This is a genomic window from Paeniclostridium hominis, assembly GCF_014306135.1.
In the GTDB taxonomy this organism is placed as follows: domain Bacteria; phylum Bacillota; class Clostridia; order Peptostreptococcales; family Peptostreptococcaceae; genus Paraclostridium; species Paraclostridium hominis.
Genome location: NZ_JACRWD010000006.1, coordinates 57,672 through 113,152 on the forward strand (window position 1 = coordinate 57,672; position 55,481 = coordinate 113,152).

61 protein-coding genes, 8 tRNA genes and 1 rRNA gene (1 of these 70 only partly in view) are annotated in these 55,481 nt (G+C 27.8%); 14 read left to right on the top strand and 56 right to left on the bottom strand.

The features are described 5' to 3' along the window. From H8891_RS15615 to H8891_RS12320, 16 genes are all read right to left on the bottom strand, one after another. Positions 1–984, bottom strand: the 5' portion of a protein-coding gene (locus tag H8891_RS15615; protein ID WP_081012895.1) for a DUF927 domain-containing protein. The gene continues 492 nt to the left of window position 1, outside the view; 984 of the gene's 1,476 nt are visible here — the first part of the coding sequence; it begins with the start codon at positions 982–984; its stop codon lies off the left edge, out of view. Beyond that, a complete protein-coding gene (locus H8891_RS12250) occupies positions 974–1,285 on the bottom strand; it encodes a hypothetical protein (RefSeq protein WP_057537352.1) in 312 nt (103 codons plus the stop codon). Before H8891_RS12250 ends, H8891_RS15615 begins: the two co-directional genes overlap by 11 nt. A gap of 123 nt (positions 1,286–1,408) precedes the next feature. Next, positions 1,409–2,332 (bottom strand): V-type ATP synthase subunit I domain-containing protein, encoded by a 924-nt coding sequence (locus H8891_RS12255; protein ID WP_057537353.1) that lies wholly within the window; start codon positions 2,330–2,332, stop codon positions 1,409–1,411. A 261-nt stretch (positions 2,333–2,593) separates the two neighbouring features. Further along, positions 2,594–2,893 (bottom strand): hypothetical protein, encoded by a 300-nt coding sequence (locus H8891_RS12260; protein ID WP_057537354.1) that lies wholly within the window; start codon positions 2,891–2,893, stop codon positions 2,594–2,596. Between the two features lie 70 nt (positions 2,894–2,963). After that, complete coding sequence (locus H8891_RS12265; protein ID WP_057537355.1) at positions 2,964–3,176, bottom strand: hypothetical protein; 213 nt, start codon at positions 3,174–3,176, stop codon at positions 2,964–2,966. Between the two features lie 25 nt (positions 3,177–3,201). Beyond that, positions 3,202–3,474 (bottom strand): Mor transcription activator family protein, encoded by a 273-nt coding sequence (locus H8891_RS12270; RefSeq protein ID WP_077065552.1) that lies wholly within the window; start codon positions 3,472–3,474, stop codon positions 3,202–3,204. 220 nt (positions 3,475–3,694) lie between these two features. Next, complete coding sequence (locus H8891_RS12275) at positions 3,695–4,282, bottom strand: hypothetical protein (RefSeq protein ID WP_057537356.1); 588 nt, start codon at positions 4,280–4,282, stop codon at positions 3,695–3,697. A 133-nt stretch (positions 4,283–4,415) separates the two neighbouring features. Then, on the bottom strand, positions 4,416–4,709 hold the full coding sequence (locus H8891_RS12280; RefSeq protein ID WP_057537357.1) for a DUF960 family protein: 294 nt from the start codon (positions 4,707–4,709) through the stop codon (positions 4,416–4,418). Positions 4,710–4,772: 63 nt separating this feature from the next. Then, positions 4,773–5,099 carry a hypothetical protein gene (locus H8891_RS12285; RefSeq protein ID WP_057537358.1) on the bottom strand — a complete coding sequence of 109 codons (327 nt, stop codon included), beginning with the start codon at positions 5,097–5,099 and terminating at the stop codon, positions 4,773–4,775. A 192-nt stretch (positions 5,100–5,291) separates the two neighbouring features. Next, positions 5,292–6,575 (bottom strand): type II restriction enzyme, encoded by a 1,284-nt coding sequence (locus H8891_RS12290; protein ID WP_057537359.1) that lies wholly within the window; start codon positions 6,573–6,575, stop codon positions 5,292–5,294. Further along, complete coding sequence (locus tag H8891_RS12295) at positions 6,571–7,410, bottom strand: DNA adenine methylase (RefSeq protein ID WP_057537360.1); 840 nt, start codon at positions 7,408–7,410, stop codon at positions 6,571–6,573. The genes H8891_RS12290 and H8891_RS12295 overlap by 5 nt, the downstream gene beginning before the upstream one ends. After that, a complete protein-coding gene (locus tag H8891_RS12300; protein WP_057537361.1) occupies positions 7,403–7,594 on the bottom strand; it encodes a plasmid mobilization protein in 192 nt (63 codons plus the stop codon). The genes H8891_RS12295 and H8891_RS12300 overlap by 8 nt, the downstream gene beginning before the upstream one ends. A 222-nt stretch (positions 7,595–7,816) precedes the next feature. Then, complete coding sequence (locus H8891_RS12305) at positions 7,817–8,077, bottom strand: hypothetical protein (RefSeq protein ID WP_057537362.1); 261 nt, start codon at positions 8,075–8,077, stop codon at positions 7,817–7,819. 103 nt (positions 8,078–8,180) lie between these two features. Next, positions 8,181–8,660: a 23S rRNA (pseudouridine(1915)-N(3))-methyltransferase RlmH gene (gene rlmH / locus H8891_RS12310; RefSeq protein ID WP_187006673.1), complete on the bottom strand. Its 480-nt coding sequence runs from the start codon at positions 8,658–8,660 to the stop codon at positions 8,181–8,183. 15 nt (positions 8,661–8,675) lie between these two features. Further along, on the bottom strand, positions 8,676–9,470 hold the full coding sequence (locus H8891_RS12315) for an MBL fold metallo-hydrolase (RefSeq protein WP_187006674.1): 795 nt from the start codon (positions 9,468–9,470) through the stop codon (positions 8,676–8,678). An 87-nt stretch (positions 9,471–9,557) separates the two neighbouring features. Further along, positions 9,558–11,021 (bottom strand): M1 family metallopeptidase, encoded by a 1,464-nt coding sequence (locus tag H8891_RS12320; protein ID WP_243207846.1) that lies wholly within the window; start codon positions 11,019–11,021, stop codon positions 9,558–9,560. Between the two features lie 99 nt (positions 11,022–11,120). Here H8891_RS12320 and H8891_RS12325 point away from each other — a divergent pair, with 99 nt between their 5' ends. Further along, positions 11,121–12,179: a DnaD domain protein gene (locus tag H8891_RS12325; RefSeq protein ID WP_187006675.1), complete on the top strand. Its 1,059-nt coding sequence runs from the start codon at positions 11,121–11,123 to the stop codon at positions 12,177–12,179. A gap of 22 nt (positions 12,180–12,201) precedes the next feature. Continuing rightward, positions 12,202–13,197: an ATP-binding protein gene (locus H8891_RS12330; RefSeq protein ID WP_187006676.1), complete on the top strand. Its 996-nt coding sequence runs from the start codon at positions 12,202–12,204 to the stop codon at positions 13,195–13,197. A gap of 37 nt (positions 13,198–13,234) precedes the next feature. Here H8891_RS12330 and H8891_RS12335 read toward each other — a convergent pair whose 3' ends face one another. The 40 genes from H8891_RS12335 to rpmH form a co-directional block, all read right to left on the bottom strand. Beyond that, entirely contained in the window at positions 13,235–13,912 is a 678-nt protein-coding gene (locus H8891_RS12335) for an ABC transporter ATP-binding protein (RefSeq protein WP_187006694.1), read from the bottom strand. Positions 13,913–13,928: 16 nt separating this feature from the next. After that, complete coding sequence (locus tag H8891_RS12340) at positions 13,929–16,499, bottom strand: ABC transporter permease (RefSeq protein WP_187006677.1); 2,571 nt, start codon at positions 16,497–16,499, stop codon at positions 13,929–13,931. A 145-nt stretch (positions 16,500–16,644) separates the two neighbouring features. Then, positions 16,645–18,000 (bottom strand): sensor histidine kinase, encoded by a 1,356-nt coding sequence (locus tag H8891_RS12345; RefSeq protein WP_187006678.1) that lies wholly within the window; start codon positions 17,998–18,000, stop codon positions 16,645–16,647. After that, positions 17,994–18,710: a LytR/AlgR family response regulator transcription factor gene (locus H8891_RS12350; protein ID WP_187006679.1), complete on the bottom strand. Its 717-nt coding sequence runs from the start codon at positions 18,708–18,710 to the stop codon at positions 17,994–17,996. The genes H8891_RS12345 and H8891_RS12350 overlap by 7 nt, the downstream gene beginning before the upstream one ends. Before the next feature lie 118 nt (positions 18,711–18,828). Beyond that, a tRNA-Val gene (locus tag H8891_RS12355) sits at positions 18,829–18,904 on the bottom strand. 6 nt (positions 18,905–18,910) lie between these two features. After that, a tRNA-Glu gene (locus tag H8891_RS12360) sits at positions 18,911–18,985 on the bottom strand. Positions 18,986–19,009: 24 nt separating this feature from the next. Then, positions 19,010–19,085: transfer RNA gene (locus H8891_RS12365), tRNA-Lys, on the bottom strand. A 9-nt stretch (positions 19,086–19,094) separates the two neighbouring features. Further along, a tRNA-Thr gene (locus H8891_RS12370) sits at positions 19,095–19,169 on the bottom strand. Positions 19,170–19,180: 11 nt separating this feature from the next. Then, positions 19,181–19,257: transfer RNA gene (locus H8891_RS12375), tRNA-Asp, on the bottom strand. Positions 19,258–19,264: 7 nt separating this feature from the next. Continuing rightward, positions 19,265–19,340: transfer RNA gene (locus tag H8891_RS12380), tRNA-Val, on the bottom strand. A gap of 7 nt (positions 19,341–19,347) precedes the next feature. Beyond that, positions 19,348–19,422: transfer RNA gene (locus H8891_RS12385), tRNA-Glu, on the bottom strand. An 8-nt stretch (positions 19,423–19,430) separates the two neighbouring features. Next, positions 19,431–19,506: transfer RNA gene (locus tag H8891_RS12390), tRNA-Lys, on the bottom strand. Positions 19,507–19,860: 354 nt separating this feature from the next. Then, a complete protein-coding gene (locus H8891_RS12395; RefSeq protein WP_147547615.1) occupies positions 19,861–21,144 on the bottom strand; it encodes an adenylosuccinate synthase in 1,284 nt (427 codons plus the stop codon). An 82-nt stretch (positions 21,145–21,226) separates the two neighbouring features. Then, a complete protein-coding gene (locus H8891_RS12400) occupies positions 21,227–21,517 on the bottom strand; it encodes a hypothetical protein (protein ID WP_147547617.1) in 291 nt (96 codons plus the stop codon). A gap of 195 nt (positions 21,518–21,712) precedes the next feature. After that, a complete protein-coding gene (gene dnaB, locus H8891_RS12405; protein ID WP_147547619.1) occupies positions 21,713–23,041 on the bottom strand; it encodes a replicative DNA helicase in 1,329 nt (442 codons plus the stop codon). A 22-nt stretch (positions 23,042–23,063) separates the two neighbouring features. Continuing rightward, positions 23,064–23,513 carry a 50S ribosomal protein L9 gene (gene rplI / locus H8891_RS12410; protein WP_147547621.1) on the bottom strand — a complete coding sequence of 150 codons (450 nt, stop codon included), beginning with the start codon at positions 23,511–23,513 and terminating at the stop codon, positions 23,064–23,066. Further along, positions 23,513–25,513: a DHH family phosphoesterase gene (locus tag H8891_RS12415; RefSeq protein WP_147547623.1), complete on the bottom strand. Its 2,001-nt coding sequence runs from the start codon at positions 25,511–25,513 to the stop codon at positions 23,513–23,515. The genes rplI and H8891_RS12415 overlap by 1 nt, the downstream gene beginning before the upstream one ends. A gap of 10 nt (positions 25,514–25,523) precedes the next feature. Beyond that, the gene (locus tag H8891_RS12420) at positions 25,524–26,483 is read right to left on the bottom strand and encodes a YybS family protein (protein ID WP_187006680.1); all 960 of its coding nucleotides are present in this window, start codon (positions 26,481–26,483) and stop codon (positions 25,524–25,526) included. 7 nt (positions 26,484–26,490) lie between these two features. Further along, complete coding sequence (locus H8891_RS12425) at positions 26,491–26,811, bottom strand: MazG-like family protein (protein WP_147547627.1); 321 nt, start codon at positions 26,809–26,811, stop codon at positions 26,491–26,493. Between the two features lie 91 nt (positions 26,812–26,902). Continuing rightward, positions 26,903–27,130 (bottom strand): 30S ribosomal protein S18, encoded by a 228-nt coding sequence (gene rpsR, locus H8891_RS12430; RefSeq protein WP_021127409.1) that lies wholly within the window; start codon positions 27,128–27,130, stop codon positions 26,903–26,905. 17 nt (positions 27,131–27,147) lie between these two features. Next, a complete protein-coding gene (locus tag H8891_RS12435; protein WP_147547629.1) occupies positions 27,148–27,597 on the bottom strand; it encodes a single-stranded DNA-binding protein in 450 nt (149 codons plus the stop codon). Positions 27,598–27,638: 41 nt separating this feature from the next. After that, on the bottom strand, positions 27,639–27,917 hold the full coding sequence (rpsF, locus tag H8891_RS12440) for a 30S ribosomal protein S6 (RefSeq protein ID WP_147547631.1): 279 nt from the start codon (positions 27,915–27,917) through the stop codon (positions 27,639–27,641). A gap of 294 nt (positions 27,918–28,211) precedes the next feature. After that, positions 28,212–29,414: an aminotransferase-like domain-containing protein gene (locus tag H8891_RS12445; RefSeq protein WP_147547633.1), complete on the bottom strand. Its 1,203-nt coding sequence runs from the start codon at positions 29,412–29,414 to the stop codon at positions 28,212–28,214. A 62-nt stretch (positions 29,415–29,476) separates the two neighbouring features. Beyond that, positions 29,477–29,662, bottom strand: coding sequence for a DUF951 domain-containing protein (locus H8891_RS12450; protein ID WP_147547635.1), 186 nt, complete (start codon positions 29,660–29,662; stop codon positions 29,477–29,479). A gap of 11 nt (positions 29,663–29,673) precedes the next feature. Further along, positions 29,674–29,937, bottom strand: a complete 264-nt coding sequence (locus H8891_RS12455; RefSeq protein WP_147547637.1) for a DUF3343 domain-containing protein — start codon at positions 29,935–29,937, stop codon at positions 29,674–29,676. Positions 29,938–30,022: 85 nt separating this feature from the next. Next, positions 30,023–30,613, bottom strand: a complete 591-nt coding sequence (gene yedF / locus H8891_RS12460; RefSeq protein ID WP_187006681.1) for a sulfurtransferase-like selenium metabolism protein YedF — start codon at positions 30,611–30,613, stop codon at positions 30,023–30,025. A 104-nt stretch (positions 30,614–30,717) separates the two neighbouring features. After that, a complete protein-coding gene (locus tag H8891_RS12465; protein WP_187006682.1) occupies positions 30,718–31,743 on the bottom strand; it encodes a hypothetical protein in 1,026 nt (341 codons plus the stop codon). A 77-nt stretch (positions 31,744–31,820) separates the two neighbouring features. Continuing rightward, positions 31,821–33,086 carry a helix-turn-helix domain-containing protein gene (locus H8891_RS12470; RefSeq protein WP_408637168.1) on the bottom strand — a complete coding sequence of 422 codons (1,266 nt, stop codon included), beginning with the start codon at positions 33,084–33,086 and terminating at the stop codon, positions 31,821–31,823. Positions 33,087–33,324: 238 nt separating this feature from the next. Further along, positions 33,325–34,473: an aminotransferase class V-fold PLP-dependent enzyme gene (locus H8891_RS12475; RefSeq protein ID WP_187006683.1), complete on the bottom strand. Its 1,149-nt coding sequence runs from the start codon at positions 34,471–34,473 to the stop codon at positions 33,325–33,327. 15 nt (positions 34,474–34,488) lie between these two features. After that, a complete protein-coding gene (locus H8891_RS12480) occupies positions 34,489–35,367 on the bottom strand; it encodes a ParB/RepB/Spo0J family partition protein (RefSeq protein WP_187006684.1) in 879 nt (292 codons plus the stop codon). Position 35,368: 1 nt separating this feature from the next. Continuing rightward, positions 35,369–36,142 (bottom strand): ParA family protein, encoded by a 774-nt coding sequence (locus H8891_RS12485; RefSeq protein ID WP_187006685.1) that lies wholly within the window; start codon positions 36,140–36,142, stop codon positions 35,369–35,371. 54 nt (positions 36,143–36,196) lie between these two features. Continuing rightward, positions 36,197–36,988 carry a nucleoid occlusion protein gene (noc, locus tag H8891_RS12490; protein ID WP_147547652.1) on the bottom strand — a complete coding sequence of 264 codons (792 nt, stop codon included), beginning with the start codon at positions 36,986–36,988 and terminating at the stop codon, positions 36,197–36,199. Between the two features lie 159 nt (positions 36,989–37,147). Continuing rightward, positions 37,148–37,867 carry a 16S rRNA (guanine(527)-N(7))-methyltransferase RsmG gene (gene rsmG / locus H8891_RS12495; RefSeq protein ID WP_147547690.1) on the bottom strand — a complete coding sequence of 240 codons (720 nt, stop codon included), beginning with the start codon at positions 37,865–37,867 and terminating at the stop codon, positions 37,148–37,150. Further along, positions 37,860–39,755: a tRNA uridine-5-carboxymethylaminomethyl(34) synthesis enzyme MnmG gene (gene mnmG, locus H8891_RS12500; protein WP_187006686.1), complete on the bottom strand. Its 1,896-nt coding sequence runs from the start codon at positions 39,753–39,755 to the stop codon at positions 37,860–37,862. The genes rsmG and mnmG overlap by 8 nt, the downstream gene beginning before the upstream one ends. A 51-nt stretch (positions 39,756–39,806) precedes the next feature. After that, positions 39,807–41,186, bottom strand: coding sequence for a tRNA uridine-5-carboxymethylaminomethyl(34) synthesis GTPase MnmE (gene mnmE, locus H8891_RS12505; RefSeq protein ID WP_147547656.1), 1,380 nt, complete (start codon positions 41,184–41,186; stop codon positions 39,807–39,809). Between the two features lie 231 nt (positions 41,187–41,417). Next, positions 41,418–42,128 (bottom strand): RNA-binding cell elongation regulator Jag/EloR, encoded by a 711-nt coding sequence (gene jag / locus H8891_RS12510; protein WP_187006687.1) that lies wholly within the window; start codon positions 42,126–42,128, stop codon positions 41,418–41,420. Then, positions 42,100–42,807, bottom strand: coding sequence for a YidC/Oxa1 family membrane protein insertase (locus tag H8891_RS12515; protein WP_147547660.1), 708 nt, complete (start codon positions 42,805–42,807; stop codon positions 42,100–42,102). Before H8891_RS12515 ends, jag begins: the two co-directional genes overlap by 29 nt. A 36-nt stretch (positions 42,808–42,843) precedes the next feature. Then, complete coding sequence (gene yidD / locus H8891_RS12520; RefSeq protein WP_330594235.1) at positions 42,844–43,065, bottom strand: membrane protein insertion efficiency factor YidD; 222 nt, start codon at positions 43,063–43,065, stop codon at positions 42,844–42,846. A gap of 48 nt (positions 43,066–43,113) precedes the next feature. Next, complete coding sequence (gene rnpA, locus H8891_RS12525) at positions 43,114–43,464, bottom strand: ribonuclease P protein component (RefSeq protein ID WP_147547664.1); 351 nt, start codon at positions 43,462–43,464, stop codon at positions 43,114–43,116. Between the two features lie 81 nt (positions 43,465–43,545). Next, complete coding sequence (gene rpmH / locus H8891_RS12530; RefSeq protein ID WP_021428024.1) at positions 43,546–43,680, bottom strand: 50S ribosomal protein L34; 135 nt, start codon at positions 43,678–43,680, stop codon at positions 43,546–43,548. A gap of 572 nt (positions 43,681–44,252) precedes the next feature. Here rpmH and dnaA point away from each other — a divergent pair. The 12 genes from dnaA to H8891_RS12590 all read left to right on the top strand — a co-directional run. Further along, positions 44,253–45,581, top strand: a complete 1,329-nt coding sequence (gene dnaA, locus H8891_RS12535) for a chromosomal replication initiator protein DnaA (protein ID WP_147547666.1) — start codon at positions 44,253–44,255, stop codon at positions 45,579–45,581. Between the two features lie 241 nt (positions 45,582–45,822). Beyond that, a complete protein-coding gene (dnaN, locus tag H8891_RS12540) occupies positions 45,823–46,932 on the top strand; it encodes a DNA polymerase III subunit beta (protein ID WP_187006688.1) in 1,110 nt (369 codons plus the stop codon). A 128-nt stretch (positions 46,933–47,060) separates the two neighbouring features. After that, entirely contained in the window at positions 47,061–47,267 is a 207-nt protein-coding gene (yaaA, locus tag H8891_RS12545; protein WP_147547670.1) for a S4 domain-containing protein YaaA, read from the top strand. A 14-nt stretch (positions 47,268–47,281) separates the two neighbouring features. Next, entirely contained in the window at positions 47,282–48,400 is a 1,119-nt protein-coding gene (recF, locus tag H8891_RS12550) for a DNA replication/repair protein RecF (RefSeq protein ID WP_187006689.1), read from the top strand. Continuing rightward, a complete protein-coding gene (gene gyrB, locus H8891_RS12555) occupies positions 48,401–50,302 on the top strand; it encodes a DNA topoisomerase (ATP-hydrolyzing) subunit B (RefSeq protein WP_147547674.1) in 1,902 nt (633 codons plus the stop codon). Positions 50,303–50,320: 18 nt separating this feature from the next. Further along, a complete protein-coding gene (gyrA, locus tag H8891_RS12560; protein WP_187006690.1) occupies positions 50,321–52,744 on the top strand; it encodes a DNA gyrase subunit A in 2,424 nt (807 codons plus the stop codon). Positions 52,745–52,817: 73 nt separating this feature from the next. Beyond that, on the top strand, positions 52,818–53,099 hold the full coding sequence (locus H8891_RS12565) for a YtxH domain-containing protein (protein ID WP_187006691.1): 282 nt from the start codon (positions 52,818–52,820) through the stop codon (positions 53,097–53,099). Beyond that, positions 53,099–53,356, top strand: a complete 258-nt coding sequence (locus tag H8891_RS12570) for a DUF948 domain-containing protein (protein WP_147547680.1) — start codon at positions 53,099–53,101, stop codon at positions 53,354–53,356. Before H8891_RS12565 ends, H8891_RS12570 begins: the two co-directional genes overlap by 1 nt. 16 nt (positions 53,357–53,372) lie before the next feature. Continuing rightward, a complete protein-coding gene (locus H8891_RS12575) occupies positions 53,373–53,684 on the top strand; it encodes an STAS domain-containing protein (RefSeq protein WP_147547682.1) in 312 nt (103 codons plus the stop codon). Between the two features lie 3 nt (positions 53,685–53,687). Continuing rightward, on the top strand, positions 53,688–54,095 hold the full coding sequence (rsbW, locus tag H8891_RS12580) for an anti-sigma B factor RsbW (protein ID WP_276510629.1): 408 nt from the start codon (positions 53,688–53,690) through the stop codon (positions 54,093–54,095). After that, positions 54,095–54,868, top strand: coding sequence for a SigB/SigF/SigG family RNA polymerase sigma factor (locus H8891_RS12585; RefSeq protein WP_147547684.1), 774 nt, complete (start codon positions 54,095–54,097; stop codon positions 54,866–54,868). The genes rsbW and H8891_RS12585 overlap by 1 nt, the downstream gene beginning before the upstream one ends. A gap of 211 nt (positions 54,869–55,079) precedes the next feature. Continuing rightward, positions 55,080–55,481 (top strand): 16S ribosomal RNA (locus tag H8891_RS12590); the annotation flags it as partial.

Here is a 55,481-nt window from a genome sequence, read left to right on the forward strand (position 1 = left end):
ATCATATAGTTTTAATTTTTCATACTTATGATTTTTAATTAATTCATTTTTATTTTGAGCTAGTAAATACTCCGCAAATTTTATTGCTAAATGACCATAGTTATTTAAAATAACATGTTGTATAGCCTCTGCATGTTCTGGACTTTTAGTCCAAGTAAAGTTTTCTGCTTCGATTACTCTAACTTGTACTCCTGCATTTTTATTAGAAGATCTAGTTATAGATTTTTCACCATTTGAAAGTATTGTTGTTAACCAAGATTCTTTTTCCATTAACTCTGAGTCTTTATTTAAACGTTCTTTGTCAGCTCCATTTGCTAAACTATATATAAACTTAGTAAAGTTATTATTATCTGACATAGATATTTCATCTAAAGCATATGGTATGCCTTTTAGACCACATAGCTTTTTTATTAACGCATTGTTTGTGCCATTATAAGTACCATACAATCCATTTTTCTTTATATCTGGGTATCCAAAGCTTGAAATTGCTAACTTTAAAGCTGTAGATTTTCCTGTTGTAGAGTTTCCAACTAGATGTATTATGTTGGATTCTAGACCTAAATCCTCACCTATATATCCTAAGAGTATTGATGATAATCCACTTGATAATGCAAATTCTAATTCTGGGTTACCTAGTATATGATTATTTATCATCTCAAGATATTTATCATATGAACCTTTAGGCTCGATTTCGCATGTACCTACATATGTTGAATTTAACCCTATTGCTTCATGTAATTTGTAGATTGTTTTTCCTTTGTAATCCATAAAACCTAGCTTAGAATGTATATATTTCTTTGTAATTGACTCCTCACATTCTCTAATACATTCAACTACGTGTTTTACATTACCCTTGATTACATCAATTCCTGTATTTTGTAATTTCATTAGATTACGTTCATATAAACAGTCATGCCTATCTAGTAATTTTGTTTCAATATTTCTTATTGTCCTATACTCTAATAGAATCTTTTCAGGTATTATCCTCTATGTTGCAATGGTTCTCTTTAGCCCATACATGTCTTCCAACCTTTATATTTCCTTGTTTAGCTGATGATTTTACAAATAAACTATATCCATCACTACAATAGTTTTCATTTTCATACTCATACATCTTTGTATTTTTTTCTGCTTCTACTTCTTCTTTCTCCTCTATTTGTAATTCTTCTTGATTCTCTTTATTTAATTTGATTTCAAGTAATTCATTTGTAACTTTGTTTTCTAATGGCTCTGGAATTTTTGCCTTTATTCCTTCCCCTAGTCTTTTTCTGTGTTTAATTGCCATATTTCAACTCTCTCCTTTCGAATATATTTTTATTTTATTTTATATATATTCTTTAGTCGAACCCTAAAAAAAAGATAAGTATTTTTACCCCCTTTTATTGCTTAGGTAAAAATACTTATCTTTTTATTTATATCTACTATCTATTTCCTTCTTTATATCTTTTAAAATTTGTTCCATATCTTCATCATGCTCTATTTTTTTATTTTTGTACTTTTGCATTGATTCTATTTTATACTCATCTATACTTCTTCTAAGTAATTCTCTTCCTTCTACCACAAATTTTTCATTATTCATATCTTCATCGACTTCAACTATATTATCTATTTCTGCATTTTTTATTTCATTTGCTAATCTTATTAATTCTTTCCACTCTTCTATTGATTGATCTATTCTTTCTTTTAAATGTCTAATGAATATCATTTTATCATATTCTGATAATACATCTAATCTACCTTTTTCATCACTTGTTATCTTCTGAAACTTTATGCTTTTAGTATATATCTCATCATTAACCCTAATTAATCCATCATCAGGTTTTATATCTGTGTATTCCCTGAAACATAAATCTATCTTATCTGTAATTTCTCTTTTTATATCTTCAATTACTTCTCTTTCTCCATGAGAAAATTCTATTTCAAGCATAACTGTGTTCTTAATATGTTCAATATCAGGTTGTATATTTGTATAATTTTCATCATTTTTATATTTATCTTCTAAAGTTATTATTACTTTATTTAAGAATTCAATCTTTTCCTCTTTCGTTATTTTTTCATACTGTTTAGTATTTATTTTACTTATAAAGCTACCTTTAGAACTATCCACCGTAAGATATATTTGTAATATATCCGCTATTATTCTCGGTATTTTATATCTATTTTTTATACGATACTTTTCAACATCTATACCTAATGATTTACCAATAGCTCTTAATTTTTCTATCATGTTATCTTTAGTAGTTTTACTCATATTCACTCCAGATTTACCTAAATCTGTGTCATCATATACTTCTCGTAATAATTGTGCTAATGTTATTGTATCTTTATACATTTAATCACTCCTATATTGTTATTCAAAAAAATAAGGCTAACTTAATTAACCTTATTATACTATATCTTATACCAACATAGATTTACTAGAAATCACTAGTTCAATTACTATACATACTCCTAATCCTATTACTGAACCTAATGTAAATTCCTTCATTTAATTTCATCTCCTTATTTTGTATATTCTTTTCTCTGCTTCATCACTATACCAAAAACTGACACTCCAAATTTAACACCTGCTACAAATAACTCTAGTGTCATGTTATTCTACCTCCTTAGTATTAAGAATCCCTCTAAGATTACTTACAAACTCCTTTGAAAATATATTTTTCTTTATGGATTCCTTAATTAACTTAATTAAATCATCTTCTGTTAAATCTAAAGGTCTTACTATTAGTTGCTGTTCTTTTCTAAAAGTATCTTTAAAGTATACAAACCTTATTTCTTCTTGGTTTAATGACTTTACAAAAATCTTCTCTATTCCATACCCTACATTTCCATCTCTTATTTTTGCTTGCTTTAATACTATACAGTACTTAGTTTCACTTATTGATTTACTCATTTTTCTTCTCCTTAAAAACAAAAAAGGAATAGCAACATACTATTCCTTTCTTATGTAATCCTTTATTTAATTAATATCTCTTTTTTCTTTCTACACTATTTACTTTCATACCTATTATATCTTCCTTTTTAATTCCACTTGTCTTTTCAAGTGTCTTCATGAAGTGATTATATGTATCTTCAACTTGACTTCTTCTTCCTGAATTCTTTGATTGTTCATGAGCTCTTATTGCTCTCTTCTTTTCTTCATTACAAATTTTTGAAATTTTATCAAATATACTCATGTTATTATCCATCCTTTTCTATTTTTTATCTTGCCTTTTCTTCTTTTAAACTTATTCCTTTGATTAATCTACCAACCCATTTATCAGAATATCCTAGATCTCTAGCCATTTCTCTTACACTCTTTTTACTAAAATTCTCAATTATATACTTTTCTACATATTCATTAGAGTATAGTTTCATTGGTAGATTAATCTGCTGACCTTTGTAATGCTTATGTATTATTCTTACTATTTCTTCACCTAGAATTTCTGACATCTCTGCGTAGATTCCTTTAAAATCACTCTTTTCTATTTTCATTATTCACCTCCTTTCATTCTCTAATTAATAATAACTATTCTTACAGAAAGTTTCTTTGAAATTATTTCTTGAAAAATTCCTTATTTTATTTCTTGTCTAAGTGTAAAATCCCGAAACCCCGTTGTTTTTTAGTTAAATTAATTATTTTTACTATTTATTTTCTTAACTAATTAATTAAAACCCCGAAACCCCGTTATTTTAAAGTTATTTTTATTATTTTTTATTCCTTACTTGAAAAAACATATTCACTTCCATCTGTTAATGTAAATGCATACTCTGGTGAAAGGTCTAGTATATACTCTACATCATCATCTAACATCATTTCTTTTATTAATTCTTCTTTAGTTGTACTATTTAGAAAGAAATCTATGATTGTTTCCTTATCAAACAGCCTGTCAATGTGGTACTCAGTGCTTAACATGTAATCTAATTCATTCCTTGTATACTCTTTTAAATCATCTTTACTTTTGTAAATTAAGTAATTATCATTCTCAGTATATTTTTGAGAAATTAATTCATTGTAGTAATTATTTATCCTATCTATGCTTATTTCTTCTATGTTTAAATTGTACCAAGCAAAGAATATTATCTTATCTATATCCAAATTATTTTTATATTCAGCTATTATTTCATCTAGCTTATTACTATCTTTTAAAATGTATTCCTTTATGTATTTATCTTCTATTTCATTATCTATTCTTTCTATTACAGTTATAGTTTCATCATCTATGTTATTGTATTTATCTACTAATTCTTTTAATTCATCAAAGAATAATTTATTTATTATTTCAGATTTATTATTTATCATAGTCATTTCTACCTTTCAATTTTTTAATTATTTATCTATTTTTACGGGGTTTCGGGGTTTTATTAAAGAGAATTGTAATTTTATTTTTTATCTTCATTGTCTAACATTGAAATGCTCTTACTTCTGTGTAAAATTAGTATTCTTCTGAAAACATCAAAGTACTGTATTCTAAGCTATCTATAGCGTATAGCTTCTTATTTTCTTTAATTTCTTCACTATGTATGTATAGACTACTTTTGTATTCTGGTACTTCTTGCTTATGAATTATTTCAACTATGCCTTCTCCTATAGGATTTAATTCAAAAACTTGTAAGTAATCTTTTTCTACATTTAGTTCATCTATCAAATTCCACAACAGTATATTTATTTCTAAAGGTATTTCTTCTGATACTTTTCTAGTCATGTATCTACTTTCTGTTTTAAACATGTTTCTTTTCTCCTATTATTTTTATTCTTTATTTAAAATTTTACGGGATTTCGGGGTTTTAATCTAAATTACTATTAGATCTTTTAATTCTTTTTTACAAATAACAACTATTGAAAAATCATTTGAACACAAAAATAGAACTGAAATGTAATCAGTTCCATGTATCTCATCTATGTATTCAGGTATTATTTCTTTTAGTTGATGTTGTTTTAGTTCTTCTGCTCCAACTTTATCTACTACAGCTACATATCCACCTAAGTCTTCTGCTGTTCTTTCTGTACCGTAGTTTTTATCTAGTATTTCTATGGTATCTTCTATTGCAGATATTACTTCTGTTGGTAGCTCCTTTACTAAGTCTAAATCTTGTTTTTTCCAAATATTTATTATCATTGTATCTTCCTCCTTATTTTAAAACAAAATAAGCTAGATGAAGTATTTTTTTACTCATCTAGCTTTCTCCTAATTATAATATATATTTAAAATTAGATTTTGTTCCATATTTAATCCAATCAATAAAAAGATACTACTTAAATATGTAGTATCTAAAAATTATATCTATTTATCAAGAGTGACAATTTTATTTTAATCAGTATTTACTAAAGAAAGAATCCAGTTTGTCCAGCTTATTACAGTTGATGATCTTCTGATCAAAGTTACATCTGATTTCACATTGTATATATATGATTCTTTCATCAAATTTGTTATTTCTTTTTTATTAGGACTTTCTCCTTTTTTTAAATATAGTTTGAATGATTTATTAAAAACCTCATGCTCTAATATTAATTTTGCCAAACTTAACTGTCTATCCCTATGTTTTTGTCTAATGATTTTCTTTCCTTTACTTGACAAAGAGTATATCAATTGACTATTTAATTTTTTATTTATTAATCCTAAATATATTCCTGCATTTGTATAATAGTCTGCTTGTCTAGGATCAAAATCATATTTTGAAACTATATCTTCCTTTTTCATATCATCATTTAATAATAATTCACATAAATTTATTACTCTTTTAAAATTATCAGCTTGAGGAAATGGTATTTCTGGTTCTTTTATTATATCTACTTCATCAAGTATAGATAAAATATCTCCTAATGATATATCTTCATGATCGATTATATAGTTTTTTTGTTTTACTAGAACTAATGAATTATAGTTTTCTGGTTCCGTAAAATCATACTCGTAAAAAGAAAATATATCATTTGAATATGTCATAAAAATAGGCTTAACCTTCTTAGATACTTTGTTACTCCACAGTCTATATGGATAATACAATTGTCTTATCAAAAAGTCATCAGAAATAGAATTTTTAGCTTCTATTAAAGCTAATTTTTCAATACCTTCATATCCACCATCTATTTCGATTTGTGAATTACTCACCTTTATTTGAAGCTTAGTATCTTGTTTATTGTGATTTATGCTGAATTCAAATTCTAAAGAACTCATCCTTCCACTTACAACAGGCAATATCTTTTCATCTTCCATAAAATCAGCTATGATACCTGACACATATGCACAGTTTATAGCCATTGACTCACTAGTAATACTCTCATAATCTATACTTTCTATATACTCAGGAAATTTCACTTTAGTAATTTCAGTGTTTATTTCTTCAAAAGATTTATATGCTTCAAATTGAGATATTATATAACTTCCCCTCGTTATTGGTAATATAGAAAGACCATGTATTTTAAATATTTCAGGTAATTGACTCTTATGGTCAAACTTAGCCATTAATCTAGCTTCCCTAAATTCTCCAATTTGAGATGCAGTTATTATAAAATATCCCTCATTATTTAATATTTCTAAAACATTGTATTTTTTAAATATTTGCTCCCAAGCTATATCATTCTTACCCTTACTAATAGTTTCTCACTAGCACTTCATCTACATCTCCCCTCTTGTCACCCTTTGAGTTTATAGATCTTTTTGCTTTTATTACTTCTATTTTATACTCCTTGTATAAATCTATTATAAATGGTGTTGCTGAGTTTGAAAGTAGAAACTTAATTCCTTTTGAATCTAATTTATCACACAATATCTTTAATCGTATCTGTTCATCCCTATTAAAACCACCTTTTGCATATCCTGTAAAATTAGAACTATCTGATACTGGATCATATGGTGGATCTAAGTAAACAAATGCTCCTTTTCTAATTCCTTTTAATGCATCTTCAAAATCTCCACATTTAAAAGTAATGTTATTATTATTAAAATATTTACTTACCGCTCTTAGTGTAATTTCATTTACTATATCAGGATTTTTATATTTTCCAAATGGAGAATTAAATTCTCCTGAACTATTTACTCTAAATAATCCATTGTAACAAGTTTTATTTAAGAATTGTATTCTAGATGCTCTTTGGACATCAGTTAATTTATCATATATTTCCTTATTCCTGTCTAAACTTCTTATTTCATAGAAATACTCTGATTCATTTTTGTGATTTTTTAAATCTTCTATTAGAGATTCTACATCATCTTTAATCACTTTATATAAATTGATTAGTTCTTCATTTATATCATTAACTACTGCCCTTTTGGGCTGGAAATTAAATAATACTGCTCCACCACCAATAAATGGCTCATAGTAAGTTGAATATTTATCAGGAAAGTATTTTTCTATCTCTGGAATTAATTGTCTCTTGCCTCCAACCCATTTAAGTACAGGTGCAACAAGATTATTTTTTTTTCTACTCAACTTTACTTCCTCCTAGTTTTTCTAATATCATTTTATCTGTTTTAGCTAGTTCAAGTAACTCTAATAAGAATTTTGTCATGCTTAAATTACATTCTTTAGCCATTGACTTTACTAATTCTTTCTGCTTTTTGCTAACTCTAAATCTAATACATTCATCTTTGTTATCCTCTATAAAATTAGTCATTTTATACCCCTTTTATATTTTAATTCTAATCTATGTTACCAAATAAATTTTCCATTATTATTTCTATATTCTGTTACTACATTTTGTTACTACATTTTGTTAACACATCATTACATTATATAGTATTTAGTTGATTAATACAATAATATTATCTAATTCTTGTTAGCAAATAAAAAAGAGATAAGCCTATTAAAATAGGATTACCTCTTTCTTTAGCTATATTTATCTATATATTTCACTGCACAAAATCGCTTTAGGATATGAGTCTCTATCAAATCTACAACTTTCACAATGACTTTGTGGACCTTCTGGCCTCTTTGATGATGCTCTTTTTGGAGTTGTTCCAAAATGTTCTGGATATTCATAATATACATGTTCTTTTCCATTATTTTGAGAACAACTTGGACATGACTTATATTTTCCATCATCACTATACTGTGAAATATTAAGCGATTTACCACAAATTCTACAATTATCTGACATAATTGTTAACCCCCTTTATTATATAATTAATAATAATTATACCCAATAATATCCTTTTTCACAAAGATTTATTAATTATAGAAAAATAAAAAACCGCGCTCCGTTACTTGTGATACGGTTCATTATTATTTATCCTAAAAGCTCTATATACTTGTTCCAAAAGTATTAACTTCATTAATTGATGAGGGAATGTCATCTTAGAAAAAGATAACTTATAATCAGCTCTTTTTAAAACTTCACTTGAAATCCCTAAAGACCCACCTATAACAAAAGTTATATGACTATTGCCTCTTACAGCCAAGTTACTAATAGTACTAGCTAATTCTTCAGATGATAAATTTTTCCCATCTATCGCTAAAGCTATAACATAACTATTATTTTTTATCTTACTTAAAATCTTATTACCTTCTTTACTTTTAACAATCTCCATGTCTTTATCGCTTAAATTCTCAGGACATTTTTCATCATCTAGTTCTATCATATCTAATTTACAATACTTAGATAATCTTTTACTAAATTCTTCTATCCCTAACTTTAAGTATTTTTCTTTAAGCTTTCCTACACTTATTACAGTTATATTCATAAATTTCTCCAATCATTATAATCTATATATATCTGATGCATCTTCTCTTAAAAGAACATCTAACTTAAGATCTTGTCCAATTATCATATTATTTTGCAATAATACACCCTTAGAAGTTTCATATGCTAACTCAGGGAAGTTATTTTCTTTACTTAAATGTGCAAGCAATATAGACTCTGTACCTTGATTTACTAATTCTACACAAAACTTTGCAGCTTCTTCATTAGATAAGTGTCCTGTTTCAGACATAACTCTTTTCTTTAATGCATACGGATAAGATCCCATCATAAGCATATTAGGGTCGTAATTAGACTCTAATACTACTAATTTTGATTTATATAAATGCTTTTTTAGATTTTCAGTTATACACCCTATGTCTGTTGCTATAGATATCTTTTCCTGCTTATCATTATAGAAATTATATCCTACAGAATCAGCAGAGTCATGTGATGTTGAAAATGGTCTTATTATTAAATCATCTAAAGAATAAGTTTTATCATTTTCAAAAACTTTCATGTTTTTATCTTTTATATCCCCTATCTTGTCTTTCATTGCACACCATGTTTTCACATTCGCAAATATAGGTATATCAAATTTTCTAGATAATATTCCTGCACCTTTTATATGGTCTGAATGTTCATGTGTTATAAATATTCCCTTTATTTTGTTTATATCTATATCTAAATCTTTTAAATTAGTTGTTATCCTTTTACCGCTAAGGCCTGCATCAACTAGAACCTTAGTATTCTTATATCCAATATAATGACAATTTCCGCTACTCCCACTTCCTATAGAACTATATTCTAGCATGCGGTCACCTCTTTCTCTAATAATCATAGATTATATTATACCAAAAAATTAGAGCCTTAAAAAATTTTTTAAGACTCTAATTTAAATTTACTTATATTTATTTATTATATTTTCTATATCTACTCCGTTTTTTTTCCATAACTCAACAAATTGAGCTCCATTTGCATTTTTAAATTTATATGTATTGTAATATTCTTTTAAAACATTAAAAAACACCTTATCTCCAACTTCTTGCCTTATACTGTGAAATATAACAGCTCCTTTAGTATATACATTCAAACTATATTCTGTTGAATTTTTATATTGATCGCAAGGTTTAAAAATGTCTTTACTAGAATAAGATTTTGTTTGTGTTACCATAGTATCCATTAAATTATTTGCCATATTTTTTCCGTATTTTTTTTCAAAGTATAGTATTGTTGAATATTCTGTCAAAGCTTCATCTAGCCATGGTTCACTAACTTCATCATTTCCAACTACACTATACCACCATTGATGAGCTGTTTCATGAGCTATTACATACTCTAATAAAAACTTGTTTTTATTTGTATATAGACCCTCATCTATCATAGACAATGTAGGATATTCCATTCCCCCTATATAAAAATCACTTGCTATAACTGAATATATATTATAAGGGTATTTACCAAACATATCATTAAATATCTCTATAGACTCTTTAGATATTTTAGTAGCTAAATCTGAAAATTTATTATTTAAATTGTATGTAACTATTTCTGTATCTCCTACATAATCTTTTTTTACATTAAATTTTTTGCTTAGTAAAAAAGCAAAATCACGTACATTTTTAGCCTCAATTGTATACATTGACTTTTTATGATCAGTTTTAGATTCAGTAACTTTTCCTGTGGATCCAATTTTATACTCAGCAGGAGCTAATATTGTCACTTTAAAGTCACTAGTATCACTATAAAATGGATCTCCTATTGTTTCATAGCTTTTGTTGTTCCATCCTTTATCATCATAGACACATGCAATAGGAAACCAATTAGTAACATTTATTGTATTATCCCCATATCCAAATCTACCTATTGAATTTGGAATTTTTACATTAAATTTCATATCTATAGATACCGTCTCATTAGGCTTTAGTGGTTTGTCTAATTTTAACTCTAAGATATCTTCTTTTTCACCTGTTATAGTGTATTTTACTTTTTTATCTCCAATTAATATATTTTGAATATCTATATATCCTTCATTAAATCCATTTGGATATGCTTGTTTCATTTGGGATTTCTCAAATGGTGTAAATTCTTCCTTTGAAAAAGCATTTGGGTATATATGAAAATATAAACTTTTTAAATTTTTATTTTGATTATTTATGTACTTTATATTTTGATTACACATTAACCTTTTACTTTCATCTTCAAGAATTACATCCATAGTATAACTACTTTTAGCTTCATTTTTTATGTTTAAAACTTGTGTATATCTTTCTTTATTAAAATAAACTATACCTGCCATAAAAATAGTAATTACCATAAAAAAAGATATAAATATTCTAGTCTTTTTTCTAAAGTCAATAATCAATTAAATTCCTCCCCTTTGTGTTTAATGAATATTTTTTTTAATTCTCTACATCATAAATTTGTAATAGATTTTATGATATAATCAATTTGAGGTGATGAAATGTTTTTTAAAGAAGTCAATGAAATAGATTTAGGCCAAACTACTATTGATAACATATTTATAGATATATTTATGCCAATGGCTAATGGATTATACGTACAAGTTTATCTTTTAGGATATAGATATGCTTGCGATATGACTTCTAACCCTAAATTTAACAATAATTCTATTGCAAGGAATTTAAATATACCCTTATCTGATGTATTAGCAGCTTGGGATTTCTGGGAAGAAAAAAAATTAGTTAAAAAGCATAAAAATGAAGGTAGTGATGATTTTAATTTTTCAATAGAATTTTTAGATTTGAAAAAAATATATATGGATAATATATTAAATCCAAATCAATCTATAAAATCTGACGTTAATAGCATTGTTTCAGCAGGTGAAAATCTTCAAGTTAGAAAAATGTTTAATTGTATAAATCAAGTTGTTGGTAGACACCTTCAACCTAGTGAAAAAATTTCAATCTTGGATATTATGGACAAGTATAATATGAGTACAGATATGATTTTATGCGCTTATGAACATGTTAAAGAACAAACAGGAACGTCTAAACCAGTAAGTTATATAGAAGGAATTATTAGAAATTGGTACGATGCTAATCTGTATACTCCTGAAGAAGTGCAAAACAGTTTTGCTGAAAGAAGCAAAAGATTTATGATGTATAAAACAGTATTTAACGAGCTTGGATTTTCTAGACAACCTACAAGATCTGAGAAAGAACTTATGGATATTTGGTTTGATAAATATAAATTTGATATAGAACTTATTTTAGAAGCTTGTTCTAAGTCTAAAAATATCTCTAATCCTTCTATATCTTATATTAATGGTATAGTTAAAAGTTGGAATGAAAAAAATATTAAAACATTAGAAGACTTAAGAGTATCTGAAGATGAATTTAAACGTAAATCAGATATAAAAAGAGCTAATTCAAATGAATCTAAAAATAATGCTAAGCAAGTTAAAACTAGATTCCATAATATAAATCAGACTTTTACTAAATATAGTCCTGATGAATTAGAGAAAATACTTCAAGAAAGTCAAAAAGGTAAATTTAGATAATTTATTTTAGGTAGGTGATTACATGAAAGAATCAACATTAAGAGAAATACTTACTTCCTATGAGAGAAAAAGAGAACAATCTGAACGTGAATTAAATGAAAGAAAAAAGAAAGTTTATTCTAGAATACCTGAAATTAAAGATATAGATGATGAAATAGGCCAAATAGGCTTAAAACTTGCTAAATTAGTTTTGTTAAATCCAAATGATAAAGAATCTATATTAAATGAAGCTAAGTTAAGAATGGATGAATTAAAACAAAAAAAAGAACTTATGCTTCTAGATAATAAAGTTCCAAAAGGATATCTAAACCTTAAACATGATTGTGTTATGTGCAAAGATACAGGCTTTTTATCAAATGGACATAAATGTAATTGCTTAAAACAAAAAATAGTAAATGAAGCTTATAATATGTCTAATTTATCAAGAGTTTTATATCATCAAAATTTTTCAACATTTGATGACTCTATTTTCTCTACTCAAAGAGATGAGTCTTCTGGTTTATCTCCACGAGAAAATATATTAGAAATTTTATCTATATGTGAAGGGTTTGTTATAAACTTCGATAAAGATAATGATGAGAATATGCTTTTTTATGGAGATACTGGTTTAGGTAAAAGTTTTATGTGTAACTGTATTGCTAAAGAACTTTTAGATAAAGGGCATTTAGTTATTTATCAAACTGCATTTAAAATGTTTGAGATTATAGAAGATTACAAGTTTAAAAATACACATGATCATATAACTAAAGATAATTATAATAATTTATTTGATTGTGATTTATTAATTATAGATGATTTAGGAACTGAACTTACTAATTCTTTTACTAACAGTGAGTTATTTAACATATTAAATACTAGATTGTTATCAGGAAAGAAAACTATAATTTCAACTAATTTATCACCTATGCAATTAGGCGATATTTATGCTCAAAGAATATTCTCTAGAGTGTTTGATAGATTTAGAATGGTTAAGTTTATAGGAAATGATTTAAGGTGGGAACAAAAAACAGCTAAGTAGAAAATCTAGTTATTTTCTATCTTAGCTATTTTTTTGATTATTTCTGTGAATTTTTTATTATTTGTCCATCTTTAATCTCAATACAAATATCTGCTGTTTTAGCAATTTCATTATTATGAGTTATCATAACTAATGTTTGTCCAAATTTTTTAACACAACTTTCTAATAAATCCATTACTTCTTCTGTTGTTTTGCTATCTAAATTTCCTGTTGGCTCATCTGCAAAAATAATTTTTGGCTTATTGGCTAAGGCTCTTGCAATAGCAACTCTTTGCTGTTGCCCTCCACTTAATTCATTTGGAAATTTATTAATTTTATCTTTAAGTCCTAATTTCTCAATTATATTATTTATATATTCTTTATCTACTTTTTTATCATCTATTGATATTGGAAGTACTATATTCTCATATACATTTATAACTGGTATTAAGTTAAAGCTTTGAAATATGAATCCAAATTCTTCGCTTCTTAATTTTGATAACTTATTTTCATTTAAAGTTGAAATGTCTTTTCCATTTAAAAGAACTTTTCCTGATGATATATTATCTAATCCTGCTATACAGTTTAAAAGACTACTTTTGCCGCTTCCGCTAGGACCTATTATAGCTGTAAATTTTCCTTTTTCTATAGATAAATTTATATCTTTTAATGCGTGTACTTTATTTTCACCTTTACCATAAGTTTTATTTAAATTTATTATATCTAATATATTCATCACAAAATCCCCACCTTTATTCATTTGTATTTAACCCTTCTACTATACTTATTTTTTCTATTTTATTTTTGCATAAAAATACTGCTATTAAACACATTATTATAGATGCCATTAAGAACTCTACACTTTCAAGTATTGGTAATTTAAACACCATAGCCTCATTTGTACCTAATCCTTGTCTGTGTATTTCATTAACCATTTTTGTAAATTCGTAAATACTATGAGTTGCAAATACACTCGATACTATAGATGCAAATATTGCATACATTAAATTTTCTTTTATAATCATATTTTTAAGCTTTTTACTGCTCATACCTATTGCTCTTAATGTTGAAAGTTCTTTCATTCTAGTCATCATATTAGCTTTTATTATGCATAATATATTTATAGAAGATATTAAAAGTATTAAAGCTACAATTACTAATGTTTCTTTTGTGTTTTTTTCAGTTTGTTTTATATAGAAGTTTTTGTAATTATACTTACTTTCAATTTTTGAAAATGGGTTGTTTTTTATAACCTTTTCTATTTCATTCTCAGCTTTTTTATCACTACCTTTTTCAATCTGAATATTTAACTTATTGTAATTTTCTCGCCCACTTATATTTTTAAAATCATCTTCATTTAAAACAACTTTCATTCCGCCTGAAAGGCCACCTTCTTTTAAAACATAGTCTCCATTTAAAATTCCAGCAACTTCTATTTTTTCATTTTTATATTCTAGTTTATTATTTTTTATAACTGGTATTTTTATATCTATCAAGTCTCCTACTTTAATATTGTTAAGCAACTTAGTATGAGGAGATGCATCTTGAATAGAATAAAAATAATTTGTTACTAAAGCTTTTGCATAGTTTCCTTTACTTTTGTTATCGATATTTTTTCCCTCTTCAATATATTTATCTAAATTTTTTAAGCTATCAATACTGTGTCCTTCAACTTCTAAATATTCTTCTAATTTTTTATTTTCATCTTCTATACCATTTGAACTTTTATATTTTTTTGTTAAATCATCAGAATTTGTTAGAAAATATCCATTTAACTCCATAATTGGATTTAAACTTTGTACTTCCTTTATCTTTGAAATTTTTTCTATTTCATCTTTACTATATTTTGCAAAATTAGAATCTACATTATTAAAATTGTAAGCTAACTTTATATCACTCTTTCCCATCATCATAACAGGCATACTACTATTGTCTAAACTATTATCCTCACTCTTTCCCATAGCTATCGTATCTATAAAAAGCACTCCACCTAAACTTATAGATATAACACATAATATAGTTCTAACCTTATTTCTCCATAAATTTTTATAAGCCATCTCTCCGGTAAACCCAAATATTTTTCTTATTAATTTATAGTAAAATCTATTTTTTTGTCTTTTATTAATTTTATCACTAGTTCTAATGGCTTCTATAGGAGATATTTTTCCACTTTTATATATTGGAACTAAACTAGATATTAAAACAGATATACTAGCCATTATCATAGGTTCTAATATACTAGCTTTACTTAAATACAGGTTTACAATCTTTCCATAAATAATAGCAAAGCCTAAATAAGCTGCTAATATTCCTAATAAAAATCCACATAAAAGTCCTAATGATAAAACTACAATACTTTCTATAATTATCATAAGTCTTACTTTGTTGTTAGATAAACCTATTGCTCTTAATATTCCTATTTGTTTTGTCATATCTATTAAAACAATGCTAAATATATTACATATAACTAAGGTTGCTGACAACATAGGATATAACTTTTGTCTTTTTGTATATAGAGTTTCTTTTGACATCTCATAATTACTTAAAGCTTGTGTTAATGGTGCATTTATACTAAAATTTGATTCATCTAAACCATATTTGTTTATCATTTCATAGACCTTTCCAATATGAGGTTTAGATGTATTTAGATACAATGTACCATTATGAGTGACTAAGTTATTTGGTAAAATTTCTTCATTAGGGTTATCTTTTGTAAAAGCCTTCACTTCATAATATTCATTTTCGTTTGTGTACCCATCTGAATTTGTATAATATCCCTCTGGTTTTTTTACTATACCCACTAATTTAAATTTTTTATCCTTGCTAAATATTTGATTTTCATTATTTTTATCTACATAATATTCTACAATTTTAAAATCAATTTCTTGATTTAAATCATCCTTCAAATTCATTTCTTTTAATGCTTTCTCTTCTAGCACTATTTCATTTACATTCTTAGGCGTAGTTCCTTTTATTAATTTATATCCATAAGAATGTAAAAAATTTTTACTATATGAATTTAATTGTAATGATATTCCATTTTTACCTACGATTTTCCCCAGCCCTAAAATATCATTAATTTCAGTTACTTCTTTATCTTTTTTTAATTTATTCACTATATCACTTTTTAATCCATTGTACTCAACATGATAGTCACTAAAATTTTTATATGCTTGTTCTATTTCTAGTTTACTTTGTGTTTCTGGTATGGCATTTAACGTAAGTACTAATATTACTGCCAATGCTATACTTGTTATTAGTGCAATAGTTCTTCCCTTTTGTTCTTTCATATAAGCAATCGCTAATTTTAAACTAAGCTTCAAAATATAACCTCCCTTTTATAATTACACCCCTTATATCACACTTTACTAATAAATTTTTTGCAAAAAAATAAGGCGTTATCTTTTATGTTTTAAAGATAACACCTTGCTTTTTTTGCTTCAATATCTATAGTACAACTGGTATTTTTTAAACCTCAACTGTCATGTTTTTATCTATCGGTATATAAATTTGTACCAAAAATTTATCTTCGAAATCCTCTATTTCTAATTCTCCATCATACTTTTTCAATGATGATTTAACACTTTTTAAACCTATTCCATGAATAAATTTATCCTTTTTACTACTTATTATTCTATTATTTTTTATTTTTATTTTATTCACTTTAGAATTTTCACATCGTATAACATAATATGATTTTACAAAAGTTCCTCTTATTTTTATATATTTTTCATCATTTTTTATCTTATTGCAAGCTTCTATAGCATTATCTAGTATATTTGAAAATATGCTACATACATCTATCATTTCTATAAAATTACACTTTGAAAAATTAATATCACAAAATAAATTTATATTATTTTCATTACAATCAACTTGTTTTTCATTTAATACAATATCTAATATCATATTGCCTGTATTATATATTTCTTTAATTCCATTTAATTCTTTACTAACTTCATCTATATATTTATTTACATCTTCTTTCTCAAAACTCATACTCTTAATGCACATCATATGGTTACTCATATCATGATAAAGTCTTTTTACCTTATTTTGAGTTTCTTGTAAATTTAAATAGTAATTATATTGCATATCTACTTTTTCTTTTAATAAATTTTCTTCACTTTTTTCTTTAATATCTTTAATAGTTTTTAAAACTATAATTAAAAGTAAAATACCATTTATAAAAGACAGTCTAGGGGTTATATTTATATTAAATGCAGTAAGTCTATCATAATAATCAACCTTAAGTTTATAAATATACCTAGGTAAACTATTCACAAATGCTATAACAAAATTACTTAGTATACACCCTATTATAAGCATTATATTTATTTTTTCCTTATCAAAATTTTTTAATATCTTTATTATATATACATAACTTATATTTATAAAAATTGTAATCAAATTTCCTATAATAGATATAATATTAAAATTATTTTCTGATGTACTACTTGCATACATGGATTGTCCTGTCACAAGAAAAAAAGCTATTGAAAATACAAATTCCCAGGTTATATAATATGCCATAGTATAAATCATATAATATGATAATACTTTAAAATTACTTAATTTATAATTTAACTTTGTAAATAAAACAAATGATATCCATCTTAAATTAATTATAAAACCATAATATTGAGTTGCCCTATTAAATATAATTATGGAATCTAAAATTCCAATTAGCAAAAATATAATATCTAAGTATTTTTTTTCATATTTCCTTTTTTCTAGAGAATCTAATATTTTTATAAAAATAAAATATTGTACAAATTTTGATGTCCCTATAACTAATCTTGACATTAATTCAGTTTCTAACATAATTTTTCTCCCAATAAACATAAAAATTTATGTTTAAAATCTTTGAATCTATGTCTACTTACCGGTACTTCTTCTTTATTATCAAGTATAGCTACATATTGTTTTATATTTTCCACATAATCTATATTCACTAGAAAGCTTTTATGACATCTATAAAAATTATAATTTTTTAACTCTTTTTCTATTTTATCCATAGTCATTTTCGTTTCATAAACTTTGCTTTCTGCATGTATACTCATATCTTTTCTTTGAATTTCAATATATGTTATTTCTTCTATTTTTATTTTGTAAGTTTCATTTTTATTTTCAATTAATATAAATTTATCCTTTTTATTTATAACTTCATCTATACAACTTAAAATGTGTTTTTTTAAATCTTCATATTTTATAGGCTTTAATAAATATCTATAAGCTCTTACTTCATATCCTTCTTGTATATATTCAACAAGTGATGTTGTAAAAATTATTTCAGGTTTGTTCTTATCTATTTCTCTTATCTTTCTAGCAACATCCATTCCATTTATTTTTTCCATTTGAATATCAAGTATAAATATATCTACATTTTTTGGATAGTTATTTAATAGTTCTTCTCCACTTTTGTACATTTTTAAATTATACTCGATGTTATTTTCCCCTAATATCTCTTTAAGAAATTTTTCTATTGTTTTTTGATGTTGAATTTGGTCTTCACACAAAACTATTTCTATCATATTCTCCCCTATTTTCTATATGTATTTATATCCTTATTATACACAAGTTTTTCTAATATTTTAAGCTAACTAAATTTAGCAAATAAAAAAACTCTTAGATAAAATCTAAGAGTTTTACTGGTGGGATTAACAGGGCTCGAACCTGTGACCCCCTGCTTGTAAGGCAGGTGCTCTCCCAGCTGAGCTATAATCCCAAATGCTGGTGACCCATAGGGGAATCGAACCCCTGTTACCGCCGTGAAAGGGCGGTGTCTTGACCGCTTGACCAATGGGCCTTATTTAATTTTAACATAAAAAAATGGTGATCCATCCGCGACTCGAACGCGGGACACCCTGATTAAAAGTCAGGTGCTCTACCGACTGAGCTAATGGATCATCTTTTTATGGAGCTAGTGATAGGAATCGAACCTACAACCTGCTGATTACAAGTCAGCTGCTCTACCGTTGAGCCACACTAGCATATATAAAATTGGCGACCTGGAAGGGACTCGAACCCTCGACCTCCAGCGTGACAGGCTGGCATTCTAACCAGCTGAACTACCAGGCCGCATTATTGGTGGGATTAACAGGGCTCGAACCTGTGACCCCCTGCTTGTAAGGCAGGTGCTCTCCCAGCTGAGCTATAATCCCACATTATTGGTGACTCATAGGGGAATCGAACCCCTGTTACCGCCGTGAAAGGGCGGTGTCTTGACCGCTTGACCAATGAGCCATAAAAAATGGTGATCCATCCGCGACTCGAACGCGGGACACCCTGATTAAAAGTCAGGTGCTCTACCGACTGAGCTAATGGATCATCTTTGCTGAGATGTTGTTTCGACTTTTTTCGTCCGCCGTATCAACAAATATTATTATATTAGCTTTATTAACTTTCGTCAACACTTTTTTTAAATTTTTTTTATTTTTTTAACTAAATTATATAAATACCCTATTTTTCAATGGTTTAACCTAATTATCTCTATGTATTTTTTGTTAATTTAACAAAAAATATTATTTATTTTTATTTTATTTTTATTTTTTATCTAAAATTTTTTATTAGTTTTTAATACATAATTAAATAAAATTTCAAAAAAATAATTTAAACTTTAATATATATAAACTAATAAAAAAAATAGTTAATGCTAAGCATTAACTATTTTTTTATTTTAAATTAGAATATATTCTTTCTTATTATAGTTTGAGCTCTGTTTGGTCCAACAGAAACCATATCAACACTAACTCCAACTAATTCTTCTATCTTAGCTATATATTTCTTAGCATTTTCAGGAAGTTCTTCATAAGTTTCCATACCTGTTAAATCTTCTGACCATCCTTCTAATTCTTCATATATAGGCTCACACTTAGCTAAGTCTTCTAATGAAGCTGGGAATTCTTTTAATATTTTATCTCCCATTTTGTAAGCTGTACATATTTTAACTGTATCAAATCCAGTTAAAACGTCTAATAACATTAAAGATATACTAGTTAATCCGTTTACTCTAGCAGCATATCTAACTATTACAGCGTCAAACCATCCACATCTTCTAGCTCTACCAGTAGTTGTTCCGAACTCTCTTCCTTGAGTTCTTATTCTATCACCTGTTTCATCGTTTAGCTCTGTAACAAATGGTCCTTCTCCAACTCTAGTTGTATATGATTTAACTATACCTACAACATCTTTTATCATGTTAGGTCCAACACCTGCTCCTATAGAGAATCCTCCTGATGTTGGGTGAGATGATGTTACATATGGGTACGTACCTAAATCTAAATCTAGTAATGTACCTTGAGCTCCTTCAAATAATACTTTCTTTCCAGCTTTTATAGCATCATATACTATAACTGAAGTATCATCTACAAAAGGTCTTATTTGCTCTGCATATCCTAAGTACTCATTGTATATAGCATCAAAGTCAAAACCTTCAGCTCCATATACATTTTTAACTAATTTATTTTTATCTTCTATTTGAGATTTTAATTTTTTAGCGAATATATCTTTATCCATTAAGTCACATATTCTTATTCCAGATCTCTCTGTTTTATCCATATAACAAGGTCCTATACCTTTTTTAGTAGTACCTATTTTATTATCTCCTCTAGCTTCTTCAGCTAAAGCATCTAATTCTTTGTGATATGGGAATATAACATGTGCTCTATCACTTATTTTTATATTTTTAGTATTTATATTATCTGCATTAAGTTTAGCTAACTCTTCTAAAAATCCTTTTGGATCAAATACTATTCCGTTACCTATTACGTTTATAGTTTCTGGATTTAAAACTCCTGATGGTATTAGGTGTAATGCATATTTTTTTCCATCAACAACTAATGTATGTCCTGCGTTGTTTCCACCTTGTCCTCTTACTACTACATCAGCTTGTGTAGCTAAATAGTCTATAACTTTACCTTTACCTTCGTCTCCCCATTGAGAGCCTACTATAGCAACAGTCTTCATATTAACTCACCTCTATTTTTTTATTCGAACACTTACTTTTTTATTTTACCAAACATTCGCTTTATTTTCAAAACCTTTTTTATTAACCTATTTTATTTAGTATGTATTTTTCTATTTCGACTAAATCTTTTAGGCCTTTTATTTTTGCTTCATTAGATAATATATTTTCTTTAAATTCATTTAAATTATCAATTTCTTTTATTAATTTATTATCTCCTGTCATTGTGTTTGTAATGTATATTTTTAAATTTTTATTGTTTCTTATTCCATATACAACCAAGCTCTCTTTAATTTTTTCATCAATAATTCTACATATATTAATTTCATCGTTTATAAAGTCTGTATTTGGATATATATATATTATATTTATCATTTTTTCTCCCCCGTTAAAATAATTTATACTAATTAATAAGAAAGCAAGCTATTTAGCTTGCTTTCTTTATCCACATTTATCAACAATTACACTGTGGAAAATGTGGATAACCTTTTCTAGGAATTAATTTTTTATAATTTAAAAATATCCACAAGTGATATATTTTATAAAATTATCAACATGTGGATATCCTTATTACATTTCTCTAGCTTTGTTTGCAAATTTTTGAATTTCACCTAACCATACTAATTCAACAGACCCAGTTTCACCATGTCTGTTTTTGGCTATAATAACTTCACCTATATTTTTTCTTTCTGAATCTGGATGATAATATTCATCTCTATATAAAAACATTACTATATCAGCATCTTGCTCTATAGCTCCAGATTCTCTTAAGTCAGATAACATAGGTCTATGATCTGATCTTTGTTCTGGAGCACGTGATAATTGTGATAATGCTACTACAGGACAATTAAGTTCCTTAGCTATTATCTTTAAAGATCTTGAGATTTTAGATATTTCTTGTTGTCTACTTTCGTTGTTATTATCACCCTCCATAAGTTGAAGGTAATCTATAAGTATTAAATCCAAACCTTTTTCAATCTTTAATTTTCTACACTTTGATCTTAGTTCACTGATTTTTATACCCGGAGTATCATCTATATATATATTAGCATTAGATAAAACTGACATAGCATCTATTATTCTAGGCCAATCATTTTCATCTAAATTACCATTTTTTATCTTTTTTAACTCTACATGAGATTGTGCAGATAACATACGTTGAACTAATTGTTCTTTTGACATCTCTAAGCTAAATACTGCTACAGATGCATTCCCCTTAAGAGCTGCATTTTGAACTAAATTTAGCGAAAATGCAGTCTTACCCATGGCAGGACGAGCTGCTATAAGTATCAAGTCTGTTCTCTGTAATCCATTAATCTTTTTATTTAAATCCTCAAATCCACTTGTTATACCTGTGATTTCTTCTTTATTAGTATATAATCTTTCTATCATATCATAGGTATCCATAAGTACTGAATTTATAGATTGAAAATCTTCACTGGACTTTTCTTGAGATATATCAAATATTTGTTTTTCTGCTTTTTCTAAAAGATCTTCTACTTTTGTAGAATTATCATATCCTAAATTTAGTATATCATTAGATACTTTTATTAGTTTTCTTAAAACTGATTTTTCTTTTACTATATCTGAATAATATTTTACATTTGAAGTTGTAGGTACTATTGTTGATAAGCTAGTTATATAACTTATCCCTCCTACATCTTCTAAATGACCTTGTTTTCTTAATTCCTCTGTAAGAGTTATTAAGTCTATAGGTTCATTTTTATTGTTTAACTTAACCATGCACTCATAGATTATCTTGTGTGCTTCTTTGTAAAAATCTTCCGGCTGAATAGTTTCTGTAACAGTAATTATTGCCTCTTTATCTAATAGTATAGACCCTAATATAGACTGCTCAGACTCCACACTATGTGGAGGAATTCTACCTATATCCTCCATGTATCTCACCTCTAGTGTCTTCTTATTGTTTTTCTCTTACATCTACTCTCATTTTAGTAACAACTTTTTGATGTATTTTTATTTCAACAAATCTTGATCCTAAAGTTCTTATAGGCTCATCTAGCATAACTTTTCTTTTATCTACTTCAATTCCATGCTCTTTCTTTATTTGAGCAGCTATATCTTTAGAAGTTATTGAACCAAATAATCTTCCTCCATCTCCTGCTTTAGAGTATATAGTTACGTTCATCTCTTCCATTTTCTTTCCTAATTCAACTGCTGCTTCATACTCTTTTTGTTCTTTTATTTTTTGAGATGTTTGTTTTTCTTTTAATTCTTTTAATTCTGTATTTCCTGCTTGAACAGCTAATTTTTTAGGAAATAAAAAGTTTCTAGCGTATCCATCACTAACTTCTTTTACATCTCCTTTTTTTCCTGTTCCTTTTATATCTTTTAATAATATAACTTTCATTACTCTTCTTCCTCCTCTAGATACTGTTTTATGATATCTGATACCATCTTATAACCTTCTTCTAAAGACACATTTTCAAGTTGAGCTCCTGCTATATCAATATGGCCACCGCCACCTAGCTTTTCCATTAAAACATGTACATTGATAGATCCTAAAGACCTAGCACTTATAAAAATAGTACCACTTTTTGTTTTACCCAAAACAAACGATGCTTCTACATCTTTTATACTTAAAAGTTCATCAGCAGCTTGTGCCACAACTATATTTATATTATTTATATCAGCATTACAGTAAGCCAAGCAAATCTTGTTATTTATAACTTTAGTACTTTGTATTATCTCAGCCTTAGTTATAAAATCTTCAAGATTTGAATTAAATAATTTTTTAACTTCTATAGTATCTGCTCCTGCTTTTTTTAGATATGATGCTGCTTCAAATGTCCTAACTCCAGTCTTAAATGCAAAGTTTTTAGTATCTAAACTTATTCCTGCCATTAATCCTTCAGCTGTTAATTTGTTTATTTTTACATCCTCTTCCATATACTGAACTAATTCTGTCACCATCTCACAAGTTGATGATACATAAGTTTCATGGAATAAAAGAACAGTGTCATTTATAAACTCAACACCTCTTCTATGATGATCTATTACAACTATCTTTTCAGACATCTTTAATAATTCAGGGCATTCCGTAAAGTTTGGTCTGTGTGTATCAACTACAATTACCAATGTATCCTTAGTACAATTTTTTATAGCATCATCTTTAGATATAAAGACATTAGTATAATAGTTAGAGTTCTTAATTCTATTGACAAACTCATCTATAGAATCATTAGAAGCATTTAATACTATATTGGCATTTTTATTGCATGATTTACATATATCATAAATTCCTACCGCAGCCCCCATAGCATCCATATCTGGATATTTATGCCCCATTATATATATCTCTTTACTTTCTAATATAATCTCTCTAAGAGCATGCCCTATTAATCTTGATTTAACTTTAGTTTTCTTTTCTACTGCTTTTGATTTACCACCGTAGAAAATAGATTTATCTTTGGTCTTTATTACAGCTTGATCTCCACCTCTACCTAAAGCCAAATCCAATGCTCCTTGAGCTAGTTTGAAGTTTTCATTAATTGTCTTACCTTCTATTCCTATACCCATACTTATAGTTACAGGTAAGTTATTTTCTTGATTTATTTCTCTTATTTTATCTAAAATAGAGAATTTATCCGCTTCTAATTTATCAAGTTCATTTTTACTTAATACTAAGAAGTATTTATCTTTTGAAGTTTTTTCAAGAGCCCCATTACAACTTACTTCTAAAGAAGCCAATATTTTATCAATCTCTACGTTGATTAATGGCCTTCTTTCTTCTGGTGCACTTTGTAAAACTTCATCATATCCATCTACTTGTATAGTTGCTATTACATTTTTTTCTTCGTTATATTTGCTTTCTAAATTTAAATACTCTGTTTTATCAATCCAATAAAGCATCATCAAATACTTAGCTTTTTCCCCTTGATCGCTTTTTATTACATTATAGACTATAGTGTAATCTCTATCTTTATACTTTATATTTGTATATAATTCTTTATTTTCATTTAAAACTTTTCTTAAATCTATATTCTTAACGAGATTTTCTATATTCATACCTAAGGTATCTTCTTTTTCTGTCATTTCATGGAATCTAGTGTTATACCATGTAATACTACCATCGAATTCTAATATACATAAAGGTAAAGGTAGATTTAGTATAGCTTTTTTAGTAACTTCATCAATATCTACAGCCAAATCTTGAATATACTTATTCCATTCCTTCCTTCTTATATCTCGTATTCTCCAATTATGAAAAACAATATATATAAAAATTATAAATACAACAGTTCCTATATATATATTGAAATACATTAATATAAGGCTAAGGATTCCAATTACCACTATATATGCATTTATCTCTGGCATATTAAATTTAAAGGTCGACTTATCAAACATTTCTACCCTCCTAAGTGGATTTGTAGTTTCTCACCTTTCTAAAGTCAATTGCACTGTCTATCATTCCTACAAAACTTAAAATCATTGATCCTGATAATAAAAATACAGCCATTACAGCAAAAAATATTTTGCTTGGTGATTTTTTTCTCCATTCTTTTATAAAATATATAGCTACAGATATCCCTTGTAGTAAAAACAGTATACTAAATATTAATTGTACATTTAGTATTATTGCATCTGTATATAAGCCTATATTTAACATCCCTAAAAACATTGTTAGCAAATACAATAATAGAGATGTTATTATAGCATTTCCTGGTAAATAAAAATCTGAGAACTTTGGTAACTTGTAATTCAATCTTTTTATTCTTCTTAAAATGAAAGCTTCTACATAATATGTTATTATTGAAGCAATTATGCTATATGCAAATAGCATAGTTGGTATTATATTTTGCATAACTTTAATTATATCTTTAGGTGCTATATCACCTTTTGGCATAATATTAGCACTTTCCATAATAGAAAATTGAGTTTCTACAGTAGTTTTTATCATTTCTGAGAATGTCTCTAATAAGTCTATATTAAATAAAACTTTTGATATTGCAAAAAATACAATTATAGATATAATAAATGCTATCGTCCCAAAGAATATAGGTGTAAAACTTTTATTCCCATCTTCTATATTGCTATCTTTATTAATCATATATCCAACTGCTATCCCTGGTAATATGCTCATTACAATTAAATTTAAAGCATATACAAAATCCACGGTTAGTATTAATATGAAAAAAGAGGCTATAGCTGATATTAATGCATATTTATGTCCTGTCATTGTTGCTATTATCGCATATGGAACAGGAACAACAACCATAAGTAACCCTAAAAACGGAATATACGCAGTAGCAATACAAAAAACTATGGCTAAAGCTGTTAGTATAGCCGCTTGAGTTAATTTAGTTTTATCATTCAATCTAATATCACTCCCTGTTATCTAGGTAATTTTTAAGATTAGATAAATCTCCATACCATCTCTCCACGCTATGGTCTTCCTCTATTCCTTCTTTTATCTTTTCCTTAATTTTATAATCTATTTCTTTAAAACTAATCCCAAGTCTTTTTGATAGTAAGTATGTAACCATAATTATATTAGCTAAAGTGTCTTGTAGTATTTGATCTACTGATCTTGTTCCTTTAAATAAAAGGTTAAACAAATCCCCTAAGCTAATAATTAATTCGGTTTTCATCCATTCAATTATCTTTATATTCTTTGTTATCTCTGAATTTTTATCTAGTCTCACTATTTCCCCCCTCCTTAATATATAAACATTATATCATAAATCATAGTAGTTTTAACCAATAAAAAAACGAGCCTTAAGGCTCGTCCTTTTCTTAGTCTAATGTATATGGTAATAAAGCTAAGTTTCTAGCTCTCTTTATAGCAACTGTTAATTCTCTTTGATGCTTAGCACAAGTACCAGCTATTCTTCTAGGTAATATTTTACCTCTTTCAGTTACGTATTTTTGTAATCTTTGAGTGTTTTTGTAGTCTATCTTAGCATTTTTATCTGCACAGAATTGACAAACTCTTTTTTTCTTACGTCTCTTTTTGTTTATCATATCAGTTTCCCTCCTTTTTAGAATGGTATATCGTCATCATCTATAGCTTGGAACCCTTGAGGATCTAGTCCTGTAGGCTCAAAACTTGGTTCAAAGCTAGGCTCAAAACCTTGATTTTGACTTGGATATGGATTATCCGATCTATTTTTATTACTATCTAAGGCTTGTATATTTCTCGCGCTAACCTTAGTAAAAGTTCTTCTTTCGCCAGATTGAGTTTGGTAATTATCTACTCTTATAGAACCTTGCAGAGCAACTAGTCTACCTTTTGATATATAGTTTGCGCAAAATTCAGCAGATTTTCCCATAACTTCAACAGGTATAAAATCAGTTTCTCTACTACCATCTTTTTTAGCATAATCTCTATCAATGGCAATAGTGAATGTTGCAACGGCTGTTCCTGTTCCTGGGATATATCTTAACTCAGGATCCTTTGTTAATCTTCCCACTAATACAACTTGATTCATTTAAAACACCGCCTATTTACGTAAAAATTATATAGTAGTTATTAAGCAACAACTATCATATGTCTTATTACGTTCTCGTTTATCTTTAAGTTTCTGTCTAATTCCTTTGGAACATCAACACCAGCCTTAAAGTTAACTAATACATAGTGACCTTCAGTGAACTTAGCTATTGGGTATGCTAATTTCTTAGTACCCCAAACATCTACCTTCTCAACTTCACCTTCAGTAGCTATAACTTCCTTAACTTTGTTTAATACAGCTGTTCTTACTTCTTCATCTGCATTAGGCTTTACTACGAAAACTAATTCATAATTTCTCACACGATTCACCTCCCTTTGGACTTACGGCTCTGCTACGCAGAGCAGAGAAATGAGATTAAAATCTCATACTTTACACATTTTATCACTTATAAAATAAATTGTCAATTTAATTTTATTTTAAACCTCTTTTTTAAAAATAATTAATATATTGTAATTTAGCGTAAATAAAAATTTATAAACGTATAAAATTTTAAATTTTTGTTAAATATAATAATATAGACCCCATAACTTAAACATATTTCATCCCAATCTCCCCTAAAAAAAGAGTGACCTATTAGGTCACTCTTTTTTTATCTATATATTTGCGTTTTCTAAAAGAGCTTCATTTAATGCTTCAGCTAATCTCTTAACACCTTCAACTATCTTCTCATCTGGCATATTAGAATAGTTTAATCTAAATGTATTTTCCTTACCTCCATTAGGGAAGAATGACCCTCCTGGAACATAAGCAACATTGTTTTCTAAACATTTTTCCATTATCTTTCTAGCATCCAAATGGCTTGGTAACTCTATCCATGTAAATAATCCACCTTCTGGATGTGTGTATTCTATTCCTTCTGGGAAGTATTCTTTTATTGTTGATAACATTAAATCTCTACGCTTTTTATAAACTGTTTTTATCTTTTCAACATGTGCATCTAAATCATAAACTTCTATAAATTTACTTACTTCTCTTTGAGATATTGTAGATGCTTGTAAATCTGCTCCTTGCTTAACAAATACAAATTTAGAAAGTATTTGTGGTGATGCACAAACCCATCCTATTCTATATCCTGGGCAGAATATCTTAGAGAAAGAACCTAAGAATATAACTAATCCTTTTTCATCCATTGATTTTAAAGACGGTAATACTTCACCTTCAAATCTCAATTCCCCATATGGATTATCTTCTACTACTGGTATTTCAAACTTATTTATGACATCCATGAATTTATTACGTCTTTCCATAGACCATGTCTTCCCTGTTGGATTTTGGAAATCAGGTATAACATATATCATCTTTACATTTTCAGTTGATTCTAATATCTTTTCTAATTCTTCGATTATCATTCCATTGTTGTCAGTTGGAACTTCTATAAATGTAGGACAGTATGATTTGAAAGCATTTAATGCTCCTAAATATGATGGACTCTCTACTAAAACTACATCCCCCTCATTTAAAAATATCTTCCCTGCAAAATCTAGTCCTTGTTGAGATCCACTTGTTATTATTAAGTCATCTTTTGAAATGTCAGTTTTTAACTTTCTGTTCATTCTTTCAGCTATTTGTTCTCTTAAAGGTCCAAACCCTTCTGTAGTTGTGTATTGAAGAGCTTCTTTTCCTGATTCCTCTAATACTAACCTCGATATTTCCTTCATTTCTTCTACTGGAAATAATTCAGGAGCTGGAAGTCCACCTGCAAAAGATATTACTTCTGGTTTTTCTGTTAACTTCAAAAGTTCACGAATTTCCGACCCCTTTAATCCATCCATTCTTTTTGCAAATTTGATAGCCATAATTAAGTTTCCCCCTTGGTAAATGTTTTCCCAGTTTAATTATAGCAAATTTGAGGCAAATTTTACAAGTCTTTTACCTTTTTTATTCTTTTTTCTAAAGTTTCTCTATCTAATTGTACTACTCTTTCACACTTTAAACACTTTATTTTAAAATCCATACCTACTCTAGTAATTTTAAAATCTTTACAACCACATGGATGTTGTTTTTTTAATTCTACAACATCTCCTATATTTAATTTCATTGGCATTAATATCACTCCTATCTTAACTTAGTTATTTCTTTTTGTCCTCCACTTACTCTAGTTACTTTGAAAATTCCATGATATAAAATTTCGTTTTCTTCTAATGTTTCTACTACTGTATCCATATCTTTTTCTAAAAACCTAACTGATATTCCACAACTAGAACTTATTTCTCTAGGTGTAGGTAAAGTTGTAACCTTTATAGCTTTTTCATTTAAAACTTTATCTGTTCTTATTGCATGATGAGTTGAGTTAAATGCTACTATATACATTTCATTCATTATTTATTCTTCCTTTCCATGTCTTTATATATTGATTTTATACATAAATAAAGACTACATAAACTTGTCATGTAGTCTTTATTATTTATATAGATATAGTTTTTGATGAATTGTTCATCGTTTCTACAATTGTATACATATTTGTTACTGTTCCAACTTTTAAAGAATCTTTTAAGCCGTAGTAATCTAAACATGTTCCACAAGATAATATTTCTACACCTGCATCTTGTAATAATTTAAGATTTTCTACTGTTGCTTCATTTTCTGTTGTTAACTTTATTGCACTATTAACAAATAATATACTCTTTGGATATGGCTTACTTTCTGTTAAAGTATATATATATCCTTTCATAAGAACATGTCCTAATTCATCGTTTCCATTTCCTATTTTATCTGAATTTATAAATATACATGTATCTGATAAAGACTCTTGTGATTTTTCTTCTATTATAACATTTTCACCCTTTATAATCTCTATACAAATTAAATCTTTTTCTGATTTTAAAATATTGGCTTCGTGATTCATTGATTTTGCTAACTTTAATACATTTTCTTTAGCCATTTCATTATCTACAGTTACTACTACTACCCCTTGATCAATACTATCTAATTCTTTCTTAGTATTTATAACTGGTTTAGGACAGGCTAATCCTCTTGCATCTAACTCTATTCTCATAAATACTCATCTCCTTAAATACGATACTTCCTTAATTTTAACATAATTAGATGTATTTTGTTATAGATTATTTCTATAAATTAACTCTAACTTATTATATTAGACTATGATTTTAAATTTATTATTTGTATATAAGATTCTAATTCTACTACTACCGTATTATTTGGTATAAAAAGCAGTTTTTTAATATTTTCATCAAATTTTTTCAATTCGATACCTTTGTTGTCCATTATTTTATTGTCACTGTATATAATAAATGAATCTTGAGTATTTATTATTCCCTTTAAATTTTCAATGTATATTTTTATATCCTCTATATCTTTATCAATATATTTGATTTTATTGTCATTTTCTATAATATAAATACTATTTTTATATATATTACTATAGTGTTTTATATCTTTAACTTCAAATTCTTCTAAAGTTTTTAGTTCATTATTAACTTTACTTATCTTATTCTTTTCAATTATATATATATCATTTTTATATATAATAAGATCTAGTATCACAGAGTTATCTATACTTTTTGTATTTTTTAAGTTTCCATTGTAATCATAACAATTTATTGTACTCTTTAACTTATCTTCAGTATTTATAGATACGACATAAATACTTTTATCCGAGTAACCTATATCTGTTACAATACCTTTTTCATTAATAGACTTTACTAATTTAAACTCATAATCATATATGTTAACTATGTTTTTATTATCTTTTTTGTATACATATAAGTATGAATCATTATCTATACTTTTATATAACAATCCATTTTTATTCATACTTTTTTTAGCAACAACTTTACCATCTTTATCTACGCTATATACTATGTTTTTATCTTGATCCAATATATCTATAAATCTATTACTATCTAACTTTAAATTCTTTTGGCTAAATGCTACATCAAAAATTTCTTTTCCACTACCATTTATACATTTTAATGAATTTCCATCATAATAAACTAAGTTTTTGTTATACTCTACATAATTGCTATTTTTATCTATATTAACCTTTTTTATATTTTCTAATTCTACAGACTTTTTATTTAGGATATTACTCAAGTTGCCAATTTTGTTGGGATTTATTAAAACTATAAGTAACAAAATTGCTACTAGTATCCATTTTTTTTTCATTGGCTTTCCTCCATATCATTTTTAATACTTAATATTTTCTATATAAAAATAAAAGACTCCTTTTAAAAAGAGTCATTTTAAATAATTTCTAAATTTTTATATAAACAAACACCTCTTTGATAATACTCAAGTTCTTTTTCTTTAGATATATCTGAGTATAGCTGCCCTAATTCTATATACAAATCTGCAAGAGTCTTCCTCTCATTTAAATCTTTTATTATACTTATACATTTTAATAAATACTCTATTGCCAATTTATTATTGTTTTCATTTTTATATATTTGAGAATAAAACTTAAGTGCTTGATATTCAAAATATTTATTTTTATTTTTTATTGCACTTGCCAATGCCAATTTAGAATATTTTCTGGCTTCATCATAATTTTCTAACTTTATGTATGATTGTATTATTTTTATTATTATATCTATAGTACATTCATCTTCATCATATTTTTTTATATCATATGCTCTTTTTGAATAATCTAATGCGCTTTCATTGTTACCTATATTTTCATATACTTCACAAACTCTTAAGTATACGTTTGCTAATTCGGTTTTATTATCTTCTTCATCTAATAAATCTAATGCAATCTTAAATTGTTGTTTTGCTTCTTCATATTTTCCTATCCCCATTAGCTTATTAGCTTTAGATACCATTAATTCAGCTTCTTCTTTTGAGTTAACTATAATATCTAAAGTTTTAATTTTATCTATATATTCTAATGCTTCATCATCTTTATTTAACTGTGTGTAACAAAATGACATATTACTATATAAATCTTTTTTTACGCTCATATCATTTATATTATTTTCTTCTAGTATATCTTCAGCAAATTTAAAGTTACTTAGAGCTCCTTTATGGAATTTTTCTTCTATGTATATTTTTCCTATGTTTATATAGCATTTAGCTATATTTTCTTTATCATTATTTTGTATAAAGAAATATAATGATTTTTCAAAATTAATTATAGCTGCATTATAATCCTTTTGTTTTAAATTTATAGTAGCTAACAATAAATTGCATTTACCGTAATTTTCTATAAGTTGGTATTCTGTACATATTGACATTACTTTATTTATTTCACTTTTAGCTTTTTCCAACTCTTTGCATTTTATATAAATTTCGCTTTGGATTATTAAGTTATCTGTTAGTTTCTTAGCTTGCATTTCTTTAGTTTCTAATAAATAATCTACACTCACTTCAAGACGATTTGCTAAATATTCTAATAATTCATAGCTAGTATGAGACTTATCTCTTTCTATATGACTTATTTGTGCTGCAGTTATTCTTTCTCCAGCTAATTCTTTTAATGTTAAATTTTTTTCTTTTCTTAATTTCTTGATTTCTTGATTTTTTCTCCCAAGCTTAGAATTTCCATACCTGTCCCCCCTCAGAAAACATTTTCTTATAATGAAATTATAACTTATATTTATTATAAATACACTAATTTATTTACTTAATCTGCAATATATTTTTATATTTTTACAAGTTATCATAGTTTTTTTGCAAATTTTTATGAGTTTTTGATAAAAAAAGAGATTCACTTATAGTTATTAACTATAAGCAAATCTCTTTTATTTTCTACATATTAATTTCTTTTTCTATCTCTTTTAAAGCTTCTACAGCTTTATCTATGTCATCTTTTGTATTAAAGTATCCAAGGCTAAATCTTACAGTTCCTTGTCTAAGTGTACCTAGTGTCTTATGAGCAAGCGGAGAACAATGTATTCCCGATCTTGTAGCAATCTCATACATATCATCTAATATAAATGTTATTTCTCCTGAATCTATATCTCCTATATTTATGGAAATTACTGCTGCTCTTTTTTTACTATCTAAAGGTCCATATATTTTTATATTAGGAACTTCAGTTAACTTAGTTAACATATATTCACATAATTCTTCTTCATGTTTTCTAATTTTGTCTATACCTGTTTCTAGAATAAACTTAACTCCTGCATTTAAACCTGCTATACCTGGTGTATTATGAGTTCCAGATTCATATCTATCTGGCATCATATTAGGTTGGAATAAATCTTCCGAATTACTTCCTGTTCCACCTTCTTTAAGTATATTTACTTCTAATCCATCTCTAATGTATAACATACCTGTTCCTTGTGGCCCTAATAAACATTTATGTCCTGGTGCTGCTATCATGTCAACATTAATTTTTTGTATATCAATATCATATACACCTAATGTCTGTGATGCATCAACTAAATATAATATATTATTTTCCTTAGCTATGTTTCCAACAGATTCTATATCTACTATTGTCCCACATACATTTGATGCATGAGTAGTAACAATTAGCTTTGTATTAGGCTTTATTGCTTTTTTTATATCATTAGGGTCTAAATGACCATATCTATCACACTTAACTATTGTATTTTCTACACCATTTTTCTCTAATGCCTTTATAGGTCTTATTACTGAGTTATGTTCAATACTCGTTGTTATAATATGATCCCCTGATTTAACAACTCCTTTTATAGCAAGATTTAAAGAGTCTGTTGCATTATGAGTAAATACTATACTCATAGGATTTGATACATTTAAAAGCTTAGCTATATTTTCTCTGCATTCATATATTTCTCTTCCTGCTCTCATAGCTAACTTATGTCCTGCTCTTCCTGGATTTGCTCCATAGTTTTCCATACAATCTAAAACTGCTTCATATACTTGTCTTGGTTTTGGAAATGTTGTTGCTGCATTATCTAAGTAAATCATATTAAGTCCCCTCTCTTATGCTTCTTGTCCTTCTAATAATAATGATACTATACTATCTAGGTCTTCGTCATTATAATACTCTATTTCTATCTTTCCTTTTTTCTTCCCTTTTGATATATTTACTTTCGTTCCAAATATATTAGTTAATCTTTCTTCTACATCTACTATATAAATATCTTTTTGTTTTATCTTTTTCTCAGTAACTATGTTTTCATTTTCTAAGATTTTTTTAGCTAATTTTTCAGTTTCTCTTACAGATAATTCTTCTTCCATTATTCTATTAGCTATTTGTAATTGTATATTATGATCTGGTATTCTAAGTAATGCTTTACCATGTCCTGGTGTAATTCTATTATCTTCAACCATTGCCATTACTTTTTTACTTAAATTTAAAAGTCTTAATGTATTTGTTATGTGCGGTCTACTTTTGCCTACAGCTTCAGATATTTCTTCTTGAGTAACATTATAATGGTCTATTAAACTTTTATAAGCTAAAGCTTCTTCTATAGCATTTAAATCTTCTCTTTGTAAGTTTTCTATTAATGCAATTTCCATTAAATCTTTCATAGGTATATCTTTTATGACTGCTGGCATTTCTTTTAAGTTAGCTTTTTTAGATGCTCTGTATCTTCTTTCTCCAGCTATTATCATATACTTTCCAAAATCATCTGGCTTTACAACTATTGGTTGAAGTACTCCATAATTTTTAATAGAACTTGATAAAACTTCTATCTTTTCTCCATCAAAAACCTTTCTTGGTTGATCTGGATTTGCATAAATTTTATTTATATCTATATTAACAATATCTTTTGAATCTAGCTCTTCTTTTATATTAGGAATTAATGCTCCCAGGCCTTTTCCTAATCTATTTGAACGTCTTGTCGTTTTTTCCATTCTATATCACATCCTCTTCTAAATCTATAAATTCTTCTGCTAATTCTAAGTATGCTATTGCCCCTTTACATCTAGCATCATAATAAATGGCTGGCTTACCATGACTTGGAGCTTCAGCAAGTCTTACATTTCTAGGTATTAAAGTAGTGTATACACTTCCTTTAAAATATTTTTTAACTTCTTCCACTACTTGAATAGACAGGTTTGCCCTTCCATCAAACATACTTAAAACTACACCTTGTATTTCTAAATTAGGATTTAGACTTCTTTTTATAAGCGATATAGTTTCCATTAGCTGACTTACTCCTTCTAATGCATAATACTCACATTGTATAGGTATTAAAACACTATCTACGGCAGTTAAACAGTTTATAGTTAGCATTCCTAAAGATGGTGGGCAATCTATAAATATGTAATCATAATTATCTCTTACCTTATCTATTGCCTTTTTTAATATATATTCTCTTTCTTCTATACCTGTAAACTCTATTTCTGCTCCAGCTAATTCTGTTGCTGATGCAACTATATCTATATTTTCAAATTCAGTTTTAATTATTGCTTCTTCAATACTATCATTATTTATTAATACTTCATAAATCGTGTTTTCAACTTCATTTTTTTCTACTCCATATCCACTAGTAGAATTTCCTTGTGGGTCTAAATCTAATACTAAAACTCTTTTTCCCATTTTAGCTACACTAGCACTTAAATTAACATTTGTAGTTGTTTTTCCAACTCCACCTTTTTGATTAAAAACTGCTATTACCTTTCCCATAAGTCTTACCCCCTTTAACCTTTTAAAAAAAGATTACTGCTAAGCAGTAATCTTTTATTTTTTAGGAATCTTTACAACAACCTCAATATGGTCACCTTTATCAACTTCTTTATACTTAGCTTCTAACCCTGTATTAGTTATAGCCTCATAAGCTTGTTTTATAGTGTTTAGGTAAATCCTCATTCCCATTATTCCTTTGACAGTTTGCTTTTTATCTTCACTACCTTTAGGTTGTTTAAGATCTTCTAGTATATCTGCTATTAGCTTTTCTGTTTTCTTAACATTTAAGTCTGATTTTATTACCTTATCTAAAACTTCTCTCATTATTTCTTCATCTGGTAACTTTAATAAAGCTCTAGCATGTCTTTCTGTTAAGCTATTTTCTACTAACTTTATTTTTATATCTGTTGGTAATCTTAGTATTCTAATTTTATTAGCTATTGTAGATTGATTTTTCCCTAGTTTTTGTGCAAGTTGTTGTTGCGTGAAGCAATGTTCCTTTATTAAATTTTCATATCCCATAGCTTCTTCTATAAAATTTAAATCTTCTCTTTGTAAGTTCTCTAATAGTGCTAATACAGCTGAAGATTCATCAGACATATTATTTATTATAGCAGGAATAGTTTCTAGTCCAGCCAACTTAGATGCTCTAAGTCTTCTTTCTCCTGCTACTAGTTCATATTCATCGTTACTTTTACTCCTAACAGTTATAGGCTGTAAAATACCATATACCTTTATAGATTCACTTAATTCTTCTAATGCCGATTGTGAAAATACTCTTCTTGGTTGGTATGGATTTGGAACTATATTATTTATAGGTATCTCCATAACTCTTTTATCTTCCATAACATCCCTCTCTCATCCAAAACTAAATATATTTAAAACACGAAATTACCTCAGTTACTTATGTGTATAATATTTCTGCATTTACTTACATATTCCTTCTAAAATATTTTTTTTACTATATATTTTAAAATATTTCTTTGGAAATAATGCATTTCTATTCTACTTTATTGGGCTTTTTACTGGTTTTCCAGCTTTTCTTGGATATTTTGCTGGCGTACTATTTACTTTTTTGAAAACAACTATGTTATGATTTAAATCTGTATCAGGAAGTTTAACATCTATTTTTTCTACAAATTCTAATCCTAGTACTTCCATAGCTTTCTTAGATTCTTCTAATTCTGTATCTGCATTTGGACCTTTTAAACATACAAAATATCCACCTACTTTTATAAAAGGCACACAAAATTCCATTAAAATAGGTAATCCAGCAACTGCTCTAGCTGTAGCTATGTCATATTGCTCTCTATAATTTTCATCCTTACCAAAGTCTTCTGCTCTTCCATGTATTAATTCTACATTATCAACTTTTATATTTTTACATACTTCATCTAAAAAGTTTATTCTTTTATTTAAAGAGTCTAAAAGTGTAACTTTAGTATTTTCTAAGCAAATTCTTAGTGGTAACCCTGGAAATCCTGCTCCAGTACCAACATCAATTATAGACATTCCATCTTTTATATATCCATTTTTAACTGCTGCAACAGAGTCTAAGAAGTGCTTTATATACACTTCTTTTTCATCCTCTATTCCAGTTAAATTCATCTTTTGGTTCCAATCAACTAATATTTCTCTATATATTCTAAACTTTTCTATAGTATCATCTTTGCAGCTAATTCCTAATTCCTCTATACCACTTTTTAGTATTTCAGCATTATTCATTTCTTTCACCTCTACCTCTTCTTTGTTGTTCAAGATAGATAAGTAAAACTGATATATCAGCTGGTGATACCCCAGATATACGAGATGCTTGTCCTATTGATATAGGTTTTATTGCATCTAGTTTTTGTCTAGCCTCTATTCTTAATCCATCTATAGATGAGTAATTTAAGTCTTCACTTAACTTTTTATTTTCTAGTTTTTTAAACTGATCTATTTGCTTTAATTGTTTCTCTATATAACCTTCATACTTAGTCATAATTACACATTGCTCTTTTATAGCGTATGGAACATCTTCTCCAGCACCTTTACCTGCAGCTTCTATCATTTCATAATCAACCTCAGGTCTTTTTAAGAATTCATATAAAGAGTATCCAACTTTTATTGGAGAAGCTCCTTTTTCTTCTAGTAAATGATTTATATCTTTAGGAGTAATTCTTTCAGTTTTTAATCTCTCAAGTTCTTTTTCTATTAATTCTTTTTTCTCTAGGTATTTATTATATCTATCCTCACTTACAAGACCTATATCATATCCTCTTTGAGTAAGTCTCATATCTGAATTATCTTGTCTTAAATATAATCTATATTCACATCTAGATGTCATCATTCTATATGGTTCATTAGTTCCTTTTGTAACTAAGTCATCTAATAAAACTCCTATATATGCTTCAGATCTATCTAATACAAATGGTTCTTTGCCTTGTATTTTTAATGCTGCATTTATTCCTGCAATTAACCCTTGTGATGCAGCTTCTTCATACCCAGAAGTTCCGTTAAATTGTCCTGCACTAAATAAGTTTTCCACACCTTTTATTTCTAGAGTTATTTTTAATTGTGTTGGATCTATACAATCATACTCTATAGCATAAGCTGGTCTCATGATTTTTGCATTTTCAAGACCTTTTACACTCTTATACATTTGAATTTGTACTTCATAAGGTAAACTTGTTGATATACCTTGAATATACATTTCTTTAGTACTTTCACCTTCTGGTTCAATAAATATTTGATGAGAATCTTTATCACTGAATCTTACTATCTTATCCTCAATAGACGGACAATATCTAGCTCCTGTACTATCTATTTGTCCTGCATACATAGGTGATCTACCTAAGTTTTCTTTTATTATTTCATGAGTATTTATGTTTGTTCTTGTTAAATAACATGGTTCTTGTTTTCTAGATAGTTCATCATTTAAAAATGAGAACGGAGTCACACGTTTATCTCCTTCTTGAATTTCCATAACAGAGAAATCTATACTATCTCTGTGTATTCTAGCAGGAGTTCCTGTTTTAAACCTTCTCATTCTTAAGCCTAAATCAACAAGTTTATCAGTTAAATATTTACTGTATCCAAGTGCATTAGGCCCTTCATTAAATGAAACTTCTCCCATATATATTTTAGAGTTTAGGTATACTCCTGTTGCTAATATTACAGCTTTAGCATGATATATACATCCTAATTTTGTTATAACACCCTTAACAACATTTCCCTCACTTAATATATCTACAACTTCATCCATCGCTATATCTAAATTTGGCTCATCTTCTAAAGTTTTTTTCATTTCTTCATGATATCTACCTTTATCTGCTTGAGCTCTAAGAGAATGTACAGCAGGTCCTTTTGCTGTATTTAACATTCTACTTTGTATAAATGTTTTGTCTATATTTATACCCATTTGTCCACCTAGGGCATCTATTTCCTTAACTAATTGACCTTTACCAGTTCCTCCTATAGAAGGATTGCATGGTAATAGTGCTATAGAATCTAAAGAAAGTGTTATAATTAATGTTTTATGTCCCATTCTTGCTGTAGCTAATGCAGCTTCACATCCTGCATGTCCTGCTCCAACTACTATTACGTCATAATTTCCTGCATCAAAATTTAACATATGTTCTCCTTTCATGATAAACACTAATGTTTCACGAAAAACATTATATGATTATTTTCCTATACAGAAGTTACTAAATATTGTATCTAATAAATCCTCTGTTACCGTATCTCCATTTATATATCCTAGATAATCCCATATATTTTTAAAATCCACTTCAATAAAATCTAGTGGCATATATGATTCAATAGCCATTATAGCATCAGCTATAGATTGCTTTGCTTTATAAAGTGCATCTTTATGTCTAGAGTTTGTTACTACTAAATCTGATGAATTTTTAATTGATCCAGCAAATACCATATCCTCTATTTTGTCATGTATTTTTTCTATACCCTCATGTTGTAATGCTGATATAGTTATAATATTTTCCTCGTCTATATATTCTTTTACTTTTTCTATATCTATAACTTGATCTAGATCAGTTTTATTTAATAAAACTATAGTTTTATTAGGTTGAACAGCTTCTAAAATTTCTATATCTTCTGATTCTAGTTTTCTTGAAGAGTCTAAAACTACTATTGATAAATCTGCTGAATTAAAGAATTCTCTTGATTTTTCAACACCAATTTTTTCAACAACATCTTCTGTTTCTCTTATTCCAGCTGTATCAACTATTTTTAAAGGTATACCTTTTATATTTACAAATTCTTCTATTACATCTCTAGTTGTACCTGGTATATCTGTTACGATAGCTCTATTTTCTCCTAATACAGCATTTAGTAATGATGATTTACCAACATTCGGCTTACCAACTATTACAGTTTTTAAACCATCTCTAAGAATTTTACCACTTTCAGCAGTATCGTATAATCTATTTATTTCTTTTTGTAATTCTAGTGATTTTTCTTTTAACGTATTGTAAGTTATATGCTCAACATCCTCATCTGGAAAATCTATAGAAACAGTTATGTGAGCTAACATCTCTGTTATATTATGTCTTAAATCCTTGATTTTTTTAGATAAAGACCCTTCTAATTGTGATTGAGCTACTGTATGTGCCATATCTGTTTTGGCATTTATAACATCAATTATTGCTTCAGCTTGAGCTAAATCTATTCTTCCATTTAAGAATGCTCTCTTAGTAAACTCACCTTGTTCTGCTAATCTAACATCTTTAGATAGAACTAATTCCAATATTTTTTTAACAGAAATAAATCCACCGTGACAGTTTATTTCTATTACATCCTCAGCTGTATATGAGTTTGGGCCTTTCATATAAGCTACTAAAACTTCATCTATTATTTTTTCTCCATCTAATATATGCCCGTATATTAAAGTTCTTTTATTATAATCTTCTATTTTTTTTCCTGACATCGACTTAAATATGCAATTTGCTACTTGAAGTGACTTTTCTCCACTTATTCTTATTATTCCGATTCCACCTTCACCAGGAGCTGTTGCTATTGCAGCTATAGTATCGTCTATAAACAAACCTATCACCTCTTTATCCTATATTTTATTCATAAACCTTAAGGTATTATTTTATCATTTTAAAGTTTATTTTGTAATAATACATAACTAAAATTTTATATAAACTCCACTTAATATAATACCATGTATTCTAATCATTCTTGTATATTTTAAATTATTTCCTCAATCTAACTATTATATATAATATTTTTCAAAAATAAAACCCCCTATATATTAGGAGGTTTGTTTTTATTATTGCTTTTTATACTCTATTACAAGCCTTCTATATGGATCTACACCTTCACTATAAGTTTTTACAAACTTATCATTTTGAAGTGTTGAGTGAATTATTCTTCTCTCATATGGATTCATATAATCTAGCTTCTTAGTTTTTCTAGTTTTAGCTACTTCTCTAGCTACCTTATTTGCATATCTTATTAAAGAATCTTCTCTCTTTGATCTATAGTTTTCTATATCAACAAGAATTTTACAATGTGAATCTTTATTTGCTTTATTTAATGCTAGTCCTGCTAAAAATTGTATAGAATCTAGAGTTTCTCCTCTTCTTCCAATTAAGCAAGCTGCATCTTTTCCTGTTATGTTAACTTTTATAACGTTTTTCTCTTGTCTAACATCTACATCTGCATCTATATTTAGGTTATTCATTATATTTGATATAAAACCTTTAGCTACATCGATATCTGTTAAATCTTGTTTTGTTTCAATCTTAATATCAGTATTTATTTCTACTTTATTAATATCTAATTCTTTTGTAACTTCTTCTTTTTGCTTAACAGTTATTTTATATATACCATCTTTACTTCCTATTAATCCTAGGAATCCTTTAGTTGGTTCTTTAATAACTTCTACTTCAATGTCTTCTCTACTTACGCTAAACTGTCCTAAAGCTTTTGATATTGCATCATCAATATTTTTACTTTTTATTTCTAGGCTTTGTTTCATCTACTACACCCTCCCCAGAATTAGCAAGCTTAGCTTTTAATGGATTCATTATTAAGTAGTATTGAGCTAACTGGAATAAATTACTTACAGTCCAGTATAGTGCAAGACCAGCTGGGAAACTTATTCCCCACCAGAACATCATAAATGACATAAAGTATGTCATAAACTTCATAGATCCTTGTTGTTGATCACTTGGCATAGTTAACTTTTGAGTTATAAATGTTGTTGCACCAGCTAAAATAGCTATTATTAAAGTCTTATCTGGTGATGATAAAGAATTCATCCATAAAAATCCTGTATCTGCAGCTTTTTGTGCAGCAAGGCTTGTGAAAACTCCATATTTTACTGGATTTCTTAATACATTATAAAGACCTATTAATATAGGAAATTGTATTAATAATGGTAAACATCCTGCCATTGGATTTATTTTAGCTTCTTGATATACTTTCATTATCTCTTGATTTTGTTTTTCTGGTTTACTCTTATACTTTTCTTGTATTTCTTTTATCTTTGGCTGTATATCTTGCATCGCCTTCATAGATTTTGTTTGCTTTATTGTTAGTGGTAATAATAGTATTTTTACAAACACAGTAAATAATACTATTGCTAAACCATAGTTAGTGGCAAATTCTAGTATAAATTTAAGAACTTGTCCTAATAAGTTACTAATTAAATTCAATTTTAGTACCTCCCAAAGTGTCTTTTTCACTTAAATTTATTTTAGAGGATCATATCCTCCAGGATGGAAAGGGTGACACTTTAATATCCTTCTTATAGCTAAATAAGACCCTTTTAGTGCCCCATATTTTTTTAAAGCTTCTATTGCATACTGAGAGCAAGTAGGATAAAACCTACACGTAGGTCCTTTTAAAGGAGATATGTATTTTTGATAAAACCTTACTATATATATACAAATTTTTGTTGCATAACCATTTATATTCTTTAGTAAGTTATATAATTGATTCAATTTAATCCCCCATATCTTCTAACCCTCATTATTAAGCTTAGCCTTTTTTACTAAACTCTTAACCGACTTCTCTATATCACTATACTCAGCATCTTTACTAGATATTCTAGCTATAAATACTAGATCATATCCATTTTTTATATTTTGATCACAATTTAACCTAAAACTTTCTCGTATTCTTCTTTTTACTTTATTTCTAATATTGGCTTTACCTACCTTTTTAGAAACAGAAAATCCTACTCTATTAAAGTCTGATTTATTATCCAATATATACATTACTAAGTATTTATTTGCAAAAGATTTGCCGTGTTTGTATACTTTTCTAAAATCAGAGTCTTTTTTTATACCTTTAGTATTCTTGAAATCCATACTAAATCCTCCTAAAACACAGCTTTAAATTTATAATTTTTTACACAAAAAGGCTACTTTTCAGCAGCCTTTTTTAAAAAATTAATGAGTTAATCTCTTTCTTCCTTTAGCTCTTCTTCTTTTTAGAACATTTTTTCCATTAGAAGTTTTCATTCTCTTTCTAAATCCATGCTCTTTCTTTCTTTGTCTTTTCTTTGGCTGATAAGTTCTTTTCATTTTTTGCACCGCCTTTCAAGATTGTTTTTCCGTTTATAAAAATAATAACTTTACCCTCAAAGTAAGCATAACACGTACAATTATAAATCCTTTTAAGCTGATTGTCAACGTATTTTTGACGTAGTTTTAGCAACCTTTTTGAAGATTTCGACTAAGTTGATTTTGTTGACTTTTTTATCAACAAACGGTTAATTTTGTGGATAAATTGTATATAAATCATTGAAGTTTGGCATATATTCTGATATTATAAATATACTTGTTGATAATGTTCATAAAAATTATTAACATATTAAATTTATTCACAAGTTGTGGATAAAAATGTGCATAACTTTCAATGTAAAAGATAATACTTTTGTTATAACCTATATTTTTATTATTATTGATATTATTTATAACTTTATATACATATTGTTTATATTTTCTATAAATTATTAGGTCTTTTTTATTTTTTACAGATTATCCACATATTTATCCATATTTTTTTTGCATAAAAATGAATTTTTAAATAAATTATAAATTTTGTTAATAACTTTGTGGAAAATGTTAATTACTTTGTTCGGAGGTTTTAAATTATGGATATAGTTTCTTTATGGGATAAGACATTACAACTTATAAAAGGTGAATTATCACCTCCTAGTTTTAATGCCTTTTTCAAACAAATTAAGCCATTACAAATACAATCAAATACTTTAATACTATTAGTTCCAAATGACTTCACAAAAGGAATATTAGAAGATAGATATCTAAACTTAATAGAAAGTTCTGTAAATCAGCTTTCTTTAAAAAAATATAATATTCAATTTGTCCTAAGTGAAAATGAAGTTAAAGGTTTAGATAAAGACCACAATATAGAAGAAGATAATAAATCTAAAAAGAACTATCCTAATCTAAATCCTAAATATACTTTTGACACATTTGTTATAGGAAATAGTAACCGTTTTGCACATGCTGCTTGCGTAGCTGTAGCAGAAGCTCCAGCCAGAGCTTATAATCCATTATTTTTATATGGTGGAGTTGGACTTGGAAAAACACATCTTATGCATGCAATAGGGCATCATATAATGGAGCAAAAAAAAGACCCAAAAGTAGTTTATGTATCATCTGAAAAGTTTACAAATGAACTTATAAACTCTATTAAAGATGATAGAAATGAAGAATTTAGAAATAAATATAGAAATGTAGACGTTCTTTTAATAGATGACATTCAATTTATAGCAGGAAAAGAAAGAACTCAAGAAGAGTTTTTCCATACATTCAATTCATTACATGAAGCTAATAAGCAAATAATTATTTCTAGCGATAGACCTCCTAAAGAAATACCTACTTTAGAAGATAGACTTCGCTCAAGATTTGAGATGGGACTTATAACTGATATTCAAGCTCCTGATTTTGAAACTAGAATGGCTATACTTAGAAAAAAAGCTCAAATGGAAAATATAGATGTTCCTAATGAAGTTACAGTTTACATAGCAAAAAATATAAAATCAAATATAAGAGAACTAGAAGGTGCTCTTACACGAGTTGTTGCATATAGCTCACTTACTAATAGAACTATATCTTTTGAATTAGCATCTGAGGCTCTAAAAGATATAATAACAACTTCTAAACATGAAGAAATAACTGTAAATAGAATAAAAGAAAAAGTATCTTCTGTTTTCTCAGTTAAAATGGAAGACTTTAATTCTAAAAAAAGAACAAGATCAATTTCTTATCCAAGACAAGTAGCAATGTATTTATCTCGTGAACTTACGGACTTATCTTTACCTAAAATAGGAGAAGAATTTGGTGGAAGAGATCATACAACTGTTATTCATGCCCATGATAAGATAACTAAAGATATAGAAAACAATGAAGATTTTAAAGAAAAGGTAAATAAAATTATATTAGATTTAAAAGGGTAAATTATAAACAATACATATGTGGATATCATCTTAATTAAATGTGTACATATTTTTTTGTAATAAATATATACAGATTATCCTACAAAAAAACACAAAGATATTAACATTTTTTACACATGTTGATATCTTTGTATTTATTTTGATTGAGATACTTATCCACATTATCAACATCACCTACTATTATTACTACTAATTTTTTTAATTTATTTTTGTACATAATCACTTAAGGAGGTTATCCACAATGAAGATAATTTGTAATCAAAAAGTACTTGCACATAAAATAGGAATTGTTCAAAAAGCAATTAATGGAAAAACAACTCTTGAGCTTTTAAAGGGGATCTTATTAACAGCTCAAGGTAATACTGTTAACCTAACAGGGTATGATTTAGAAATTGGAATAGATACTTATGCACAAGCAGAAGTCATAGAAGAAGGAGAAATAGTAATTAATTCTAGACTTTTTGGGGATATTATAAGAAAATTACCTGATACTTTTGTTGAAATAGAGACAGATTCAGATAATAATGTGTATATAAACTGTTTAAACTCAAGATTTAAAATAAAAGGTGATTCAGCAGAGGAATATCCAAGATTACCAGATGTACATAAAAATGAGTTATACGATATACCTCAAGATTTACTAAAAAATATGATAAAACAAACTGTTTTTGCAATTTCTCAAGATCAGACAAAACCTATATTAATGGGTGAATTACTAGAAATAGTTGATGGAAATATAAGTTTAGTTGCCATTGATGGTTATAGACTAGCTGTAAGATCAAGTGAAATAAACAATATGATGGATAATATAAAAGTTATAATTCCTGGAAAAACACTTCATGATGTAAATGGATTACTTTCATCAGAAGACAATTCTATAAAAATAGGATTTGATGAGAAAAATGCTATTTTTATAATCAATGAAACAAAAATAATAACTAGATTATTAGAAGGAGAATTTATAGATTATAAAAAACTTCTTCCTAGAGAATATGGAGTTAGAGCTAAGGTAAATACTAAAGAATTACTAAACAGTATAGAAAGAGCGTCATTACTTTCACAATCAGAAAAGAATAACTTAATAAAATTATCAATAAGAGATAATTCAATGGCTATAACTTCTAATACAGAAAGAGGTAATGTTTATGAAGAAGTATCTATAGAGCTAGAAGGTGATTATTTAGATATAGCTTTTAACTCTAGATATTTCTTAGATGCACTTAAGGTAATAGACAGTGAAGAAATATTTATAGAATTTACAACAAATGTAAATCCTTGCATCATAAAGCCAACAGATGGAACAAAATATACTTATTTATTACTTCCAGTAAGAATATCTTCTAATATATAAATTAAAATTAAACCCAACTGAAAAAGTTGGGTTTTTATGATATAATATATTTTTAAGTATATGTTAACAATTAAGAGTATAAGAAATTTTTTAATATATATTTGATATAATGAAAGGAGGCAAAAGTAATGATTGAAATAACTATAGATTCTGAATTTATAAAATTAGATCAGTTCTTGAAGCTAGTAGATATAGCATCTACAGGTGGGCATGCAAAGTTCTTAATTCAAGAAGGTCTAGTAAAGGTTAACGGAGAAATAGAAACTAGAAGAGGTAAGAAATTAAGATCAAATGATATTGTAGAAGTAGAAGGAAATAAAATAAAGATACTATAAAAGGGGTGCCCTTTGTGTATTTAAATGGCTTAAATTTAATTAACTTTAGAAATTATGAGGCTCTATATTTAGAGTTTAATCCCAAAATAAATTTACTTATAGGCAAAAACGGACAAGGTAAAACGAATATTGTAGAGGCTATATACTTACTATCATTTGGAAAATCTTTTAGAACAAATAAAGACAAAGAACTGATTAAATTTGAAAGTGAAAACTTATATATAGGTGGTAACTTTACAAAACATGATAGAAAGAGTCTAATAGAAATAGGAATTGGTAAAAATAACAAAAAAGGTATAAAAATAAACAAAATAAATATAGAAAAGATATATGAATTATTAGGAAATTTAAACGTAGTTATATTTTCACCTGAGGATTTAAGACTTGTAAAAGAAGGTCCTAAGGAAAGAAGAGTGTTTATTGATAAGGAGATAAGTCAAATTACTCCTAAATACTATAATTATCTTACCAATTATAACAAAATATTATTTCAAAGAAATAAACTATTAAAAAGTAGCTATGTAGACATGGACTTAGTAGCAGTTTATGATGAAAGCTTAGCTAGATATGGTAGTTATATATATATTCTAAGACGAGATTTTATAAAAAAAATAGCATCTATATCAAGTAAAATGCATAAAAAGCTTACCAATGAATTAGAAGAGTTAACAATAAAGTACAAAAATCAAATAAATCTTACCGAAGAAGATACTGTAGATACAGTATATGAAAAATTTATAAAAAAGCTTAAAGAAGGACGTCAACATGATATAGATACTAGAACTACTAGATATGGAATTCATAAAGACGATTTATTAATTTGTATAAATGATTTAGATGTTAGACTTTATGGATCACAAGGACAGCAGAGAACAGCTTCTATTTCATTGAAACTTTCAGAAATAGAGTTAATAAACAATGAGGTTGGAGAGTATCCAATTTTATTATTAGATGATATTTTTAGTGAATTAGATGAAACTAGGCAAAAGTTGCTAGTAGACAATTTAGACAAAGTTCAGATGTTTATAACAACAGCAGAAGCTTCTCATAAAAAGATATTTAATACTGAGAATACTACTATTTTCAATATTGAAAAAGGAAATGTAATTAGTATAGAGAATGGAGGGAACTAGATGAAACAAGAATACGGTGCAAGTCAGATACAGGTATTAGAAGGATTAGAACCTGTAAGAAAAAGACCTGGTATGTACATAGGGTCAACAGGACCTAGAGGTTTACATCATTTAGTTTATGAAATCGTGGACAACAGTATAGACGAAGCTCTAGCTGGATTTTGTTCAGATATATATGTTTCTATAAATGAAGATGGAAGCATATTAGTAAAAGATAATGGTAGAGGTATACCAGTTGAAGTTCATCCAAAGACTGGAAAGTCTACATTAGAGACAGTTTTAACAGTATTACATGCCGGAGGTAAATTCGGTGGTGGAGGCTATAAGGTTTCTGGTGGTCTTCACGGAGTTGGGGTTTCTGTAGTTAATGCATTATCAGAATGGTTAGTTGCAGAAGTTCATAAGGATGGAAAAGTTTACAGACAAAGATATGAAAAAGGTGTTTCAACTTCAGAAATAAAAGTTGTGGGAGAAACTAATGTAACAGGAACTATAATACAGTTTAAACCAGATGCGACTATATTTGATGAAGTTGAGTATAAGTATGAAACATTAGAGCATAGATTAAGAGAATTAGCATTTTTAAATAAAGGTGTTAAGATAGTTTTAGAAGACAAAAGAGAAGGAAGAGAAAAGAAAAAAGAATTCCACTATGAAGGTGGTTTAATAGAGTTTGTTAAACACTTAAATAAAACTAAAACTGGAATTCATCCTGATATAGTTTATATAGAGAAAAAAGTAAAAGATTACATGGTTGAAGTAGCTTTACAGTATACTGATGGTTATACAGAGAACATATATTCTTTTGCAAATAATATAAATACTCACGAAGGTGGGACTCATTTAAGTGGATTTAAAACTGCTATGACTAAAGTAGTTAATGACTACGCTAGAAAAAATGGAATATTAAAAGAAAAAGATTCAAACCTTTTAGGTGAAGATATAAGAGAAGGTCTTACAGCTGTTATATCTGTTAAGCTTCCAGAACCTCAATTTGAAGGTCAAACTAAGACTAAATTAGGAAATACAGCAGTAAGAGGAGTAGTAGATAGCGTAACTGTTGAAGAAATAGGAGCATTCTTAGAAGAAAATCCTACAACAGCTAGAATTATAGTTGATAAAGCTTTAAGAGCTCAAAGAGCAAGAGAAGCAGCTAAAAAAGCAAGAGAATTAACTAGAAGAAAAAGTGTACTAGAAAGCACATCTTTACCAGGGAAATTAGCTGACTGTGCTGAAAAAGATCCTGAGAAAAGTGAAATATTCTTAGTCGAAGGGGATTCTGCCGGAGGTTCTGCTAAGCAAGGTAGAGATAGACATATACAAGCTATATTACCACTAAGAGGTAAAATACTTAATGTTGAAAAATCTAGACTAGATAAAATATTATCTTCAGAAGAAATAAGAAATATGATAACTGCATTTGGATGTAGTGTAGGTGAAGACTTTGATTTAGAAAAAGTTAGATATCATAAAATTGTAATAATGACCGATGCCGATGTTGATGGTGCGCACATAAGAACATTACTTCTTACATTCTTCTTTAGATATATGAGACCTCTTATAGAGAACGGATATGTTTACATAGCACAACCACCTCTATACAAAGTTAAAAAACAAAAGAAAGAATACTATGTATATTCAGATAAAGAATTAAATGTTTTACTTGAGCAACTTGGAAGAACTGGAATAGAACTTCAAAGATACAAAGGTCTTGGAGAAATGAACGCAGAACAGCTTTGGGAAACAACTATGAATCCTGAAACTAGAACTTTATTACAAGTATCTATAGAAGATGCTTCTATGGCAGATGAAATATTCTCAATGCTTATGGGTGATAAAGTAGCTCCAAGAAAAGAGTTTATAGAAGAAAATGCAAGATTCGTTAGAAACTTAGATATATAAGAGAGGGGATGAATATCAATGGAAGAAAATAATAGAATACTCCCTATTGAAATAGGTAAGGAGATGAAAAATTCGTATATTGATTATGCGATGAGTGTTATAGCTGGACGTGCCCTTCCCGATGTAAGAGATGGACTTAAACCAGTTCATAGAAGAATATTATATTCAATGAGCGAGTTAAATTTAACACCAGATAAACCATATAGAAAGTCTGCACGTATTGTTGGGGACGTTCTAGGGAAATACCATCCACATGGAGATAGTGCAGTTTATTTAGCAATGGTAAGAATGGCACAAGATTTCTCTACTAGAGGACTTTTAGTAGATGGACATGGGAACTTTGGTTCTATAGATGGTGACTCACCAGCTGCAATGCGTTATACTGAAGCTAGAATGAGTAAGTTAGCTCTTGAGTTATTAAGAGATATAGATAAAGAGACTATAGATTTTATACCAAACTTTGATGAATCTTTAAAGGAGCCATCAGTATTACCATCTAGATTTCCAAACCTTTTAGTAAATGGATCTAACGGTATAGCTGTTGGTATGGCAACATCTATACCACCTCATAACCTAGGAGAGGTAATAGATGCAACAATACATCTTATAGACAATGAAGAATGTAGCGTTGAAGATTTAATACAATTTATACAAGGACCGGACTTCCCTACTTCTGGGATAATAATGGGTAAAGAAAATATTTCTGAAGCTTATAGAACAGGAAGAGGAAAAGTTAAGGTTAGAGCTAGAGCATACATAGAAGAACTAGCTAAAGGTAAGCAACAAATAGTTGTAACTGAAATACCATATCAAGTAAATAAAGCTAAGTTAGTTGAAAAAATAGCTGAATTAGTTAAGGATAAAAAACTTGAAGGAATTTCAGATTTAAGAGATGAGAGTAACAGAAATGGTATGAGAATAGTTATAGAGCTTAAGAGAGATGCTAATGCAAATATAGTATTAAATAAGCTTTACAAACACTCTCAAATGGAAGATACATTTAGTATAATAATGCTAGCTTTAGTTAATGGTGAACCTAAAGTATTAAACTTAAAGCAAGTTTTATATCACTATGTACAACATCAAAAGGATGTAGTTACAAGAAGAACTAAGTTCGACTTAAATAAAGCTGAAGCAAGAGCTCATATATTAGAAGGATTAAGAATCGCGCTAGATAACTTAGATGAAGTTATAAAGCTTATAAGAGGATCTAAAACTACTCAAGAAGCTAAAGAAGGATTAATGAATAGATTTAATCTTTCAGAAGTACAAGCTCAAGCTATCTTAGATATGAGATTACAAAGACTTACAGGTTTAGAAAGAGACAAGATAGAAGCTGAGTATGAAGAGCTTCTTAAGAAAATAAATAGATTAAGAGAAATATTAAGTGATGAAAGATTACTTTTAAATGTTATAAAACAAGAATTATCAATAATAAAAGAAAATTATGCTGATGAAAGAAGAACTGAGATAAGACATGCTGAAGGCGAAATAGATATGAGAGACCTTATAGAAAATGAAGAAGTAGCCGTAACTCTTACTCACTTTGGATATATAAAGAGAATGCCTATAGATACTTATAAGAGTCAAAATAGAGGTGGAAGAGGTATATCAGCACTTACTACTAGAGAAGAGGACTTTATAAAAGAATTAATAACTACTCAAACTCATAGTAGATTATTATTCTTCACGAATAAAGGTAGAGTATATAGATTAAATGCATATGAAATACCAGAAGCTAAGAGACAAGCTAAAGGTTCTGCTATAGTTAACTTATTACAATTAAATAGCGATGAAAAGATTGCAACTATGATTTCTATTGATGACACTAGCGATGCTCAATACTTATTATTAGCAACTAAAAATGGAATAGTTAAGAAAACTAAACGTGAAGAATTTAAAAATATAAACAAATCAGGATTAATAGCAATTGGATTAAGAGAAGATGATGAATTAATTGATGTTAGAGTAACTGACGGAAGTGAAGATGTTATATTAGTTACAAAAGATGGTATGTCTATAAGATTTGATGAAAATGATATAAGACATATGGGTAGAACAGCTATGGGAGTTAAAGGAATAACTCTAAATAAAGATGATAAAGTCGTAGCTATGAACCTTTGTAGTGAAGGAACAGATTTATTAGTTGTTAGTGAAAATGGATTTGGTAAGAGAACATCAATTGAGGAATATAGAGCTCAAATAAGAGCGGGTAAAGGTATAAAAACTTATAATATAGCAGATAAAACAGGATATATTGTTGGAGCTCAGATGGTAAATGAAGACGATGAGATGATGATAATAAATTCTGATGGTGTATTAATAAGATTAAGAGTAAATGAAATATCTTTATTTGGAAGAGTAACAAGTGGTGTTAAGCTTATGAAGACTGATGATGAAGTAAATGTAGTATCAATTGCTAAGATAGAGATGGAAGAATAGGGTGTACAAACCCTATTCTTTTTGCATAATTATGGATATAATAAATATATAAATACGAAAGGAGACAAGATTTATGAGCAAAAATAAAGGCAAATATTTTTTATTTGGGTCGATAGTTGGATTTTTACTAGGATTATTTTTAGCGCCTAAAAAGGGATCTGAGTTAAGAAAAGAAGCTAAAGAAAAAATGGATGAGATAAAAGAGAATCCAAGAGAAGTCTTAGATGGGACTATAGAAACTGTAAAAAATAAAATTTCTAACATCGTAGAAGACTGTGATATTAACGATGTAAACATAGTTGAAGATGAAATAATAATAAGTAAGACTTTTGAAGATGAGGGAGATAATATATAATGGATGCAGTGGGATGGCAAATAGGAGCTATTTTATTTGGTGTATCAGCATTAATAATTGCAATATATTTAGCTAAATTAATAAATAGTGCAACTAAAGTTGTTGAAAAAACATACAAAATAGTCGATTATAATGAAAGATACATCCACGAAACTATAGAAAATGTTGCAGCTATTACAAAAAGCACAGAGGATATAGTAGGTTTAGCTAGCGGAATAACTAATATGACAAAAGTATTTAAATTTTTCAGAAGGTAAATAAGGAGGTATAGTTATGTCTGTAAATATTGAATCAAGATTAGATAGTAATTTTTGGAATGTAGGAATAGATGGAGAGTTAGATGTAGCTGGAGCTGATAAAGTCAAAGAACATCTGAATGGGTTAATAGAAGAGAAACCAGTGGATTTAAAGATTGATTTTACAAATTTAGAATACATAGACTCTACAGGGCTAGGAGCTCTTATTGGTGTACTTAAAAGATTAAAAGTAAATGAAAAGGATATATATATAGTAAACGCTAGAAAAAATGTAAAAAAAATATTTACGATAACAGGACTAGATAAAATATTTAAAGTGGAGGGATAAGTTTTGGAGCGAGAAACTATAAAAATGGAAGTTACAGCCAATCCAGAATATGTAAGTATTATAAGGTTAACAGTATCTGGATTAGCTAACAAAGTAGGCTTTTCTTTAGACGATATAGAAGATATAAAAGTGGCTGTATCTGAAGCATGTACAAATGCTATAAAGCATAGTTTAGACGATAAATTTTTAGTTCAATTTACTATATTAGAAAATGGATTATCAATAGAAGTACAAGATAAAGGTACAGGATATGATGTTGAGTCATTACAAGAGCCTGATTTAGAAAATCCAAAAGAAGGCGGATTGGGATTATTTATAATTAAAACGCTAATGGACGAAGTCAATACAGTATCTAATACTGATGAAGGTACAACAATCAAAATGACTAAATATTTAGGAGTTGGTATTTAATGAGGAACGTAGCTAATGCTACAAGCTATATGGATATGACAACTAAAGAATTGTTTAATATATATAGCAAAGACAAAAACGTAGAAATAAGAAATATTCTTATAGAAAGACATATGTATTTAGCAAATATACTATCTAAAAAATATATTAATAAGGGTGTAGAGTTCGATGATATATATCAAGTTGCATCTTTAGCATTAATATATGCAATAGATAGATATGATATTGAAAAAGGCTATGAGTTCTCAAGTTTTGCAACGCCTACAATAATAGGTGAGATAAAAAAATACTTTAGAGATAAAGTATGGACAGTTAAAGTACCAAGAAGAATACAAGAATTAAGTAAAAAAATAAGTGAGGCTAAATTATTTTTAGAACAAAAAAATAAAAGGAGCCCAAAAGCTATAGATATAGCTAATTACTTAGGATGTAGCGAAGAAGAAGTTTTAGAAGCAATAGAAGCTTCTTATGGATATCAACCAATGTCATTAGATACATCTAGTAATGATGATTCAGATGATAAAGAAATAACACTTAAAGATAAAATTGGGCAAGAAGAAACTAGTTTCGGAAACATAGAAAATATGGATTTTATAAATAAATTTATAGAAACTTTGAACGAGCTAGAAGTTAAAATCTTTAAAGATAGATTCTTTTTAGATAAGACTCAGTCAATTATAGCTAAGGAATTAGAGATATCTCAAATGACTGTATCTAGGCTAGAAAGAAAGATAATTGAAAAATTAAAAAAAGAATATGAAAAGAATTTGTAAAAAAATAAAAAAATTTGACAAAAAGTGTTGACTTACTGTTTAAAAGGTAGTATAGTATTACTTGTCCTTAAGAAAAGGGCAAAACAAAATGAACTTTGAAAATTAAACAGTAGGTTAATTATAAAAATTCTTTTTTTAAGAATTAAACAACAAACAACCAAGCCAGATATTCAGATAATGATTAGCTGAGCGATGGACAACTTTTTAAATTATATTTGAGAGTTTGATCCTGGCTCAGGATGAACGCTGGCGGCGTGCCTAACACATGCAAGTCGAGCGATTCTCTTCGGAGAAGAGCGGCGGACGGGTGAGTAACGCGTGGGTAACCTGCCCTGTACACACGGATAACATACCGAAAGGTATGCTAATACGAGATGATATATTTTTATTGCATGATAAAAATATCAAAGCTTTTGCGGTACAGGATGGACCCGCGTCTGATTAGCTAGTTGGTAAGGTAACGGCTTACCAAGGCGACGATCAGTAGCCGACCTGAGAGGGTGATCGGCCACACTGGAACTGAGACACGGTCCAGACTCCTACGGGAGGCAGCAGTGGGGAATATTGCACAATGGGCGAAAGCCTGATGCAGCAACGCCGCGTGAGCGATGAA

What these genes read in the sequence shown, in the direction of transcription:
- H8891_RS12250 (WP_057537352.1), bottom strand. Translation starts at nt 1,285, where the DNA reads ATGGCAATTAAACACAGAAAAAGACTAGGGGAAGGAATAAAGGCAAAA.
- H8891_RS12255 (WP_057537353.1), bottom strand. Translation starts at nt 2,332, where the DNA reads ATGTATAAAGATACAATAACATTAGCACAATTATTACGAGAAGTATAT.
- H8891_RS12260 (WP_057537354.1), bottom strand. Translation starts at nt 2,893, where the DNA reads ATGAGTAAATCAATAAGTGAAACTAAGTACTGTATAGTATTAAAGCAA.
- H8891_RS12265 (WP_057537355.1), bottom strand. Translation starts at nt 3,176, where the DNA reads ATGAGTATATTTGATAAAATTTCAAAAATTTGTAATGAAGAAAAGAAG.
- H8891_RS12270 (WP_077065552.1), bottom strand. Translation starts at nt 3,474, where the DNA reads ATGAAAATAGAAAAGAGTGATTTTAAAGGAATCTACGCAGAGATGTCA.
- H8891_RS12275 (WP_057537356.1), bottom strand. Translation starts at nt 4,282, where the DNA reads ATGATAAATAATAAATCTGAAATAATAAATAAATTATTCTTTGATGAA.
- H8891_RS12280 (WP_057537357.1), bottom strand. Translation starts at nt 4,709, where the DNA reads ATGTTTAAAACAGAAAGTAGATACATGACTAGAAAAGTATCAGAAGAA.
- H8891_RS12285 (WP_057537358.1), bottom strand. Translation starts at nt 5,099, where the DNA reads ATGATAATAAATATTTGGAAAAAACAAGATTTAGACTTAGTAAAGGAG.
- H8891_RS12300 (WP_057537361.1), bottom strand. Translation starts at nt 7,594, where the DNA reads ATGACTAATTTTATAGAGGATAACAAAGATGAATGTATTAGATTTAGA.
- H8891_RS12305 (WP_057537362.1), bottom strand. Translation starts at nt 8,077, where the DNA reads ATGTCAGATAATTGTAGAATTTGTGGTAAATCGCTTAATATTTCACAG.
- rlmH (WP_187006673.1), bottom strand. Translation starts at nt 8,660, where the DNA reads ATGAATATAACTGTAATAAGTGTAGGAAAGCTTAAAGAAAAATACTTA.
- H8891_RS12315 (WP_187006674.1), bottom strand. Translation starts at nt 9,470, where the DNA reads ATGCTAGAATATAGTTCTATAGGAAGTGGGAGTAGCGGAAATTGTCAT.
- H8891_RS12325 (WP_187006675.1), top strand. Translation starts at nt 11,121, where the DNA reads ATGTTTTTTAAAGAAGTCAATGAAATAGATTTAGGCCAAACTACTATT.
- H8891_RS12330 (WP_187006676.1), top strand. Translation starts at nt 12,202, where the DNA reads ATGAAAGAATCAACATTAAGAGAAATACTTACTTCCTATGAGAGAAAA.
- H8891_RS12335 (WP_187006694.1), bottom strand. Translation starts at nt 13,912, where the DNA reads ATGAATATATTAGATATAATAAATTTAAATAAAACTTATGGTAAAGGT.
- H8891_RS12345 (WP_187006678.1), bottom strand. Translation starts at nt 18,000, where the DNA reads ATGTTAGAAACTGAATTAATGTCAAGATTAGTTATAGGGACATCAAAA.
- H8891_RS12350 (WP_187006679.1), bottom strand. Translation starts at nt 18,710, where the DNA reads ATGATAGAAATAGTTTTGTGTGAAGACCAAATTCAACATCAAAAAACA.
- H8891_RS12395 (WP_147547615.1), bottom strand. Translation starts at nt 21,144, where the DNA reads ATGAAGACTGTTGCTATAGTAGGCTCTCAATGGGGAGACGAAGGTAAA.
- H8891_RS12400 (WP_147547617.1), bottom strand. Translation starts at nt 21,517, where the DNA reads ATGATAAATATAATATATATATATCCAAATACAGACTTTATAAACGAT.
- dnaB (WP_147547619.1), bottom strand. Translation starts at nt 23,041, where the DNA reads ATGGAGGATATAGGTAGAATTCCTCCACATAGTGTGGAGTCTGAGCAG.
- rplI (WP_147547621.1), bottom strand. Translation starts at nt 23,513, where the DNA reads ATGAAAGTTATATTATTAAAAGATATAAAAGGAACAGGAAAAAAAGGA.
- H8891_RS12415 (WP_147547623.1), bottom strand. Translation starts at nt 25,513, where the DNA reads ATGTTTGATAAGTCGACCTTTAAATTTAATATGCCAGAGATAAATGCA.
- rpsR (WP_021127409.1), bottom strand. Translation starts at nt 27,130, where the DNA reads ATGATAAACAAAAAGAGACGTAAGAAAAAAAGAGTTTGTCAATTCTGT.
- H8891_RS12435 (WP_147547629.1), bottom strand. Translation starts at nt 27,597, where the DNA reads ATGAATCAAGTTGTATTAGTGGGAAGATTAACAAAGGATCCTGAGTTA.
- H8891_RS12445 (WP_147547633.1), bottom strand. Translation starts at nt 29,414, where the DNA reads ATGGCTATCAAATTTGCAAAAAGAATGGATGGATTAAAGGGGTCGGAA.
- H8891_RS12450 (WP_147547635.1), bottom strand. Translation starts at nt 29,662, where the DNA reads ATGCCAATGAAATTAAATATAGGAGATGTTGTAGAATTAAAAAAACAA.
- H8891_RS12455 (WP_147547637.1), bottom strand. Translation starts at nt 29,937, where the DNA reads ATGAATGAAATGTATATAGTAGCATTTAACTCAACTCATCATGCAATA.
- yedF (WP_187006681.1), bottom strand. Translation starts at nt 30,613, where the DNA reads ATGAGAATAGAGTTAGATGCAAGAGGATTAGCCTGTCCTAAACCAGTT.
- H8891_RS12465 (WP_187006682.1), bottom strand. Translation starts at nt 31,743, where the DNA reads ATGAAAAAAAAATGGATACTAGTAGCAATTTTGTTACTTATAGTTTTA.
- H8891_RS12475 (WP_187006683.1), bottom strand. Translation starts at nt 34,473, where the DNA reads ATGATTTACTTAGATAATGCAGCAACAACATTTCCAAAACCAAGACAA.
- H8891_RS12480 (WP_187006684.1), bottom strand. Translation starts at nt 35,367, where the DNA reads ATGGAAAAAACGACAAGACGTTCAAATAGATTAGGAAAAGGCCTGGGA.
- H8891_RS12485 (WP_187006685.1), bottom strand. Translation starts at nt 36,142, where the DNA reads ATGGGAAAGGTAATAGCAGTTTTTAATCAAAAAGGTGGAGTTGGAAAA.
- noc (WP_147547652.1), bottom strand. Translation starts at nt 36,988, where the DNA reads ATGGAAGATAAAAGAGTTATGGAGATACCTATAAATAATATAGTTCCA.
- rsmG (WP_147547690.1), bottom strand. Translation starts at nt 37,867, where the DNA reads ATGAATAATGCTGAAATACTAAAAAGTGGTATAGAGGAATTAGGAATT.
- mnmG (WP_187006686.1), bottom strand. Translation starts at nt 39,755, where the DNA reads ATGTTAAATTTTGATGCAGGAAATTATGACGTAATAGTAGTTGGAGCA.
- jag (WP_187006687.1), bottom strand. Translation starts at nt 42,128, where the DNA reads ATGAAACAAAGCCTAGAAATAAAAAGTAAAAATATTGATGATGCAATA.
- rnpA (WP_147547664.1), bottom strand. Translation starts at nt 43,464, where the DNA reads ATGGATTTCAAGAATACTAAAGGTATAAAAAAAGACTCTGATTTTAGA.
- rpmH (WP_021428024.1), bottom strand. Translation starts at nt 43,680, where the DNA reads ATGAAAAGAACTTATCAGCCAAAGAAAAGACAAAGAAAGAAAGAGCAT.
- dnaA (WP_147547666.1), top strand. Translation starts at nt 44,253, where the DNA reads ATGGATATAGTTTCTTTATGGGATAAGACATTACAACTTATAAAAGGT.
- dnaN (WP_187006688.1), top strand. Translation starts at nt 45,823, where the DNA reads ATGAAGATAATTTGTAATCAAAAAGTACTTGCACATAAAATAGGAATT.
- yaaA (WP_147547670.1), top strand. Translation starts at nt 47,061, where the DNA reads ATGATTGAAATAACTATAGATTCTGAATTTATAAAATTAGATCAGTTC.
- gyrB (WP_147547674.1), top strand. Translation starts at nt 48,401, where the DNA reads ATGAAACAAGAATACGGTGCAAGTCAGATACAGGTATTAGAAGGATTA.
- gyrA (WP_187006690.1), top strand. Translation starts at nt 50,321, where the DNA reads ATGGAAGAAAATAATAGAATACTCCCTATTGAAATAGGTAAGGAGATG.
- H8891_RS12565 (WP_187006691.1), top strand. Translation starts at nt 52,818, where the DNA reads ATGAGCAAAAATAAAGGCAAATATTTTTTATTTGGGTCGATAGTTGGA.
- H8891_RS12570 (WP_147547680.1), top strand. Translation starts at nt 53,099, where the DNA reads ATGGATGCAGTGGGATGGCAAATAGGAGCTATTTTATTTGGTGTATCA.
- H8891_RS12575 (WP_147547682.1), top strand. Translation starts at nt 53,373, where the DNA reads ATGTCTGTAAATATTGAATCAAGATTAGATAGTAATTTTTGGAATGTA.
- H8891_RS12585 (WP_147547684.1), top strand. Translation starts at nt 54,095, where the DNA reads ATGAGGAACGTAGCTAATGCTACAAGCTATATGGATATGACAACTAAA.